The organism is Chitinophaga sp. YR627 (assembly GCF_900114995.1).
GTDB lineage: Bacteria > Bacteroidota > Bacteroidia > Chitinophagales > Chitinophagaceae > Chitinophaga.
This window is the reverse complement of the sequence record NZ_FOUX01000001.1, coordinates 1,499,457-1,557,127: the sequence shown is the minus strand read 5'-3', so window position 1 is coordinate 1,557,127 and position 57,671 is coordinate 1,499,457. Positions and strand designations below refer to the sequence as shown.

Genomic DNA, 57,671 nt, shown 5'->3' with positions numbered 1-57,671 from the left:
GCAGATCCTCTATTTCATCATCAAAAAGCGTATGTTATAGCCGCTTGTAAAATCCCGAATGCTATATGACAGGATTTCCTGCCAACGCAACTGACTTTGACATAAATCATCCCCTACGCCTTATTCTGCTTTCTATAAGACTTCAACCTCACCCCTGTATGCCGCATGAAAAACTTGTTCACATGGCTCTCATCCGCAAACCCAAATTCCTCCGCTATTTCCGTAATCCGTTTAGTACTGAACCGCAGCCTGTGTTCGATCAACCTGATACGGTACGCTGATATATATTGCTGAAGCGATTCGCCTGCCTGTCTGCGAAAATACGCTCCGATGTAGGTTTTTGATACCTGAAACTTATCAGCGATCACTTCAAGCTTTAACATATCAGGTTTATGGATATGGACCTGGATGTAATCTATTATTTCCAGGATCTTCTCATCTACGTTTTCCAGCATATGCTGTGGCCTGATGATAGACAGGTTACGCGCTGCGATTACAATGATCGCGTTGACCAGGTGCCTGATAAGGTCTTCTTTGTATAAATTATCCCGCTGAAGGATCTGCAGGAGGTATTGCATGAGCGATGCTACTGCCTGACTGTCTTCAGGGTTTTTCAGAATTGACTCAGGCAGGTGTGATGCGTGAAAAAGCATGCATTCCATTTGGTCAATACTTTTCCATTGGAATTCGGCAACATAGTGTTGTGTAAAACGGATCACTAAAAACTCGCAGAATTCATCTACGTCGAAGCTATGGCGGTCATTCGGGGTAAGCAGGAAAAGTTCTTTTTCATTAAACTGTATTTTGTTACCGTTGACTATATGCGCTCCCTTTCCTGAAAGCACATAAAACAATTCGAAAAAATTGAGTTGTTTGTCGCCCTGTGTACAACTGTCAGAAGTTTCATAATACACCTGGACCGACTGATATAGATTTTCCCGTACCATACACTGATTCTACTCGTTTATACCCCAAATGTACCTATTTCAGGGCTGATTTCCAGTCTATTTTTGCCACGTAATAGTCAAGAGATTACCCCTTTCGCCAGGAAATTCATGCCTGTAGACGGACTTCCAATGACCCGGATATGTGTCAAATCCTGGTAAAGGCAATGATCTTTTACGATTCCCTGGAATGCTAAAGCACTCCTGCTATAAATAGATCAAGAAAATGAAAAAACAAAGTCTGTATTTAAAGTCCTGTATCAGAACAACAGTCATCATTATTAATTTAATAGCCATTTATCAGACAGCTTTTGCCCAGCGAGATATACCAGTTGAAGTATTTGCAGGGCATCGTGCATTTGCACACCAGATGTATATGACCAGATATCTCGATTCTACAAGTCGGTTTGGTTATTTCGGCTATCTACGGTATGAAACACCCTATTCAGACAGGGATAAAAGCAGTTTTACCGGTCAATCGTTGTTCTTTTATGATGTTGCCAAAGGAGTTAGTGTTGGTGGAGGTGGATATGTAACAAACGACGGTTTCATGCCACAAATAGCCATTGCTTATAGTTGTAATATCGGAGACCTGTCTTTTACTGCTTTTGGGTCGTTTGAACCACTCCGCTCTCCTAACAGTGAACTTTTCGTCCTGATGTCTTACAGTCCGCGATTAACCCAAAAGGGAACCTGGCACCTGTTTGCACAATTTATCGGCTCCTATAATTTTAACTACGGAAATAAATGGGGATATAACTTCGCTAACCAATATATCAGACTAGGGGTAAGTCATAAAGGGTGGCAATTCGGACCAGGAATTGATCTTCTGCAGATAGGTGGAACTGGATCTTTACCAACAAACATCGGTATATTTCTGAGACGGTTACTATAATAGCTGGAGGTATCGTTCAATAGGTATCTGGCACCTGAATATGAGTCTCTGGATGCCAGATACCTGTATAATACAAGAGAAATATTAACCAATATTAAATGTAACGCCTGTTAATTTTTCCGTCAATGCCCATAATGATTTAGCACTCGTTTCTTCTAATGAATAAGGCTTCACGCCGTTGGGTACTGATGGATCAACAGCCAGTTCGGCTACATCCACATCTTCAAGGTACACGCCACCTGTCTCATTTAATAGCGGACTGGTAGCGGCCCATATCGTTGTCGCCGCACCCTGTGGAACGGATTTAAGTGAATCGAGCACCTCCTGTACCGGATTTCCCTTATCATCATAAAACCCAAACTGCTGTAATATCTCCAATGGCGCTTCTCTGGTTAATTCTGTGCCCCAGATATTCCCTGGGTGTAGTGAATATGCCCTTACACCGTATGCTTTGGCTCGTTCATTTAACTCAAGCGAAAACAGATTAACAGCAGTCTTTGAGTGTCCGTAAGCCTGTAGTGTCTGGTATTCGCGATTGTCAAAATTCGGGTCTTCAAAATTGAAAGGGGCGAACTGATGTCCGAGCGAAGAAACATTTAATACCCTTGCGCCATTTGCTTTTTTCAGGGATGGCCATAACCTGGCGGTAAGTCTGAAGACGGCAAGATAATTAACTGCAAGCTGTGATTCATACCCATTTGCGTCGCGGCGCAAGGGCACGAACATAATTCCTGCATTATTAATGAGCAAATGTAATGGTCTGCCGGAAGCAAGGAATTTCTCGGCAAAGCTGTCAATAGCGTCAGGAGCCATCAGGTCCAATTCTTCTATTTCCACATTGCTGATCCCCTCCAGATTCTTTTTTGCTTTCTCAACATCTCTTGCAGGTACGATAACTGTAGCCCCTGCCTCCGAAAGCGTCCTGACTGTTTCCAAACCAATCCCGGTATTACCACCAGTAACGATGGCGATCTTTCCTGTAAGATCAATTCCCTTAATGACATCACTTGTTGTTGATGTTGCGCCAAATCCTGAACCAAGCGGTTGTTGTAATGCGCCGCTATAATTATTCTGTGCCATTTTATATGCTGTTTAATGTATTATTTTGTTTAAATTCCTGATTATACTTCATAAATGCCCCATCAGTCATCTTATATGGCTTTCGCTACAGCACATACTGATCCTTTCGGGAGCGAGTCTGCACTCACCACCGAACTGATGTTGATAATATGCTCACCTTTATCGTTAAATGACCTGATGGCCCGGAGGTGGCAACAAAAGCCCTGAAAACGTTGCTATGTAAATGCTGGTGAACAGCCGCTGAGAGGAGGCACCTGTATGATTTTATTTAGATGTGATTGCAATGACAAAAGCTTTCAAATCCGCCATCTTGCCATCCTGAAAACGCCAGACATCACAGTAGGAATAATCGATCCTTTTCCCGCTTTCGTCGTTCATACTGATCTTGCCGATTGCTGTAACAAAATCAGCGTCAGCAATTAAATTCTCCACGTCGAATTCCGGAGGCGCTGTATAAGCCTTCTTCATGTAAGCACGAACGCTTTCCTTTCCCTGTAAGACTGTATCGCCGACAAATTCGTATCTTATATCTTCTGTGCAAAAAGACAGAAAACCCTCATTATCACCTTTACTAACACAAGCATTTGCTTTCAATAAAGTTTCCTTATTATCCAGACTCATATCTAAGTAAGTGTTATTTATTTAAATGGATTTATCTTATGATAATGGTTTACCAGCAAACCTACTTTGATATTATAACAACCGGCGGACCAGTAACTTCTTCAAGGCTCATATTACAATGCAAACTTAGCATACAATTATTTATTCCGGTTACTATGTAAGCAAAAGTGGCAGTAACAGCGGGGTAACCAGGTAACATGCGGGTGACAACCGATATCTCAAATGACGCAAAAACCGGGGTTATTACACAAGCAAACTGCCACCATCCACGACCAATATCTGTCCTGTCGTAAAAGTCCCACGCATTAAATACAGATAAGCTTCCGCAAGACTTTCTGCATCGCCTACCTTCCCTGTTAGTAGTTTGCTTCCAACCTGGTTAAAGAAATCTTCTCTGCCGGTTTCGGACATATGTTTTAAAAGATTCGTCCTGACCGTTCCGGCGCATACCGTATTCACCCGTATAGGCGCAAGATCAACGGCCAATGCGCGGGTAAGTCCTTCAATAGCACTCGCCATTCCTGCTATCACTGCTGTTCCTTTTCGCGGCTTTCTTCCAAGCGCGCCCGTCGTTAAGGTAATTGATCCGCCTTTTCCGATCAGGGGCGCTCCATGCTTTGCTGCCATGATCGCTCCCCAGAAACGCAGGTGAATGGATCGCTTCGCTTCGTCAATGTTTAGTGCGGATAATTCACCAAAATGTAGAGCGTCCCCTGCGGTAAAAACAAGGTGATCAAATTCACCGATCTCTGTGAAAAGCTGCGCTACTTCTTTCTCCTCTCCAAGATCAGCCACAAAACCAGCACTATTACCTGGCAGTACTGCCAGCGCTTTGTCCACTTTCTCCTGACTGCTGGAGACCACTATAACGGATGCACCTTCATTTACCGCAGCTATTGCTGTTGCTAAACCAAAACCAGAAGTACCTCCCAACAGAACAACTTTCCTGCCATACAAACTGTATTCTCTGCTATTTCCCATAGTTTTAATGTTCGTTTTAAACGGAACAAAACTATCGGACAATTACTATAATTTTACTATCCGTTACCTTAAGGAAAGTGACTATACTCATGGGAAAATTAAAATGCGAGCCAGACCCTTCCATTGATAAACGCTTAGCGCTTAGAGATGCTATTGAGTTATTGAGCGGTAAGTGGAAGGTGTGTATTCTTTCTAATTTATATCATCGCGGAACCATGCGATTTAAAGATATATTGGAAACGTCTAAGGGGATTACGCCAAAGGTACTGTCGAAGGAACTGCAGCATTTAGAGGATAATTTGATGATTACCCGAACGGTGAATAATACGAAGCCGGTTACAGTATCTTATGCACTTACTGATCATGCCGGCGAAACCCAGCCCGTTATAAGTGCGCTAATTTTATTCGGATTGAGTCATAGAAAGAAGATTAAAAACAAATGATCTGAGCGTAGTTATCCGAAATATGAAAAGCATTGACCGCTATAGCCAATGCTTTCCGCTATCCGTCCTGTCCTGATGTAATTCAGAATATCGGGAATCTTTTAAAAAGATGAACTCCGGATTATGACTTTCGTTTTGTTCCCGGATACTGCCTGTTATTTTGAATACTGGTCATTGCTGACCTGTTCCAGCCAGGTAACAACTTCTCCATTGACTGCTTCCTGGATGGCAATATGACTCATTGCTTTATCAGGAGAAGCCCCATGCCAGTGTTTTTCATCTGGCTCAAACCAGATCACATCCCCTGGCCTGATTTCTTCTATAGGCCCACCTTCACGCTGAACCCATCCAAGTCCCGTAACAACAATCAGTGTTTGTCCGGCAGGATGCGTATGCCATGCCGTCCTTGCACCAGGCTCAAAGGTAACCAGAGCACCCGCACCTCTGGTAACCTCCTTTTTTTGAAACAACGGATCTATACGTACTGCACCGGTAAACCAATCTTCAGACCCTTTTACTGATGGCTGCGCTCCATTCCTGATAATTTCCATGAGATATTGTTTTTGAATATGATCTGTTAGTACTATTGTATGGCGGTAATCATTCAGATAATTACAATTTATGCTTCCTGATCGTTTTGCGCTATCAGTGCCGCCATCGTGGAATTAAAGGTCTTCAGGCCTGTTCCCAATTTGTTAAAAAATTCGAGATCGACATTTTCTACACTCACAATAGCCTTTTGCAGGACCTTCTCTCCTTCCGCTGTCAGCCTGATCGTCTTCGCCCTTGTATCTGTCGGATGCTCGTGGCGGGTAATGAACTTCTTCTCTTCCAGTGTCCTTAATACCTTTGATACCATCATTCTGTCAGCGTTGCCCTGATTGGCGATATCAACCTGTGTAACCTGATCATTCTCCCTGGATAACCAGGCTAGTGCACAAAGCAATATGAACTGGGTATGTGTCAGGTCCAGAGGATCCAGGACGCGCTTTTGTTTCCGCTGCCATAACATGGTCAGCTGTCCCAGAAGATACCCCGGACTATCTTCCGGCTTCTTAAAATGAAATTCAATTTTTTTCGGCATATTCTTTTTGTAGCATCTGTGAAGAAATCAGTTCAAAATCATGCCGGCTGATCTCTAAAAAACCAAAACGAAATGGATAACCCCAGCTTTTCTTGTTATGGATAAATTCCAAATCAGGAATCAACGGCAAAATAGAAACATCCTTCCCTGGTAAAAACGCAATATTACGTCTTGATGGGCAAAAATCCTCAGACACTTCAAACTGATAGATCTCGTCATCCATTACTCTACCTATAGCCGTAAATTCCTGGCACAAAGCCGGTTGCCCTAATATCTGCTTGCCAGAATAGTAAATAATGAAATCATCCTTCTGCATTCTTTTCAAAGGCGATGCCTTGCCATGGCAGGTTTGGGCAATCCCATCCACTAATCCGGCTTTGACGTGGTCCTTAGAAGCCACGATGATCCAGTATTTTGTATCCCTTTTCATATTGCTATGATTAGTTTGATTTCAGAAAAGTGATGTTGTATCCGTCGGGGTCTCTGGCAATAAGGATCTTTCCGAAGGGTGTTTCTCTGACCGGTCCCAACAGTGTTACGTCTTTCGCCAATAAACGGGCTTGCAGGTCTTCTATTTCCTCCTCGATAGCGAACCAAAGGGATGCACCGATGCCCAGTTCTTTCCCATCCAGATTGCCGATAGGCGTTCTGATAGCGAAGCTTGCCTCTCCTTTGTTGTACTTAAAGACACAGGCTTCCGGATTGGGTATTCCTGCTTCCTCAAACCCAAGCCTGGTTGTGTAAAACTCTTTGGAAATGGCGAGATCTCTCACCTGAAGGGATGCAAATTCCAATTTTCTCATTGTTCATTAGTTTTGTTGTCGCAAATATAGTATTCGCAACAACAATATCCTAATATTTTATAAATCCTTTGAAATTATTAGTTTCCGGTAAACCTTGAGATGATGGGGGTAGCTATATAAATGTGCTCATAGCACCGGATGATGCATTTCCTTCACCTGTTTTATGAATTTACGGGGTACCATCATCAATATAAGCTGCTCGTGTAATCTGGATTTGCGGATCTGTTTGTAAACGGGAACCAATAAGCGGATAAATCGTGGACGGCCCAAACCTAGTAATTCATTCACATGTTTTGACGATAGCATTCTCTGTATCTCCAGCAGGAGAAAATAACGGAATGCTCCTAAATGTTTCCTGTATTGCTGGAAAAGATTGTCAGTAAATGCACTCTTTGAAAGATTGCGGATGATCTGTTGCTCATATGTTCTTTTCCATTCAGTGTAGTTGGCGGGAATACCCTTTATATGCATTTGCTCACCTATTCTGGCGAAGGTTCTTACAATTTCATTCTTTTCTTCGTCGCTTAATCTTCTTTCAAGCAATTCAAATGAGGAGATCGAGTAATAGATCAACATATACAGTACATCCTGATAGCTCTCATTCGGTATTTGAAGACCACGTGCCGATTCCACATGCTGATGTATTGATTTTATTTTCTCAATTGAAGAAATAGCTTCTTTTTCTTCTTTGAAAATAATGTGCTGCGCATATTTTACTGTTGAGAATAAACGTCCTATAGGATCCCCGGGAAGTTTACCGGTGAAATAAAGCCAATCCACCTGCTTATTTAGTGCAAACTCAGCGGAGGCACCGGCAAATATAAATAGTGTAATATCTGTCGTGCTCCATATTTTCCTGACAATTGATGTATCCTCCACAAATGTTTTCATCATAGCTTTATTTACGCGACAACTTTTTCCAACTGCCTGATCTTTCTATGGCATATCAGGAGAGGAATTATTCCAATAACGCCAAAAGAACAGTCAATCACACACCAGAAAACCGGTATTTGTCTGATATATCCGGCTATCAGCGCAAGCGGAATAACGGCTACACATGCAATACAACCAAACTCAATTACCCAGATATTTTTTACGGGGTCTTTCAGCGGACCAATAAATGCTATAGCAATGACTATATGCGCAAAAGCCAGCCAGTCATAGCCATACGCCAGATAAGGATATTTATCATTCATATCTTTTATCGCCTGGTAACAGATATATAACCACTTATAAAAGGAAGAGTCCTGTTCAGGCCACCATGAGAAAACCCAACTTAATTCCGTTTCAACGGCAAACGCTGTAATACCACTCAGACTGAGAGAGATAATAAAAAAAATGATCCAGGTTCTTATTTGTTTCTTCGTTTTGCTTACTTCTGTATCCATAAAAGCACTTTGCATTACAAAGTAAGTAAACTTATATCACATTTCCAAGATCGATTATATTATGGAGGTCTGCCCTACCCCGGTAAAAAAACGCTTGATATAGACTATCCCCGAATTTTCAGGTAATTACAAAAAAGATGATATTTTATCCTCCCAATGACTTTGCAGGAAAAACGCTTTATAGTCCTGGATATGTAGCATGTCGTAAATCGCTTTCTTTTTATTTGTCGCCTGTTCGTAGTAAGATCTGCAGATCTGATAGCCTATCCAATATCCCTGATCTGGCAAATTGTCGGGAGTAGCCCGCTGAGAATTAGCTATCCAGTTATCATACCTGTTAAAGTACATATCTTTGGTAAAATTGCTCCATATCTGTTTTTCTTTGCCTTTTGCCCAGTCATACAGTACCTGATTACCATTTCCCCCACTGATCAATTCACCGATAAAATCAGCCATTCCCTCGCGAATGACATAACTTAAGGTGGTGGTGTCATTTTTCATGCCCTCCTGCTGAAAATGGATGAGTTCATGAGCCACCAGATATGGTAGCAATAAAATGTTATTTACCCTGGTTCTTTGTTTGAAACTAAGCTCACCAAGCGGCACAGTACTGTCGTTTGCCGTCTGATTCACACCAAGCAGCAATCCGGCATCAGATACGGTTCCTCCGCTGGTAAGCGCACCCATCACAAAATATACATCCGGAAATATAGCATCCTCATATATCGACTTTAGCTTAACATAGGAAGCCAGGAACGCAGGCTTGTACGCATCTGTCTTAAATGTATTTTTACGAATAGCACCATAGAATGCGGGTGCAGAGCGGATATGTGCAACAAAAAAGTCGATACTGCTCACCTTATAACTCATGTAGTCGTTCATTCCTGTGGTGGCCTTATCAAAATAGCCTTCCTTTATAATCTGTCTGAAGTGTGCTGTATCTTGTATAGCACGGTCGTAGGCTTCCCAGAAGCGATGAATATCAGTAGTAATAAAGCTTGCTTTGGCTGGATCGGCATTCAGTATCTTTTTGCGTTCCTGAACGCTATTGATCAATATCTGCCATTTAGAGGAAGTGTGCAAAGGAGTCAGATCTTCATCACGCTGTAAATGGGTCTTATTATCATAACCTGCCTTTACTGCCTTTTCCAGGATGATTAGCGCCGAATCTGTTTTACCAGCAAGACTAAGGCAACAAGCCATATTGTAATAAGCGTCCACTTTTTTTGCCGGAAAGTCGCTTCTATCAGCAACTGCCGAGTAATAATCAGCTGCAAGGGGGAACTGCTTTGCTTTGTACAAACTATCAGCCAGACCTTGCAGTTGTGCGGGAGATTGTTTCTCCTGACAGAAACCCTGGTTGACAGCCGAACTTAGTAAAAAACAGATAACAAAGGCGAGCGTAGATTTGTACATAATATAACAATAAGATTTGTTTGCAACAAGGACGCAGATGGTCCTGAATAGTTGCAGCAGAAAGTGGATGAATATTGTTACTATCCTGCTATAAGCCTTTTCAGATGGAAGAATCAGTCAGCTTTATGATTGTGCTATTGTGCGAATTGTTTTCCAAATATCTTCTCCCTGTGCTTCAGGCCCCACTCAACCATAGCATCTATCAGTGCTTTTAAAGTTTTGCCATATTCAGAGAGCACATACGACACCGCTACAGGACTACCTGCAGTCACTTCTCTGGTAATAAGGCCATTCATTTCCAGGTCCTTCAATTCCCTGCTTAGCACTTTCCCGGCTATCCCATTAAGATCTTTCAGTAATTCTGAATAGCGCATTTGTCTGGCACAGAGATGTGAAATAATAGCTAATTTCCATTTACCACTAAAGATATGTATAGTATCATCAATGGCTCTTAATCTTTTCATACAATCGCTATCTCCGGGATATATCAGGTTCGTTTTCTGCATACGTTAGCTGGTTACTTTTTTGTCATCTGGGTGACTCAAATGTCACCACTTGTATTGACTACGAAGGTACTAAATTGCTAAAACCTTCTTTAGCTTTGTCAAAAATTAGCACAAATGAGCTTACTGGACGATTTACATTGGCGATATGCTACCAAGAAAATGAACGGTGCAACCGTAGAACAGGAAAAGCTGGACTATATTTTAGAAGCAGCCCGTATGGCGCCTTCTTCTTCCGGTTTACAGCAGTACAAGGTGATAGTAATAAGCGATAAAGCTTTATTGGAGAAAGTAAAAGCAATTGCCTATAACCAAAGCCAGATAACGGATTGCTCACATCTGCTCGTATTTGCTGCCTGGGATGGCTATAGTGAGGAACGGGTGAGCCAGGTATTCAACCATATGATGGATGAACGGGGATTGCCGCACGATACGATGAATGATTATAAGGGTGTTATCCTGGGACTTTATGGTCCATTGGGACAGGAATGGCAGGCACACCATGCGGCGAAACAAAGCTACATATCTTTTGGATTAGCCATTGCCGCAGCTGCGGAACAAAAGGTAGACGCTACACCTATAGAAGGCTTTTTGCCTGACAAACTGGATGAATTATTACAGTTAAAAGGAACTGGTTATAAGAGTACCGTACTATTGCCTTTGGGCTATCGCGAAGCTGAAAATGACTGGCTGGTGAATATGAAAAAAGTACGTACACCGAAAGCGTCTTTTGTTACAGAAATGACTATAGCAGACGCCGCCGTACTCGGCGAACTTCCGGTTATGCAATCATTGGGTAGCTTTACCAAAGAGTAAGTCTATTATATAGCAAAAGGTACCGTAAATGATGCCTTTTGCTATATCTAAACACACATGTCATGATACCTGCATGACGCCGATAAGCCACTAAGGGACTAATGCATCCTGGTTTTATCACAGCGAAGCCCCACAATATTTACAATGCACCGCGTCACTGTCATGTCCTTCTTTCCCACAACCAGGACACGTTTCGTGGCCATGTTTCCTGAGTCTCGTGGCGTTTACCATCTCGTTTGTTACAATACCCGTCGGAACCGCGATAATCCCGTAGCCGATAAACATCATGATTGAGGCAATGAATTTACCTACCGGTGTAGCCGGCGCTATATCGCCGTAGCCAACTGTGGTAATTGTTACTATCGCCCAATATATGCTATCAGGAATGCTGGCAAAACCATTTTCACCATTTTCGACCAGATACATAACCGATCCAAGAATGATGACAGTAAAAAGCACGACCAGCATAAATATGGTAATCTTTTTCAGGCTGCTGGAAAGCGCCGTTTTCAGAAAGTCTATCTCCGTTAAGAAGTGAGTTAACTTAAAAATGCGAAATATACGTAGTAACCGTAATGCACGAAGCACCAATAAAGATTGCGCTCCAATAAAAAATACACTCAGATAAGATGGAAGAATCGCCAGTAAATCAATAATACCAAAGAAAGAGGCAACATATAATAAGGGTCTGCTGATGCTTATTAAACGAAGTATATATTCCAATGTAAACAGCACCGTAAAAAACCATTCCAATACGTGAAAAAGGTGGCCATATCGCTGATGATAAATGTGAATGCTGTCAAGCATTACAACCGCGATACTTAAAATGATCAGAATCAGTAACGCAATGTCAAATACCTTTCCGGCTACTGTGTTTGATTCGTAAATAGTAGTATGAAGTTTGTTCCTCCATGTGACTTTCGTTTCCTGCTGCATGCTCATTCAATTGTAATTTTAAATCCCAATCCCCATTTTCTCAATTCATCTATCACAGGAATTATCCCCTTCCCTATTTCCGTCAGACTATACTCTACTTTCGGCGGCACTTCTCCATATACTCTCCGGAAGATCAGTCCATCTCCCTCCAGCTCCCTCAAATGCTGGATCAACATCTTCTCAGATACCTCATCAATTCCTCTTTTCAAATCTCCATATCGCATACACGCTGCCTGGGAAAGTAAATTTAATATCTGCAATTTCCATTTCCCATTGATCACATTTGTAGCCAACCCTACCGGACATTCAAATACCTTTTTCCCTATTTTATATAAAACTGGATTTTTCTCCATCTCGTAAACCATTTAAAACCAACAATTTTTACCTCAAAGTAAGTACCAAACTTTCCGGTAAGTACTTGTCTAAAGATACGTGTGAAGTTAGATTTGCTGAAAAAAACAGGGAATTATGGGAAAGGAAAAAGTTATATTACTACTACATGGATATCCACAAACCAGTTACGCATGGCGGTTTGTCACGCCGCTCCTGGCTAAACAAGGATACAAAATTATCGCTCCTGACTTACCCGGATTAGGTGATGCTCCTACTCCTGCTTCTTTTGACAAAAAGACAATAGCAGCCATTATCCATGATACAATGACAACACATGGTTACAATGATATCTATCTTGTAGGACATGACTGGGGCGCATCCGTTGCTTATAGCTATGCGGCACAATTTGGTCAGGAAATAAAAAAGCTGGTCCTTATTGATGTACCTCCCGTTGGCGAATATCTTGAAAAACTGCCATTGCTACCTCGCAATAACAAAGCACTTTGGTGGTTTTCCTTTCACCAGGTAAATGACCTGCCTGAATTACTTACCGAAGGAAAAGAAAGGGCATATTTACAGTGGTTTTATCATAACTCTTCTTTCAAAAAAGATGTATTTGACGATAACACCATCAATGAATACTACCGGAGTTATAGTCAACGCGGTAAAATGAGCAATGGCTTTAACTATTACCGCACAATACTACAGGATATCGATGACAACAAAGTATTCGGAATACATCCGCTGCAGATGCCGGTGTTAGCCATAGGTGGTGAACATGGGCTCGGTCAGCTTGCTTACACTATTACAAAACCACTTGCTATTGATCTCACTGGCGCTATCATCCCCGATTGCGGACATTATGTACAGGAAGAACAACCGGAATTACTGGCAAAGGAGCTGGTTCAATTTTTTAGCAAATAAGGTCAGCGCTGATATATTTCCTCTCTGCAGAAGCAGAGAGGAAATGATTAATTGCCTATAAAAGCATCCATATAGTTTGGCCGATTTTCCTTAAATTCATGTATTGTTTGTTCTACACTTAATTCCACTGTATATGAAAACCCAAAACCTACTTTTCGTATTGGTTCTATTTTGTTTTACAGCTCATGCACAAGTGCCCTGGCTGTATGTCGATGGCAACCGGATTAAAGATTCCAGCGGCAACAATATCACCCTGAGAGGGGTATCTATTCTGGCACCGGAGCATAATAATGAATGTACAACCTGTAGCACCAAACCCATCAGCGAAATGCTGGAATGGCAGGCTGACGCCGGCCGGGGCTGGCAGTCCCGTATTGTACGTCTACAGGTAACCTGTGCAAAGGTGAGTGATCCTGCACAGAGCTTTGCTGATATCATTGACCCCTATGTGCAACAAGCCATTGCAAAGGGGCTATATATCATTGTGGACCTGCACTTTGTATCGAATTACGGGCCTGGTGGCATTCCACAGGTATTTGTAATGAATTTCTGGAAATACGTAGCGCCCAGATATGCCAATATACCCAATGTGCTGTTTGAGGTATATAATGAGCCTATTAATCCGGATGTATGGACGACGTGGAAAAGTTATATACAGCCAGTGATTGATACGATCAGAGCAGTAGCTCCGAGGAATATCATACTGGTGGGCGGCCCACAATGGAGTACAAGAGTAAACAGTGCTGCCGCGAATCCTATGACGGGCGCTAATCTGGTATATGTCTATCATATCTATCCCAATCAGGGAGCAGCAACAGCGACTAACCTGAATGCTAAATTTGGCACCTCAGCGCAGACAATTCCGGTGATGGTCACTGAATTTGGCTGGAATGATAACAGCAATTACTCGGATGGCGTAACACATGGTACCACCACAGCCTGGGGTACACCCTTCAGGACTTATATGGATGCGCATCCTGAGATTGGCTGGACAGGCTATATTTTTGACAACTATTGGAAGCCACAGTACTTTGACTGGAGCTGGAATCTGATGAATGGAGAGAACCAGGGACAATTTATGCAGCAATGGTTTGCCGATAAAAAAAATGATGGACAGCCACGGCCGGCACAATTAAATGCTTATAGTGTTTCGCCCTCCGCCGTTAATATTTCATGGCCTGCTGACTCAACAGGAGTTTTAAAGCGTGCTTCAGTCAGTGGCGGACCGTATACAGTCATTGATTCACTTACCGCAGGCAATTATTCAGATACAGGTTTAACAGCCAATACAACTTATTATTACGCGATCAATGATGGACCGGAAGTATCAGTGACTACTGATAATACCGGATATGCGCCGGATCTGCCCATGTACCTGACAAGTGACGCGGGTGACCAGGTGATTCAGTTAAACTGGTGGAAAAGTGCTGTAGGCGCCGCGAGTTATAACATATATAGATCTACTAACGTAACTGGTCCCTATACACTGATTGCTTCAGGTATTACAGGCATTACCTACACAGATGCCAGTGTCACGAATGATGTCACTTACTATTACACGATTTCCTCAATGGGTACGGTAGAAAGTGCAAAGGGACATATTATCGCGGATATGCCTTCAGCGAATATGGCGATTGTCGATAATATTGCGGCGGTAGCAACCGGTTCATGGACAGGTAGTACCTCCGCGCCAGGGTATTACAGCACTAATTATATGACAGATGGAAATACGGGTCCCACTGGTGGCAAAAGCATCCGTTTTACCCCGGATCTTGCTGTAGCGGGAGCATATGACGTGTACGTACGCTGGACATCTGGTACAAACAGAGCATCAAATACACCCGTGGATGTTAATTACGATGGTGGAAGTAGTAATTACCGGATCAATCAGCAAATAGATCATGGTATCTGGAAATATCTGGGGACTTACAACTTTGCCGTGGGTACTACAGGAAATGTACTGATACGGAATGATTCGGCAAATGGATATGTGATCGCTGACGCGGTAAAGTTTGTATTACATCCGGATGAAATTTCGGCGCCTATGCTAAAAAAGGCGAAGGTAAATTCCTTTAGAATTTATCCCAATCCGGCTACCAATAACATTCAGTTTTCAGGCGTAGATATAAATGGCAGACTGATCACGATCTATGATTTGTCAGGTGTGCAGAAAATGAATGTTATCGGCAGGCAACAAACCCTGGATATCTCACCGCTGCAGCCAGGTATGTATTTTATAACAATTAGGGGTGCCAAAACACTGACAGGTACTTTCATTAAAAATTAATACAACACGTCGTCCTGTAAATATATTAATGCTGAAAACTCATTATCAAGATAGTGACTTTTCAGCAATAATATATTTACAATGAAACATCATTTTGGAGATTTTCCGGACAGAACTGCTGACTATTGGACGATCATTCCAAACAGAGAACGATATGCGTATATGACAGATGTTGATATTCCTGAAAAGGAGAATGTTAAAACTCTGACAATCAGTAAAACGCACGAAAATTGGGTCCAGGTATTTCTAGGGTCGCTAACTTTGATGGATTAAAAGGGCTTGATAACTTAAGATATTTATGTCTCAGCGGAACGCTTGACTGGAATCAACAAATTGAAAATTTCGATTTCTTAAAAGGATTGCCGGCGCTTGAAGTCTTTTCTCTCGGATTTATTACAAGCAAAGCAGCATTCCCCGCATTTCACCCCCTGACTGAGCTGAAACATCTGAAGAAAATCGCTATCGGCCGGGCTACCTTTAAAACAGAAGAATATGCATTTTTAAAAGTGGCTTTACCCGATATTGAAGGATGCTCATGGGAGCTATGGTGGGATTATCAGGGCAGATACGATTTCCTCGGCAAGGGAGCCGGATCTGTTAGTAAAGAAAGTGCTAAGGCGGAAATGCGCTGTGCCGAATTTACCAGTGCATTTGAAAAAATGAAAGCGGAATCAGAAGAAATCCTTCGGAAAATATAATAAATGAATATTCAGTTCACCTAAAGACCTTTTACAGTTTTATTACTGAGGTTTATTCTACGTTCCAATTCGCAGTACCTCCGTCCTTAATACCCAGCATATCATCCCGAAGCTGGGATATACAGGCAGGTCTAAACGATCCCCAAAGCACGAATTTATTAAACATGACGGGAACCACCCTCATGATTGTCCCAATTGGCCATCATCTCTTTCCAATACAGGTCGTAAGTTTGTCCATAAACAAATATAATTAACTTATAACGAGGATCGTATGCGTAAACTTGTTTCGTTTTTTCATGTCTCTCTGGATGGATATGTGGCCGGTCTTAACGGTGAAATGGATTGGATAAAAGTCGATGAAGAGATTTTTGAGCATGTCGGTGAACGTGTCAAAGAAAGTGATACCGCATTATACGGCCGTGTGACCTGGCAGATGATGGAAGGTTACTGGCCTACTGCTGGTGACGAACCTAATGCCAGTAAACATGACATCGAGCATTCCGCCTGGTATAAGAAAGCAGGGAAAATTGTGCTGTCTAAGAGCATGCAGCATGAACAGGTACCCAATACGGTTTTCATTGGCGAAGATGTGGAAGATCGTGTAAAAGCATTAAAGCAACAGGCAGGTACGGAAATTCTCATATTTGGGAGTCCTTCAGCGACGCATTCTTTATTGCAATACGATCTGATAGATGAATTCTGGCTGTTTGTAAACCCTATTTTGCTGGGAAAGGGAGTGCCGCTTTTCAAAAATGTGACTGAAAAAACACAGCTCACGCTGGCAAGTTCAAAGACCTTTAGCAACGGGGTCGTATGTATGCATTATAAGAAGGCTTAAATGATATTTTTATAAACCAGACGCCGGAGATAGTTTATCTTCGGCGTTTCTATTTATAATAATTATGGAGCGATCATTGGCTGATTAATAAAAAAGTGTTAAGTTCCTCTACTGTTTGCTCAAATGACATAGCACAATAACATTGTACTTATGAACCATTTTCTTAGAATAACCACGGCCGAAGATTATCCGTTAAAGTTTGCCGCTAATAACCCGGAGGTCGACAATGATATTGATCTGGGTAAGTTTGTGCATGCTGCCAGGTTAAATGGCCCTTTACATTACACCGATGCAGAGAATATCGATATTCCCGTGGAAGTATTTGCTGCATTTGATGCAATCGAATCTGTCTCCGGAGGCATTCTAATCAGCAGGCGTTTGAAAGAACTCATTGATCTGCATTTCCCGCAACAGGTTCAACTATTTGAAAGTGACTTTGTATATAAGGGACAATTGATCACTGGCTTCTATGCCATGAATGTATACAATAAAGTAGAATGCTACGACCTGGAAAGATCCGTCTTTGAAGTAAGCACAGTGGATGGTTCCTATGATTTTGAGAAAATTGCTTTAATAGATGGACCATTACAGGAGTTTGATGTTGAATATGATATAGTTAGATCATTACATGATAATAAGATCGTTGTATCAGCTGCATTTAAAAATCTAATGGAAACTAGTGATGTGAAAGCGTTTGGGTTTGAAGATCAATTTGTGATAGAATTCTGATCTGTGTGTAAGGCAGGAACAGGAGCCTTTAAATCAATTACAAATAATATTTATCAGACACGTTAAAATACATGAGAATAGCAATCACAGGTGCGCATAAAGTAGGTAAAACAACATTGGCAGAAGACCTTCTTGAGCACCTTCCCGGGTACACGCTTGATAAAGAGCCCTACTATGAACTGGAAGAATCAGGATATATATTTTCAGAAATACCAGATGCAGATGATTTCATAAAACAATTTGAATACTCGGTGCAGCAAATCGGTGAAAGCGGAGCTAATACCATATTTGATAGATGTCCAATTGATATTTTAGCGTACATACATGCTATTGATCCTAACAGAAATATTGAATCGCTCTTTGAAACTGCTCAGTCAATCCTCTCCACAATAGACTTGCTGGTGTTCGTACCAATTGAGAGTCCTGATTTAATCTCCGGTCAGCAATCGGATTTACCCAAACTCAGATACAAAGTCAATGATATACTTGATAACTGGATATGGGACCTTGGTATAGATGTCATTGAAGTCAGCGGAACTGTCTCAAACCGGCGAGATCAGCTATTGAAGAAAATAACCTTTTAATGCTGTAGACCAGGCTTTCCAGAAGGGTCCACCAGATCTTATAAACAAATATATCAAAATGCCTGATTCTCAGCTGGAGCAAATCAGGTTCCTGTTTTGTATTTCCTAAAGTCTTTAAGTCAATCACTTACAAAATATTATAAACATTTAAAAACCAGCCATTTAAGTAAAGGAAAGAAAGACTGCACCTGGTATTGTTTTTTTGCTATCAGATACTTAAACTATAGTCAGACTATAGTTATCGAACGTTAATGCTTCGAAGAAAAGGGAGCACTAACGTTCAGTAACTAATACCAGACTTCCATTACGAGGCTTTAGGTTGTACTCAGGCCACTATTATACAGTAAGTGAATACTTCTTTGGCTTTACCCCAATATGTGTTTCAAATAATCGCGTAAAATGGCTCAGGTTAGAGAATCCCAAACGGTAACCTGCTTCCGACACGGAAATCTTTTCTTCTTTAATTAAATATGCAGCCTCTTTCATGCGGAACGCCTGATAGTAGTTGAAAATACTGTTTCCAAATATCTGTTTAAAAAGCCGTTTTAACTTGGACTCACTCATACCAGAAAGTTTAACCAGGTCGGCTATTACCGGAGGCGTTTCAATGTTCGAAAGAATACTAGTTTTAACCTCCAGTATTTTTCTGATATCCGCTGCATTTAGTTTTTGCATCGAGGTATCCTGCCTTTTCAGCAACTCAACTAACAATAAATAGATAAGTTCTTCTGCCTTTATTTTATAATAATACTCCTGCAATTCTTTAGGAGGATCTGCCATGACTATTGCTGCGGCAATATCCTGTATGCCCGGTGATAGTATTTCTTCAAACAGAAATGGTTGAGTACCTGCAAGGATGACCTGTAAGAAAGTATTCTCTGTCTTCGGCTGTAATAACGCTCTCAGATAATCTACATGTACTGTAACAACGATCGAGTTAACTTTCCTGTTAGCAGGAAGCAGTTCATAATTAAAATCAGTAGTAGCAATCTGTACTGAAGGTAATAACATGCCACCAGATGGGGCTTGCAGTTTATGATTCCTGATTGTTTCCTTTGCGTGATAAACATTCTGAAAGCTGAATACGACAAATTCATTCCCATCTTCACTAATTCCCCTGTCCAGCATCCATTCTTCCTTCAATTCATATTGGCGCACTATTAACCTTAGCCTGGGATTGATGATAAATCCCTTTATATACCCTGTACCAATGTTTTTAGGAATACGCGTTATCCCATTTTCCAGTTTAGCGCCAAATGACCCGGCTGATATTTTCGGAATGGTCTTTTTTTCTTTTGATGTTGGTTTCATCAGATGAACGATTAGGACTATTACTTGGCCGAAAGTAGCTATTTTATCTTTCTTCGTCCATTGATATTTGCATAAACAAATAAAAATTAATGGACCATACCAATACAACACAGGTAGTAATTGTTGGCGGAGGTATTACAGGCCTGGCCGCAGCTTTATTTTTAGCACAACAGGGAGTTGACTTTATCCTGCTGGAAAAACATAAGGGAACATCAATATATCCGCGGGCCAGAACTATTGATATAAGGACGATGGAGCTATTCAGGGGATTGGGACTCAGTGAAGCGTTGCGCGAAGGAGGAAAGGCACTGGCGCCTGCCTGGGGTGTACTGCGTGGCGACAATCTGATGAATACTTTACAATCCCCCACTGTGATTACTGATAAAATGACCCCTGCACAGCTGGTGAAAGCTCAAAACGAAATGAAAGTCTTAACCAGCAAATCGCCGGAGTCACTGTGTCGTTGCACACAAGATATAAGCGAAGCAATTATGCGCGAACAACTGAGTAAGCAGGATCTTCGGTTTCATCATCAGCTGCTATCATTTGAACAGGATCATAATGGGGTAAAGATCCTGGTAGAAGACAGAACAGCGGGAAAAGCATATACTGTTCTTGCCGACTATATGATTGCCGCAGATGGGGCTAATAGTATGGTAAGAACTCAGTTGAATATACCTACGTCCGGTAATACGCCGGGAACGGATCTGCTAAATATCTATTTTGAAGCTGATCTGGCAGCTATCGTAGCTGGACGGGAATTTAGTCAGTATCTGATTGATAACGCGGATTTAACCGGTTTTTTATTAACTATCAACAATACAGACAGATGGGCATTTCACCTGCGTTATTACCCCGAAAAAGGTGAGACAGCCGAAGATTATCCGAAAGAAAAACTCATCCCCATGCTTCAACGTATACTGGGTATGCCGGATCTGAAAATATCTATTCTTGCAATTTTACCATGGCAGTTAACCGTCCGGATCGCAGATCATATGCACGTAAACAGGGTCTTTATTGCCGGCGATGCAGCGCATACAATGACGCCTTATGCGGGTAAGGGTGCAAATACCGGCATACAGGATGTACAGAATTTAGCCTGGAAACTGGCAGCGGTATTGAAACATATGGCAGGCGAAGCCTTACTGGACACTTATAATACAGAGCGACAGCCCATCGGCGCTTATTATGCCACTCTTTCCGGTGAACTGGCAGGTGAAAACGGCCTGATAAACGATGCACTGATGATTACAAAGGGAAAGGATCTTTTCGGCCTACCGAATTATGGCTATCTCTCCCCTGCGGTAATAAGAGCATCCGATATTCCCTTTACCTATTTCATTGGAGAACCGGGAACCCGTGTACCGCACTTATGGTTAAATGAGTCTCATTCCCTTTCATCCCTTGACTGGATCAAAGGTCAGTTTACACTGATAGCGAACAATACGGATAGCTGGCAGGCCGAATGTGATCATATAAAGCTAAGATTGGGTGTCCCTGTTCAGTTGATCATATTAGATAATAAGGATATCCTGGAGAAATGGAAGGATGTGACAGCCACTAGGGATAATGAAGCATTGCTGATAAGGCCGGATGACTTTGTGGGAGCAAAAGTATCTCCAGGGAGGTTATCTGACCTAATGCGGTCGATCTTATGTATGTAAGGCCCTATTCCGGACAATATAACAGTACGAATTCCGGGCAACATTTCTCCTATCGGATTGTCATCATTTTATCAAAATAACCTTAATTGTACCATTTGGTCTAATTAGAATATATCTTTGTAGACCAAATGGTACAAAACATATGAAGAGATTAGAAAACAAAGTCGCCATAGTAACCGGCGCTTCAAAAGGAATAGGAGCCGCCATTGCTCAAAAGCTGGCTGCTGAAGGAGCTGCAGTAGTGGTTAACTATGCAAATGCAAAGACAGATGCAGAAAAGGTTGTTGCTCATATAACAGATAATGGTGGTCAGGCGATCGCTATACAGGGAGATGTGTCAAAGTCTGCCGATGTTGATCAGCTTTTCGCCCAAACGATAGCACAATATGGAGCAGTTGATATATTGGTTAACAATGCTGGTGTCTATCAATGGGGAACCCTGGAAGAAGTCACCGAAGAAGGATTTCAACGCCAGTTCAATATCAACGTACTTGGCGTTTTGCTCGCCTCAAAAGCTGCTGCCAGACACTTTTCTGAAACAGGTGGCAGTATCATCAATATCGGCTCTGCCATATCCAGCAATCAGCCTCCGGGAAGTGCGATCTATACAGCCACTAAAAGCGCTGTTGACTCGATCACACGCGTACTCTCCAAAGAGCTTGGGGCAAGAAAGATACGGGTAAACTCGATCAATCCGGGAATGGTAGATACAGAGGGCGCAAGAACCGCCGGATTTATTGGCAGCGAAATGGAAACTTTTATGGTGAATAATACACCGCTCCAACGGGTAGGCGTACCCGAAGATGTTGCGTTGGTAGCAGCGTTTCTTTCTTCGGAAGAATCCAGGTGGCTGACAGGTGAAGTGATATTAGCCAGTGGCGGGATACGATAGTTCCCTATTACAAATCTATTTAAAAGTAATAGCTTTGCCCCCAAAAGGCAAAGCTATTCTGATATGAGAACAAAAGACTTTGATGAGAATGAGATACTGCGGAAAGCCATTACCATATTCTGGAGAAAGGGCTATAACGCTACGTCCCTGTATGATCTTATAGAAGGACTCGGGATAGGTCGCTCCAGTATTTATCATAGCTTTGGTGATAAACATAACCTCTATTTAAAAGCGCTTGACCTCTATCAACAGGAAGGAACAGCAAGAATAACGACTATCCTGAATAACAGTCCCTCTGTGAAAGATGCTGTAGCTAATCTGTTCCAAATGACTATATCTGAGATCGTTAATGATGAACATTCGAAAGGATGCTTCAAGATTAACAGCGAGGTGGAACTTGCCCCCCATGATGAGCCCACCAAAAAGTTGATTTGTGACGATAACACGGTTATTGAAGACGCCTTATACGAAGCTATTCTGAAAGGTCAGAAAGATAAGTCGGTCAGCGCTTCCAAAAATCCAAGGGCGCTTGCTCACTTTATCTGCACTACAGTAGCCGGCATGCGGGTGTACGCAAAGTTCAGAAACGACCGGCAGTTTTTTGAAGATATTGCAGCAACGGCACTGTCAGTATTTGACTGATCAGTTAGATGACTTCTTTGCGTGGTCCATTATAAATTTGTACGCTTCTGCATCAGCCGGAATACGCACATCTGATGCAAAGCCTATATTATCGATCGTAACCTCTGATAACCGGCATGAACGCTGTGTAGGAATTACCAGTTCAGGAAAGGAAAAAACGGGAAGATGATGAAATGCAAATAAGGGCTGACACTACTAAATTTGAAATGATGGCCGTTACCGAAATCATAGACCTGCTAAAAGAAAAAGCAGATGCCAGCTATCATGCCGGCATGCTGCGCTTCGGCATCGATAATGAAAAGGCCCTTGGGGTTAAAATACCTGAAGTCAGAAAACTGGCTAAAATAATAAAGAAAGATCATGCATTAGCCCTGCAACTATGGGAAACTCACATACACGAAGCCCGCATTCTTGCATCGTTAATTGCCGACCCCAAGCTGGTTACGCCTCAGTTAATTGACAACTGGACAAAGGATTTTACAAGCTGGGACATATGCGATCAGGCGTGTGGGAACCTCTTCGACCGTACTCCCTACGCTATCGAAAAAGCGCTCGAATTCAGTAAACGGGAAGAAGAGTTTGTTAAACGTGCAGGTTTTGTACTGATGGCTGAATTAGCCGTACATGATAAGAAAGCAAACGACAAGACCTTCACTCAATTCTTTCCTGTCATAGAACGGGAAGCCTGGGACAATCGCAATTTTGTAAAGAAAGCTGTTAACTGGGCATTACGGCAAATAGGTAAGCGCAACGACACCTTACGCCCCTTAGCCATACAATGCGCGGAACGTATCTTACTACAGGATAGTAAGGCGGCTAAATGGATCGCAGGAGACGCCTTAAGAGAGTTAACCAGCAGATCCTGACAAATGTGCTCCACAGCATCCCAATACTCCCTAAATCCATCCTTTTCAGTGTTTCCCACTTGTATTACCTTAACCGGAGCCCCTCCCTCTCCTGTAAGAAAGACTGCCATTTACAAGCTGTCTGTTTTATACGCCTCCGGACTCGTTTCAGATCGTCATATGAAAATGGCATAGGGTCCCGGATATACTTATCATGATACAATATTGATAAATTATAATTTAACAGACTTGTCAGTTTACTAAAAGTATTATCTTTGCCTCATGAAACCAGTTGTTGTTATTGACAAAATAATGGAAACTGCCGAACGCCTGTTCTATCAGCAAGGCTATAACCTTACCGGTATTAACCAGATTATTGAGGAGGCAAACATTTCCAAACCTTCACTTTATAATCATTTCAAGTCGAAAAACGATTTGCTGCTGGCTTATATAGATCAACTTTACAAGCGTTGGTTCGATGGATTGGATGCCTTTACCAAAGATATCACTGACCCATTAGATTTGCTGATTGCCTTTGTTGATTACAGGATTTCCCGCCAGATCAAATCAGCATATGGCGGTTGCCCCTGGAATAAGATCCTCTCCGAAATGCCAAAGGAAGAGATGGAAGTACTTGAGCGGGGGGCAAAATTTAAAAGTGACTTTAAAGCCAGGATAGCTAGTCTTGTCAAACAGCTTGACCGTCCCAAGGACAAACTGTTGAATGATGAAGAGTTCACCGACATTATCTTTTCTGAGATGGAATCCGGTGTACTGATGGCCTATGTCACAAAATCTTGCGAAACTTTAGAAAAAGCTAAAAACATCATACGAAAACTGGCTTAAACAAAGCCGTATTCAGTAATCACCAACCTGGGAATACTACAGTACACAGCTCCGGCTTGCCGGGGTAGGCCTTGTATTGCCACATTTTTCGAGAAACAAGCATATTAATTTTTATGAATAAAACCATTTCACCGTGGTTGGCACTGGTAATTGTGCTGACTGCCCCCCTGTTGTCAGTTATCGACGTTTTCATTATCAATGTAGCTATTCCTTCTATTAAATCGGGTGTTCATGCAACAGATGCACAGGTGCAGCTTGTCATTGCCTCCTATTTGCTTGGCTATGCGGCTTTCCTCATCACAGGCGGACGTTCGGGTGATCATTATGGACGTAAGCGAACTTTTTTCTGGGGCATGATCGGCTTCACCATTTTTTCCTGCTTATGCGGAATTTCACAAACGCCCAATCAGTTGAACATGATGCGTTTTTTCCAGGGTGTTAGTGCTGCATTTATGGTACCGCAAGCGATCGCATTTATTCAGATACTCTTTTCTGATCCTAAAGAACGTTCAAAGGCAATCGGCTGGTTTGGCATTACACTGGGACTGGCGTCTGTCATCGGACAGGTCCTGGGTGGTTATTTTGCAGGTGGGCATTTCTTTATTACAGGCTGGCGACTCATTTTCCTTGTTAACCTGCCTATAGGAATCGTTTCGCTACTTGCTGCTTACTTATACCTTCCGGAAACTGAAAAGCACAACAGTGTAAAAATGGATATGTCGGGCGTACTGATCCTGACACTTGCTCTTTTTAGCCTGATCTATCCGCTCATTCAGGGTAGAGAATCTGGCTGGCCCTGGTGGAGTTTTGCCCTACTGATCTTGTCTGGAATAATCCTTTGGTATTTCTTTTATGATCAACGGCGCAAGAAAGCAGTAGGCAGAGCGCCTCTTATTGATACTGCCTTGTTCAAATTCCGTGATCTTAATATTGGTCTTATCGCAGTATTCTTTCACTTCATCATGCATACGTCTTATCTGCTGTTGAGTGCCGTCTTCCTTCAAAATGGACTTGGTCTCAGTCCGCTTGCCGCTGGTCTGTATTTTGTGGCGCCTGGTGTGCTGTTTACCTTATCCTCCTTTGCAGCCGCACACCTGATACCTAAGTATGGCACGCCGGTACTCCAGGTAGGAGTTGTCATTATCATACTCACATTCGCTTTACAGATCGCTTATTTTAAACCAGGCGTAAATGTAATCGTGTTATTTACTTTGCAGGCTTTGTACGGTCTGGGCAACGGATTTGTGTTGCCTTCATTGTTAAATATCACACTCCGGAGTTTACCGCTTCAATTTGCAGGAGCTGCGGCTGGTATCTATTCGACCGTTCAGCAAACATCTTCAGCATTGGGGATTTGCTTAATCGGTGGTCTCTTTTATTACTTTATAGGCCTTACGAAAAATGTTCAACTCGCCTATCATTATGGTCTGATCGTCCATATAGGTTGTCTTGTTATACTGAGCATCCTGTTACTATGCTTACCCAAAACAGTGCAGGGTACTAAAACAGCACATGTCGCAGAGTGAACAGTAATATATGTAAGAGAAAAGCGGCAAAGACAACCGCTTTTCTCTTACATATATCATCGTAATAAAACCACTTTCTTCGTATGCTCTCCATCTGTCACGAGATAGACACCGTTAGGCAACGCAGCAGGCATTGGCACTTCAATTCTGTTAAAGCCGGTCACCAGGCGGTAAGTCCGGGTATATAGTATCTTTCCGTGCATATCCGTAATAGTCAGATACTGCATCTTATTCTCCTGACTTTCTAACTCCATATACACCGTCCCTGTAGCAGGCACCGGATATACCCTGAAAACCGGTGCAGGTGCATGGGGAATAGTGCGTGCCACTGCTGTAGTCTTTTTATCGTAATGGGCGTAGCGGGGGGTAACAATAATACTGTAACAGCGACCATTGATCGCCGCCCCATACATTCCTTCTACCACCAGGTGATAGGTACTCGGTGCCCAGGCCTCAATATCAAGTTCTACACTATCTTCGAATTCATGTGTATAGTCGTAAGCCATTTCGTAAAACGTATCAGTACTATCATAGAGCCTTAATTCAAATTTTTGCTCCGGACTACGCAACTTAACCCTGAAGAACGTATTAGGTGTTGTTGTTCTAAACTTAAAACAGTCCAGATCTCCACCATATGAAACTTTTGAAATTACTTCCTCATTAAGCGGAATAAGTGGCGGGTCGTACATATCATTATTAGGTTCGTAGGAATCCTCACATATACCAGGAGACAGCTGTGAGTTGACGATCAGATGATAACAGTCCGATCCAAGATTCACCGACCAGCTGGACCTGTAAATACGCACGTAATAGGTACCCGGCGCCGCGCCATAATAGTTGAGGTGTATCCTGGGTAACTCATATTCATAGGGATTTACATGCAGCAGAACGCCTGTTGATGACCATAACTCCAACATGTATTCGTCCGGATCATCTTCTATCACAGGCAGGTTTGTCACATCAATCAGGATGGAACCAGACGAAGAAAGCGTAAACTTATACCAGTCCTGGTCTTCTTCCGATTCAATCCTGCCACCAATGTAAGTCCCCATGGGAACCAGTACAGCGGAATCAAAAACATTATTGCTTTCATATACATCCGCACACTCCCGGCAGTCCGTAATTGTTTTGGGCATAGCAGTATGAATGCCGGCTCTGCCGGTTTCGGTTAATACAATAAAACACATTAATAAAAGAGGTAACATTCTTATCATTACAATGGATTTAGGTGAACAATGGGAAACCTACTTAACTAAGTATGGACGCGGGTTTTCTTCTGCTAAATTACTTAATTTGAATGCAGCCGTCTGGCAGTTATGGAAAATTGATTGCACAATGTCTGTTTATCCGGATTACCACCTTATTACACCGTCATTACGTCGATACCGCTTCGCTCCTGAGCGTACAGATACCAGTATAATAGCGGCATACATACAGTATACATCGAAGAACAAGTACCTATCAGTTTAATAGTCAGGGATTTGCATTTGTTTCAGCATTACCCGTTCTTTATTACCTATTTAATACTCCTTCTTTATTCCCAGTTTCTTCATTTTCGACTTTAACGTAGAAGGATTTATATTCAACACCTCAGCTGCTGCACCTGGTCCCCATATCCTGCCGTTACTTTTCTTTAGTACGGAAATGATATAGTCCCTTTCATTCTCTACGATTGTTTTCATTGTGGTTTCCTCCTGCCCTGGCGTCGCTTGTTTTACTTCAACCGTTGGTAACAGTATATCTTCGATAACCGCTCCTTTTGCCAGTAAAACGCTTCTTTCAATCAAATGCTCCAGTTCGCGGACATTACCTGGCCAGTTATAAACCATCATTTTCCTAAGCACCTGTTCCGATATACCACTGATTCTTTTTCCCGCTTTATGGCTATAATGATTCATAAAATGATACGCCAATAGCGGGATATCTTCTCTTCTCTCACGCAATGGTGGCAATATGATAGGAAAAACATTCAGTCTGTAGTACAGGTCGAGCCTGAAACGGCCTTCAGCCACCTCTTTCTCCAGATTCTTATTAGTCGCTGCTATGATCCTTACATCTACCTTTATTGTATCTGTTCCGCCAACTCTTTCTATTTCCTTCTCCTGTAAAACCCGGAGTAATTTCACCTGTAACTCAAGCGGCATTTCACCTACCTCGTCCAGAAAGATCGTTCCCCCATCAGACCTTTCGAATTTACCGATCTTCCTTTCAAGCGCACCAGTGAAGGCGCCTTTTTCGTGCCCGAATAAATCTGATTCTATCAAACCTGCGGGTAATGCAGCGCAATTCAGTTTAACAAATGGTTGTCCCTTGCGGGGTGACAACTCATGTATACTATTCGCAATCTTCTCCTTACCTGTGCCACTCTCGCCCAGAATAAGCACAGAAGTATCTGAAGGGGCTACCTGGGAAATATGATCAAATACTGATAATAACAGGTGACTTTTACCTACAATTCCCTCAAATCCCTCTATCATATTCACGCTTCCTGCTGCGCTGATATCCAGTTGTGATTTATCTGCCTCATTAATTTTGTCAATTGCCTGCAGCAATGAAAACTGCATTCTTTCCAGCAGTTCAATATGGGCTGTAGTGTAGACATCCGACCGTCTGCTATATAAACCGAGGCGAAAAGATTTCCGGTCGATCATTTGCATCGGCATTTCCAGATTGGTTTTTAAGCGGAATATGCCTGCGAATAATTTCTTTAAAGAGGGCTGTTTGCAAATATGCTGAAAATCAGCATCATCATAGATCACAGCTGTTTCCGTCACCGGAAGCTGTAATTGCAATGTCATCAGTTCTTCTATCTTCTTCCCGGTAATAGTCGCCAACTCGTCCATACCAATGACCTGGTATTCATTAAATCCTATTCTCAAAAAACCAAGCAGCTGAATATGGTCGAACTGCATAGTAATAAAGTCAAACGGAATATAAGATTGCAGGGCTGTCGCTATTGTCAGCATCTTTTGTGACCAGGAACCGGTATCACGGGGAATTGTCTTGAGTACACTACGTAGCTCCGTTTCCTTGTGGTAACGGGCCTCAGTACTATGTGAGTGACGATAACGGGCTATTTCAAGAGCTACAAGCAGGTCTTTCTCTCTGAAAGGCTTTACAAGAAAACCATATGGTTGCGTTTGCTTCGCGGATGTCAATATTTCTTCGTTTGAATTAGCTGACAGATATACAAATGGGATATTGTCCGCAGCCAGTTGTCTTGCCAGATCGATACCGGTTTGTTTTCCTTTCAGGAAGATATCTAAAAGAACAAAGTCAGGCCTTTGCTCCCCGATCATTTTCTGCGCCTGGGTCACTGAGCGTGCAATGCCTGTAATATTGTAGCCTGCTCCTTCGAGCAGCAGGCGTAAATAGTCGGCTTCTACAAACTGGTCCTCTACTATGAGAATATGTTCTTTCATACTATAAATTCAAGCAATATTTCTGTTCCGTTGTTATTGTTTACCTGAAAAGTTCCATCAAGATCATCACTAAGCCCCTGCATGAGCTTCATACCCATTGAGGCCTGTTTTTTTCCGTCAAACGTAGCTGGCAGTCCAATGCCATTGTCTCTGACAATAAGCAGGAAATGATCCTGATTCATTCTTTTCAAAGAAATGTCAATCCGTCCTTCTTTATCCGGAAAAGCGTGTTTAATCGCGTTAGTAACCGCTTCATTCAAAATGAGGCCAATCGGGATACAGCTGGTCACGTTCAGATTGATGGGGTCTATCTGGAGGTTGAACTGAATGGTACGTCCTGTATGAAAACTGTCTTTCAGGCAATCTATCAGTTCATGAATATAGTCTACCATATTAATGGCTGACAGATTCTCCGATTGATAAAGCCGCTGGTGGACCAGCGACATGGCCTGTATACGCTGCTGACTCTCTGTTATTGCCTGCCGGGCCTCCTCACCATGGAGATAAGCCGCCTGTGTATGCAGGAGTCCCATTACCATGTGAAAATTATTTTTCACCCGGTGATGGATCTCTTTAACTAACCATTCTTTCTCCTCTACCAGGTGCTGCAATGAATCGTTTTTCTTCTCGATCACCTTTTGCTGTACCTGTAGCGCCCTGTTTGTTCTGGTTTTTAACCGGGAGTAATTTAATAGCAATCCTATAATAACGATCAGCAGGAATGTGGCTCCCATTATCCAGCGTCTCGTATTGTGTTCTTTTACCAGTTCGTTCTGCTGTAATCGTTTCTCCTTTTCCAGTAAGCGGATATTCTGTTCTTTTTTCTCTGTTTCATATTGAATGGTCAGCTCTTCTATCTGCCTGCTTTTCCGTTCATTGTAAAGTGAGTCATTGATAGACCCATATTTCCGCAGGTCTCTGATAGCAGCCGTATAATTACCCAATGCGGAGTCGGCGACAAACAGCATCTGAAACAATTCCCGCTGATCTGCCAGGCGGATCTGCCACCGTTCAGACAGTACCTTGTCCAGATAGATATGCGCTTTCTCAAACTGCTTTCGTTGCAAATAGAATCGCCCCAGATCCCTGTTACTCAGGATAATTACTTCCCGATCGAAGGAAAAGCCTTTAAGATATCCTGCCATGTCCAGAAAGTATTGTTCTGCAAGCGTATATTGTTTCATGGCATCATAACAATAAGCATAGTTCTGTGCAACAACAGCTTTTTCATATAGTGTCTCTGGCGGTCCTCCTCTTACCAAACTATCCATTAAGGCAAGTGCATCTCTGCTCCTGTTTAGTTTAATCAGCTGAGAGATAATAAAGCCGGCCGTTTTGAATACCACTCCCCGCTCAATCTTTTCCTCCAGTCTCTTTTGCAGCGATCTCCTGTACCAATAAATACTTTCCTCCGTATTCCCTAATTCATCATGCACAAGTGCAAGCTCTCCATAAAACAAAGAAATGTCTGCGGTATCATGATTGAGTGTTGTGCTTTCAATACATTTCGTCACATATAAAAGTGATTTTTCATACGCGCCACGATACCTGTTAACAACGGAAAGAAGATAATACACATTTGAAATCCTTTCATTGCCGGTCTGCCGGAAAAGAGCCGATGCCCGCAACAATTCCTTCTCCGCTAAATTAAACTGCTTCAATAACAAATGGTAATCAGCCAGCTGTGTAAGTACGTCAGCCTCGCCGTCAAGGTCACCGCGCTGTTTATATAATGTGATCACCTTATCATACACAACGGGAATACGGCTGGTATCCTTTCCCTCCCATTTTAAATTCATAGCCATCCACTTCAAGGCATAAGCTTCTCCGGCAATATCGCCATCCTTATGATAGATAGCTGCCAGCTCAAAAAAACGTTTTTCGCCTTCAGCGATGTCTCCTTTGACAAGATAAGCTTCCGCTTTCATTAACATACCGTCAAGCCGTAAACGTTTTAAATGAAGTGTGTCACTCAACCTGATAGCTTCATCAATAAGACTGATCACTGTGTCCATCAACTTATCCTTTTTATCACTGAAGGTTTGATTGAGGTAAATCCTGCTAAGGGTATGCAATATCTCAATCCGGTTACTATCCTGTTTACTCTTCTGTAATAACTGATGTAATTCGATGGGCGATTTTCTGAATAATTGTTGTCCCTGTACGGGCAAGAAAAGAAAGATGGTAAAAAAAGTATATAGGAGAAATTTTATCATGTGCTGCACCTAAGCATAAATTTAAAGTAATAACTGCGACATTTCAAGGTATCATTTGCCAGACCGTGAAATGTCACGGTGGCACAAAGGAACCAAATCCACAAAACACTGATCAATAAATAGTTACGAAAAAGGCATTGTAATTGGCGCAAGAGAACGAATAATTCTCTCTATGGAAAAAACTAGTACTAAAACAGTCGTTTTCATTACCGGCGCTTTTGTCCACCATAGCTGCTGGGATGATTGGAAAAGCCATTTTGAAAGTAAAGGTTACCGGGCGATCGTACCTCCCTGGCCATATAAAAACACATCTGCCGAAGCATTGCGTAATAGTCATCCCAACCGGGATATTGCTGCCATGAGACTTGCCGCACTAACAGCGCATTATGATCATATCATCAGGGCATTACCAGAAAAACCCATTCTGATCGGTCATTCAATAGGCGGTCTTATTACCCAGCTGTTACTGCAAAGGGGATTGGGTGAATCAGGGGTCGCCATTCACTCAGTACCTCCACAGGGAATTATGACATTTAAATTCTCATTCCTGAAAGCAGGTTGGGGACCGCTTGGATTTTTCACCCCAGCCAGTAAGTCATTTCTGATGTCCTTCGACCAGTGGAAATACGCCTTTACCAATGGGATGGACTGTGATGCGCAAAAAGAAGCTTATTACAACTATGCTATTCCTGAGTCAAAGCTGATCGTACGGGATACCATTACCGCGGCAGCTAAAGTCAACTTTCAGCATCCGCATGCTCCATTGTTACTAACTGCCGGCAGTGAAGACCATACGATCCCTGCTTCACTGAACTATGCAAATTATAAGAAATACAGCAACAGTAACTCCGTAACAGATTATAAAGAATTTAAAGGCAGGAATCATTTCGTATTGGGCCAACCCACATGGAAAGAGGATGCAGATTATATCCTGGAGTGGCTGAACAAACACTCCTGATTCATCACAATTTTAAAACAACGCTTAATGAAAAAACTACTATCGCTTTTATTTGTCATTGCCTTCTTACTACCTGCCCGTAGTAACTCCATCCAGGATAACAAACCGGCTTCTCCACCAGCTAATTTCAAACATGCTTATGCAAAGATCAATGGTATAAACATTCATTACGTGATTGGCGGTTCCGGTGAACCACTTGTCTTACTGCATGGCTTCGGGCAGAACTGGTATATGTGGAATCGTCTACTGCCGGAATTATCCAAACATTTTACTGTAATAGCACCCGATCTCCCGGGCCTGGGTGAATCCGGCAAACCGGCCGATGGTTACGACAAAAAAACAATGGCCACCTATATACACGGCGTAGTGAAAGAGCTGGGCTATAACCACATTAAACTGGCAGGACATGATATTGGTCTGATGGTAGCCTATGCTTACGCCGCACAGTATTCAGATGAGGTCACCAGGCTGGCATTAATGGATGCATTATTGCCCGGCATTGAACCAGTCTGGAGTCAGGTAAAAGGTGCTGCCTGGTGGTTCGGGTTCTTCTCCTTCCCTGCTTCAGGTGAACTGGTGGCTGGCCGGGAACGTCTGTTCCTTACCAATTTCTGGCCGGTGGTAGGTCATGTAAAAGATCCATTTACTCCTGAAGAGGTAAATGAATTCGTAAGGGCCTATTCCTCAAAAGGCTCAACGACAGGTGCATTTCATTGGTTTGCTGCTTTTGAGCAGGACGCAAAGGACAATCTGGAATTTATGAAAACCAAACTGAAGATGCCATTGCTCGCCATGGGCGGTGAATACTTTGGTGCAGCCTTTCTGGAAGATCATTGTAAATTAGTTGCAGAAAATGTAACGGGCGTTAATATTAAGGGTTCAGGCCATTGGGTTGTGCAGGAGAATACCGCACAGGTACAAAAAGAATTACTGGATTTTTTCCTTGATAAAAAATAAAGATACAGCCGCCTCATAAATAAATGAGGCGGCTATATTAAAAGTTGCATTTTAGCGGGCAAGATTTATATTTACAGTAAATATCTATGCTATTTACATGGAAGACGTTTTTTATCTGACCCGTGGCTGGAGAAATGCCACTTACATTTTATTTGGCGCCTTAATATGTGTGTTTGTTAGCCTGCTGACCTACTCCTTCTTCAACCCCTTTCTCAGACAAGGTATCCTGTTCATTTTTCCTTTATCACTTATTGCTATTGGTCTCGCGGTGTGCGCGATCTTGCAGGTAAATGAAAAGATCTTCTGGGATAATCATAGTGTGCGTAAAGTATCGAGACTTGTCAACAGAGAGATCCTGCTGAAAGACATAAAAGGATACAAGTTTGCCTGGAACTATCTGCATATCATTCCTCACGAAGGAAAAGGAAAGAGAATCCTGGTATCTACGTATGTAAATGGCATGCGCCTTTTGCATGCGGAGCTCGTCGCCCGTTATCCTGATCTGAAACAACGGCAGGTATAGGAAACTTTGTTGCCCGCTATTTTATTTCTTACCATTTGTTAAGCGATACTTCCGGTAAGTATATTTTCCTTTGTCAAAAAAAAAGAATGACAAAAGAAGTATTACTGACCGGCGTTTCCGGATTTCTTGGATCTCATGCGACGATTCAGCTTTTAAATAAAGGCTATAAAGTTATCGGCACACTTCGCAGTGCCAGCCGTATCAGCGAATTACAACAGCTTATCGGTAAACATACCCCATACATTAACAACCTGGAATTTGTTGAAGCAGACCTGGCAGATGAGCACATCTGGGAGGATTTAACCAGGGGCAAAGATTTCATACAACACATTGCATCACCATTCCCTTTGATCTCACCAAAAAATGAGGATGATGTGATCCTACCCGCAAAACAGGGAACACTGTCCATTCTTAAAGCAGCTGCTAAAAATAATATCAAACGTGTTGTCCTGACTTCATCGTCCAGTAGCGTCCTGCATGGCAAGCCGCGTGGGATGGAAAATGGTACTTTTGACGAATCCATCTGGGCGGATGAGAATAACCGCAATGATCTGAATACCTACTACCGGAGCAAGGTTATTACAGAAAAAGCAGCCTGGGCGTATATGCAGCAGTCCGCTCCAAAAATGGAACTGGTGACGGTGCTTCCGGGCGCAATACTGGGTCCGGCATTAGAAAAGGATTACGGAAACTCAGCAGGGATCATCCTGAAGATGCTGGATGGCAGTTTGCCAGCTGTTCCAAAGATAGGGTTTGATATTGTTGATGTCAGATCTGTAGCGGATCTGTTAATACGTGCGATGGAGGACCCGGCAGCAGCCGGAGAGCGTTTCCTTGGCACTTCCGGATTTTTGACGATGACAGAGATTGCCGTTATCTTGCGAAAGAAGTATCCGGCGAGGAAGATTCCTAAAGGGCAATTACCGGTTTGGTTTACGCACCTGCTGAGTTGGTTTGACAAGTCATTACAACCTGTCATGCTGGACCTGGGTAAGGTACGCAAAGCAGATAGCTCCAAAGCGAGGAAAATACTCGGCTGGGCACCCATCAATAACGAAGAGGCAATTATCTCCTGTGCGGAAAGCCTGCTTTCATTGGATCTCATCAAATAAATATGACAGAAAGCTTATCAAAAAGTCTGGCGTTTGGCGGAGTATTAAATGCTGCGGAGATCAGTAAGGTAGCTGACGCATTTGTGCTCCGCCAGCTGAAGGCGGGTGATCATTTTATCGAACAGTATCAGCGGAGTGCTGAAATGGCCTTTATTGATGAAGGTGTGGCGCGGGTATATATAAGCGGCGATGATCTTCGTGAAGCGACCATGCATTTTCTACGGGTTAATCAATTTGCCATGGATATCCCAAGCTTCTATGAGGACCTGCCTGCTACTGTCAGTATCCAGGCGGTGACTAATATGAAAATACTGGTCATAAACCGGACGACGTGGCATGACCTCTGCGATCGTGTTCCAAAGCTGTTTATGCTGGCAAAAATGATCGGCGAAGTAACCTTCCTGAATAAGATCAAGGACGCTGATTATCTGCGTTTTGGCACTGCTAAAGAGAAATACGCGGAGTTCGTCAGAAGATACCCGGATCTTGCGCTTTCTGTCCCGTTACAGTATATCGCATCTTATCTCCAGATCACCCCACAATCTCTTAGCCGGCTGAGGAAAAGGGGCTAGTCAGGATAATGGCAGATAAATGTAAAAAGTCGCCCCTACATCAGGCACACCCTTTGCCAGAATTTTACCATGATGATTATCGACGATCCTTCTTGCGATAGAAAGTCCTATTCCCGTACCCGCATACTCTCCCTTTGCATGCAATCGCTGGAACATCAGGAAGATCTGATCGGCGTGCTTTTCCTGAAAACCGATACCGTTATCTTCAACGCTGATACAATGGTACATCGTTCCTTCTTCCAGATTGATGCTCTTTCCATTTACAAGTGTTGAATAAATCCTGATAACAGGAGCACTATCCTGTTTACTATATTTTATGGCATTGCTGACCAGGTTCTGAAAGAGTTGCTGCAATTGTCTTTTATAGCCATTAATAACAGGCAGGGTCTCTATATGGATCTGTGCCCCTTTTTGTGCGATAATTAACTCAAGATCTTCCTGTACCATTGAAATGGTCTCATTCAGGTTAACGGACTCTGTTTCCAGCGGACGTTCGCTCACCTGAGAATACACCAGTAGATCCTCGATCAAACTGGCCATACGTTTAGAAGCATTTTCAATACGCTGAAACAAGCGTAGCTGCTTATCGTTAAGCTGCTCATGCAGATCTGTTTTCAACTGGTCGGTAAAGAACTGGATCTTGCGGATAGGCTCTTTCAGATCGTGAGAGGAGGCATGTGCAAATTCTTCCAGACTGACATTGGAGCGTTCCAGTTCGATCAGTTTACGCTGTAGTTCGAGCTGTAAACTTTTCAGCTTTGTAAAATCGGTCATGTGCACCACTACATCTTCGTTCATCAGCGCGGCGCTCATCAGATTAAAGATATCCAGTCCGTCAGCTGCGTAATGATTCTCCCAGGTATTGGTAAGGCCAGTCATGGCTACCTCGCGGATATTTTTAAAGCTATCGGTCTGGAAATAGCCAGGGAATACTTCACTCACTTTTTTGCTGATCAGCTGTTCCGGTGAGAATGTCGTATAAGCGGCATAGGCGGTATTGGTAAGTTTGTATATGAAATCGACGACTTTCCCATTATCTACAATTGGCTGTAATACCTGCATTGGCGCGCTGAATATATTGATGATGCGCTGGAGGTAATCATTAGAAGCAAGCAGCAGCTCGTGGGCCTTACGCAGGTCCTCCGTGCGTTGTTTTACCTGTCTTTCCAGCTCCTCTGAAAAGATCTTCTGATCGGTAATATCCTGGATCACAGAGACTACCCGCAGCGGCTGACTGGCATCGTCAAAATAGATACGTCCCTTGGTCTTTATCCAGCGGATAGATGCATCCTTACGGATCACTCTTGCTTCGTATTCCAGATGACCGTCTGACAATGCCTTTTCATAGGCTTCTTTGCATAATAGCTGGTCGTCGGGGTGCAGACTGTCCAGGTAGGTTGTCAGCTGCGTAGCTGCATATAATTCAAGGACTTCCTTTGCCCTTGGAGAAAGCAGCACTTCTTTCGTCCGGAGGTTGACTTCCACCGTTCCTAGTCCGCCTGATTCAATTGCAAGAGAAGCTCTCTCGTTGGCTTCCTCCACATTCCGGCGGGCGATTACCTGTTCGGTAACATCCTGCGCCAATATTACCACGCCGGTAATCTGTCCATCTGCCTCTCTATATGCCTGATAGATGACATTCAGGTATCGTTGCGTCTCAACACCCTGGACAATAACGGGATAAGGCGTATCATATAAATAAACGGATTCTCCTGTCAGGCGTACTTTCTCTAAAAGCTGACGGTCCTGTATATCTGTATCCGTAATAACATCAAAAAGTGGTTTCCCAAACAGCTGTTCAACGCTGCGACCGATCACCCTTCCATATGCCTCATTGGCCACTGAAACGACCATTTCTTTGCCAGACAATACCATAATGCCCAGATTGGCCTCACGGACCAGGTTCTGAAAGCGGTGTTCACTCTCTCTGACCGCCATTTCCGCCAACTTAGAGGATGTTACGTCAGTCGCGAGTACAATAACACCCTGCACCTCTCCCTGATCGTTTTTATCCGGTGTGTAGACAATATTGAGCCATCTGTTCTCGTCTGCCCTGGTAGGCGCTTTGATTTCATATTGTTCTATTTCACCGTCATAAGCTTTCCTGAGGTGAGGCGATACTACGCTGTAGGCCGCTTCTCCTATAAATTCACGCACTGTTTTGCCGATAGCTTCCGTCTTATCGACGTGGAACCATTTACAAAAAGTATCATTGTATGTCTGATAACGTTCTTCCTGATCCAGATAAAAGATCATGGCCGGTACTGCATTCCGCAGGATCTCCAGGTGTTGTTCACTCTTCCTGAGCGCCTCTTCCGCCACTTTGTGCAGTGCTTCACTTTTTTGCAATTGCTGTCTGGAGAGCACCCGCTCTGTCACGTCAATAGAAGTAGCTATCTGCCCTATAATCTGTCCTTCCTTGTCTTTGATAGGGTCAATACTTACCTGGAAATAATGAAGACGTTTCCCATCATGATCTGTGATCTCAATAGGTACCTCATCTGCATGAAAACGCTGGCCGCTTTCCTGTACCTGCCGGTGAATGGGCTCAACATCCCGACGGAGGTCCGGTTTGGCTTCATACAGGGGTTTGCCCATCACACTTTCTCTTGTACTGCGCCAGATAGAAAGATTAAGACGGTTGATATACTCAATAATAAGGTCGGGACCTCTCAGTACCGCTACTGAGAAAGGGACGTCCTCAAATATTTCATAAATGTTTGGAAAGGCAGCTTCACTGTTACTGCCTAAATTGAAAAATACAGACATAAATGATCAATCACACAATAATATAGCAAGTTAAGCACGTTTAAGCTTAAAATCAACATGTTGCCGGGGCTTTTGCATTTTACGGCCTAACCTGTACCTTAGCTTTCATAATAATCAGTCACCGGGCATGCGCAATATCAATTCTTTACGGGAAGATTTCAGCCAGAATAGCCAGCTCCCTATTCGTATTGTTTCTCCTGGTTTTGGCCATTTGCCGCAGGCAGAAGCTGAAAAATACGGGGTTACACAACGTTTACCCTACTACTTCTTTTTATTCATATTGGATGGCCATAGCAGGCGCAGTGTTGATCTGGAAAAGTTCGATATTGGTAAACATGAACTGCTTTTTTTTCTGCCACACCAGGTTCAGCAATTTCCTGTTGCCGCACATGGTAAGGACTACTATAAACTGGGCTTTTATGAAGAATGCCTTTCCCGCTTGCCCCGTCAATACCGCTTCCTGCTCAATCCCCTTAATCAGCAAAAGATAAGTTTTGCGCCCGATGCGGCTATCCGGCTCCAGGCCATTTTTGAAATACTGCAAAACCTACTCCGTACCACTGATACCGATCCTGAACTCATTCTGGCCCATCTCAATAGTTTACTAACGGAAATCAATACTGCTTACTTCGCGAATGACAAGAAGCCTGCAGACGACCGGCTGGCGAAGTTTATCGCCTTTAAAATGTTTGTTGAGGACAACCTGATCAATCATCCAAGTATCAGAGAGATTGCAGAAGAACTCACTGTAAGTACTGATAGCCTGTACCAGATCGTTAAACATTACTCCGGCCTCTCCCCTAAAGAATTCATCACAAACCGCCTGATACTGGAAGCGAGACGTCGGCTGTATCACGGAGAACTATCATCCGTAAAAGAACTGGCCTTCGAACTGGGCTTCAATGACCCCGATTATTTTTCACGGTTGTTTAAAAAAGTAACGGGTAAAACCGTTGCCGGCTTTTTTCAGGATTTGTCCTGAAGTTGTCGGTTTTCGTCCTGCCCATCCTCCTCCTATCTTAAGAGCTTTGTTCATAGAATAAATCCATAGATATGAACAGACAAACAGGAAATGTATTAGTAACTGGTGTAACCGGTCTTGTAGGAGCCCGCCTTGTACCACGGCTTATAAAAGCAGGCTGGAATTGTCGCGCATTAGTGCGTAGCGGGAAAACTATTCAGGGGGATGCAACACCCGTAGCCGGAGACTTACTGGACGCAGCTTCACTAACAGCAGCAGTAAAGGATGTGTCAGCCATCATCCATCTGGCAGCAGTATTCCGCACGCAGGACACAGATCTGATCTGGAAAAGTAATCTGGAAGGAACACGTAACCTGATTGCTGCGGCAAAGGTCCACGCACCCAATGCCCGCTTTATTATGGCCAGTACAGCACATGTCTACAATACAGACAATCCGCATCCGGGACGTGAAGATGATGTGGTTTCTCCTCAACATGCCTATCCGGCCAGCAAAGTCGCTGCAGAACAGGAACTGCGCGAAAGTGGACTTAACTGGTCGGTCCTGCGGTTCCCGTTTGTATATGGTGATGGGGACGGCCATCTTGAAATGCTACCCAAACATGTCATTCCAGGCAAATGGCATCCTGCCCAGAGAATGAGCATCATTCATCATCGCGATATTGCGACTGCTATTGATATGGCCCTGGCAGGTACTTTTGATGAACGTATCGTCAATATTTCAGATGATGCACCCATGTCTGTCTATGAGTTACTGCAACTTGTTGGTGCAACCATGGACGCATCATCTGCGCCGCTTGAAAATCCCTGGTATCTGTATGCAGATGCTTCTCTTGCGCGTAGTCTGGGCTTCCAGCCTACTATCAGAACAGTATACCAGGCGGCACAGGAGAAGCTACTTTAATACGGTTATATCGTGTATAAAACAAAAAGGTCGGAGCTTCCGACCTTTTTGTTTTATACACGATAAGTCAACCTCATTATTCGTCTTTCATTTTCAGGGAAATAGTTCCCTGATCAGGTGTGATCCGGTACAAGCCGCCAGAAACATGTCCTTCCATTTTCCCCTGTATAAGCTCCAGATAGTAAGTATGACCGTTAAATGTGTAGGTTGCACGCTTACTATCAGCGCTTTGAAAAGCAGTGCCGGCATTGTCTGCAACGCGAAGATCAAGGAACCAGTTCCCGGTCTTATTCTTACCGCCTGTAATGATCAACCTGTCTTCCTGCAGATCAATTTCGAAACTACCATTATCACCTGGCCATGAAACGTGCGCGGTACTTTTTCCTGTATTGCTAAATACGGGATTACCGCCGCTTATTTCCTGCTCATTCCCATTCACTATCTCCATTAACCGGAAACCTGCCGGATGATCTTTTTTACCCCATTGAAATCCATCTACAACCGGCAGTGTATAAAAGAAGCTCTTATTCTCTGTCGTTACATCCTTTAGGTATTTATCCGGTACAGACTCATTGAAAAGATGAATATCATCAATAAGCAAATGTCCGCCGGTCCAGAGAAGATTGACACGATAGAAGCGGCTGTTATACCAGAGTGTTTTCTTATCGCTGTCTCCCAGGTCTTTTGTTACAGTAAAAGTCGTTGCCGGGGTAACCTTATACGTTTCCCTGAACCAACGGCCTGACTGCTGCATGGTTTGTACCTGTACCTTTCCCTCCTGCTTTAAACGTGCAATGATGGGCATCTGCATTTCCAGGCCTTTCTGCATGCCTGCCCAGGTGAAGGAGTTTTCCTGCCCTGCCTGTGTATAGTTGAAGCCTAACGCCGGATCATTGGAGAAGATATCGAAGAACCAGTTCACCCATTGTTCATTGCCGCCTGCATAAGGGTATACCGGCTCCAGTGTAGTTACTGTACTGCCATCTGCATATTGCCGGATAGGATCACTGCCTAACATCCTGAATACAGGTACCGGAAGCTGCTTCTCTGTATGCTGGGCAGGCATATAGGCATTAATACGGCTAGGGTAATAAGCCTGATTCCAGTATCCTCCCCAGAGTGTAAATCCGTCAGTTCCTACCTGATCTTTACAATTGGCAGAAGCTACTATCTTGTATTTGTCTGACATATATGCCAGCGAATGCGCATCAATCACCCAGGAAGCGACTGATTTGGGATAGTATCCAAATATTTTTTTAAAGTCATTGAAATAAACGTCGATAATCTGCTCACGTTCCGCTGGTGTGTAACCAACGGAAAAGCCTACATCTGAATGCCAGTCCCAGGCATATTTGCCCCTCCATTTGATACCTGCCTTTTCAATAAGTGGTTTGGGTAGTTCCCACCAGGCGCCAATTTCAAACTGGTCTTTCGGCAGACTTTTCAGCAGCTGCTGATAACGGGGGTCTATCAAGGCATCGTATTGCAGTAAGAAGGTACCTCCAAGACGATACTTTTTCATTAATGCGACCTGATTTTCAACTGTTTTGAAGAGTACATCTTCAGTGATAGCTGCATCACGTGGCTCCAGTAAACGGATAAAGTTTACAATATTGACGATCCTCGGAGAACGGTTTTCATTAGTGGCATTTGATTGAGCATCGGAAACCTTTACCTGAAAAAATGTAAGAAGGACTAAAACCAACGTAGAACAACGACGTATTATCATAATTTGTTTTTGAGTACACACGATCAACAAGGATATTATTGCAGGTCATTTCGCTATAACCGCTATATCGCATTACATTCCTTTTAATTGAAATGCTCCCGGAACTCCAGCGGAGACATGTTTGTCTTGGACTTAAAAAATTTACTGAATGACTGAGGATGTTCAAAACCCAGCTGATAGGCGATCTCGCTTACTGTAAGATCGCTTATCATCAATATCTCTTTGGCTTTCTCAATCAGTTTCAGGTGTATATGCTGCTGCGTATTATGTCCGGTCAGTGACCTTAACAGGTCTCCCAGGTATCTGGGCGATACTTCCAGCTGGTCCGCCAGCGACTGTACTGACGGTAAACCTTTCATCAGTGCAGTTTGATTACTAAAATAGTTATCTAATATCGCCTCCAGTTTTTCCAATACCTGGTTATTGATGGACTTGCGGGTGGTGAACTGCCGTTTATAGAAACGCTGGCTATAATTCAGCATTAACTCAATCTGTGAGATCAATACGTCCTGACTGAGGTCATCTATGGCTGTTTCCAGCTCATCCTCCAGATTCTTGGCGATAGCACTGATAATCAGGCGCTCCTTGTCTGATAAATGCAGTGCCTCATTCACCGAATAAGAGAAAAACGCATAGTTTTTAATCTTCGCATCCAATGGATAGTTCCGCAGGAAATCCGGATGGATCAGCAAGGTGAAACCTGCATCTGAAAAGGGTGTATGCATAATGTTGAGCGGCTGCCCGGGAGAGGTGAAGATCATGCCTCCTTCGTCAAAATCGTAAGTGGTCTGACCGTACTTCGCTTTGCAACCGACAGACTCATTATAGGTAATATTGTAAAAATTCATCACAAAAGATGGCCTCAGCATCTCATCAGTGATCTGCACCTTACTGTAATTCAGTATGCTGATCAATGGGTTTAGGGGTTTCGGTAATCCGAATGCCCTTTGGATCTCCGTAATGGAGTTGAATACACGCGGCTTGTTCTTCTGTTCTCCTCTCATTTTCTCAAAAGTTATTGCCAGTAAATATGGGAATATTTACTGGCAATTTAATGTTAAAAATGGTTTATCCCTGTACCATTAACTGGCGCACGTAATCCCTGAAACCTTCGTCCCCTACAGCCAGCCTGTGTGCATACAGATTTTTTGCGTCGTCACCGCATACATAGCGAAGATTATTCTTACCGTCCGTAGCAGCCTCATACACAACTGCGGCGATATCCTCCGCTGTTGAGACGCCTTCTCCTGAACTAATAGCTGCCAGGAACTTATTTAACAGGCTTTCATAAGCCGGATGAGCAGCGATCACAGCACTTTTACCATTTTCTGTAGCCACAAGGCCTGGTTCTATATTTTTAATACCTATTCCGAATTCATTTAACTCATACGAGAGACTCTCACTCCAGCCCTCTAAAGCCCATTTACTGGCATCGTACATAGAACTCACCGGGAAACCTGCAAGTCCGGCACTGGAGGTTGTAGTGATAAAAAGACCTGCTTTCCGCTCTCTGAAATATGGAATAAAAGCCTGGGTAACCCGTACTACACCAAAGAAGTTGGTCTCCATCTGCTGTACCAGCTGCTCGTCAGTGATCGCTTCCAATGCACCTAACAGCGTATAACCTGCATTATTAAACACCACGTCTACCGGTCCGAGTGCGAGTGTTTTTTCCACAGTCTCCTTTATCTGGTGGATGTCAGTAACATCTAATGGTAGAACAGTTACGTTCTCCAGTAAATGTAGTGCTGTGTCATTTTCCGGTTTACGCATGGTCGCTATTACACGCCAGCCCTTTTCTGCGAAGTATTTAACAGTGGCATTGCCTATTCCTGTCGAAGCGCCGGTAACAAAAATCGTCTTTTGCATTCGTTATTATTTTATGGCAAAATTCCATTACGCCGAAGGAAGCCACGTAGTGAAAATGGTAAATCTTGTAGTCGAACCGGTAAACATAGTCCTTTCCACTACAACTCCGTGACTTTTGGCTACATCCTCCTGCCTGTTACGGCAGACCTTTGCAATAACAAAATATCAACTCATGGATTTAAAAAACAGCACTGTTCTTATTACAGGTGGGACGAGCGGGATCGGACTGGAACTGGTAAAACAGCTGAGCGCAATAGGAACAACGATCATTGTCACGGGACGGAATCCGGATACCCTGCATGAAACAAAAAAGCGCTTTCCTGCCATTCACACCTTTCAAAGCGATGTAAGTAAGGTAAAAGACATTGAGCAGCTATATAAGGACGTTACCCGCGAGTTTCCGGCACTGAACATGATCATCAATAACGCCGGGGAAATGCGGTTGATCGATCTGCAGGATACCAGTAAAGACCTGGCAGACATTACCCGTGAAATTGATATCAATCTTTCAGGAACGATCCACATGGTACACCAGTTCCTTCCACATCTGATCAGAAAGCAGTCCGCAGCGATCGTCAATGTGTCTTCTGCCATCGCTTTTATGCCATATTCCGTAGCCCCTGTTTATAGCGCTTCTAAAGCAGCGGTCCATGCTTATACCATGGCTTTACGGCTTCAGCTTGGTAAAACAAACGTACAGGTCATCGAACTGATACCTCCTGGTGTAACGACCAATCTGCAAAACGACTGGGTACTACAGCCCAATCCCCGGCAGATGATGGCAGTAGACAAAATGGTAAATGTCGCCATTCAGGGGTTGCAGAAAGACACACTGGAAATCAAGCCATTCCTGGTAAAAGTGATAAAAACACTGACAAAGGTGATCCCCGGTCAGCTCATGAAATTCGGACACAGGGAATTTGAAAAATTCAGACAGCTTAATCAGCAACAATAAATCATCAGATATGAAAAGAACATACTTTGCAGTTGTCATGCTCCTCTTATCAGTGGCCTCTTTTGCCCAGAAACTATCACCTGACCAGATCATTGGTGTGTGGCAATGTGAGGATTATAAAATAGAGATCTTCAAATCGGGGAACAGCTATTCCGGCAAATTGTTATGGGCGAAGGACCTGTTTGAAGTGGATGGGAAAACACCTAAAAAGGACAACAAAAACCCCAATGAACAACTAAGAAACAGGTCCAGACAGGGCCTCACTCATATCACGGAGTTGGTTTATAAAGACGGCGCGTATGCAGACGGTAAGCTATACAGTGTGCAGGATGGAAATACATATAGTCTGAAAGGCGAACTTAAAGGTATCAACGACCTCGAAACACGCGGATATAAAGGCATTCCGATGATGGGTAAGACCTTCAGATGGAAACGTATGCAATAACGCTATAATTAGTGCATCTGTAGTTACATCATATATAACGTTCTCTTCAACTAACAACAGCTATGACAAGAAGTATCATTTCTCTATTACTAATGATTATCTCCGCATCACTCAGTTTCAAACATGCCTGGGATTCATTCAACTACAGCAATAATCCTGAAACACTTAAAATGATGACCAGTCTGGGTATCAGTGAACCAGCCGTCCCCTATCTCAGCTTATTGAGTATAGCGATTGGCATACTGGTGCTCATTCCCAAAACATTCTTCCTGGGCAATCTGCTGAACGCCATCAGCATCGTTCTCATTATGGCAATGGCTTCACGGGCAGGGAACTTCAAAATGGTATTGATAGAGATCCCGTTTTTAGCCATGCCGCTAATTATGATTGCTCTGAAATATCCGTTTAAAAATTAAACTAACTTGCAGTATGGCACATGCAAAACCATACAGGATCCAATCTGTAACGGAAATACACCGTTTGATGCAGCTTCCGAAGCCACATCATCCGTTGATAACCATTGTTGATCTCAAAGGGCTGAAAAACGACCCGGATATTGACGCAGTTATTTTCGACCTGTATGTGATATCCATGAAAAGAGGTTGTGATAACCTCTTTTACGGTCAGCAGAAATATGATTTTGACGAAGGCCTGATGGCGTTTATGTCACCGGGACAGATCTTACGTGGTGAAGAAAACGGAGTCCCCGTCAATCTTGAAGGCTGGATGCTGTTTATACATCCGGATTTCCTCTGGAATACATCGTTGGCGAAGAAAATAAAGCAATACGAATATTTTGGGTATTCGACAAACGAGGCGCTGTTTCTTTCTGACAAAGAAGAAACCGTCATCAATGATATCGTAAGAAATATCAGGAACGAGTATCACTCCAATATCGATAAGTTCAGCCAGGATATCATTATCTCTAATCTGGAAACACTGCTGAACTATGCCGAGCGCTTTTATCAGCGACAGTTCATCACCCGGAAAATCACCAATCATAAAGTCTTAGCACAACTGGAAGACGTACTGACGGACTATTTCAACGACGAAGAACTTCTATCCAAAGGGCTGCCCAGTGTGCAATACATGGCCAGCAAGTTGAACATCTCGTCTAAATATCTGAGCAGTTTACTCAAACAGCTCACCGGACAAACGACGCAGCAGTTAATTCATGAAAAACTGATCGAGAAGGCAAAGGAAAAGCTCTCTACCACGGAGCTTTCTGTTAGCGAAATCGCTTATCAGTTAGGCTTTGAACATCCACAATCATTTAACAAACTATTTAAAAGCAAAACCAGTCAAAGTCCGCTGGATTTCAGACAGTCTTTTAACTAGCCTATCCCATGAGTCATCTGGTATATGGCCGTTCAGCTGTTAGAAGTCTTTATAAAACTTTTAACAGCTGATCCGTTGACAGTTTAATGCAATCATTCTATCTTGGGCTAATATATAAATACCATGAAGCCTATCGTTTGTTTTCTCATGATCCTTATTTGTCCTGGATTGTTATTTGCCCAGAAAAATTTCAAGGTATCTTTCGTCGTCCCGGACAGCACTATACTGAAAAATCTATCTTTCTCTTACTATGACCATAAAACAAGAGAAAACGTAAGCCTCACTCCTGTTTACGAGAAGAACAAAGCCACTATTACCCATAGTTACAACACCGTATATGCCCATATCCGGGTAGAACTGGTTTCTGGAGACTCCTGGCCCGCTACGACAATATTCGCCACAGAAAAGCCGGCAACCGTGACATTCCCGGAACATATCGATAAAGCAGATCCTTTTGGTACTTATACGTTAACGAACGCAGAAAACCCCAGACAGGAATTTCAGGCAGCAGACGAATATGTAAAAGAAGTCAAAGATCTTTATCTGCAACTCTATGACTCATTGGCACCCAATTGGAAGCCGGCAGATAGCCTTGATTACAAAAGACTTACAACAGCAAAATTAGCTGTTGACTATAAGCGGCTGGAATACATTTCCAGCCACGCCAATGCCTATAGTTCATTTGTACTGTTTGAAAAGTATAACAGCACCCTGTTGCCTCCTGAGCTGCTTTCAGAGCGGTTTAACGCTATATTCCCGGCAAGCTTCAGAAACAGTGATGAAGGTGCCAGTGTTAAAAAATACCTGCAGGACAGGGTTGCTTTAGAAGAGAAGAAAAAGGCAATATCTTTCATCACAAAAGATATCGACAACAACCAGCTCGCACTGAAAGAGGTTTACAATAAGAAGAATGTATTGCTTGTCTTCTGGGGTACCTGGTGCGGAGGATGTATAGAAGAGATCCCCACATTGAGAGAAATAAGACAACAATGCCCCCGGGAGCAACTGGAGATGATATCAATTGCCTCCCGGTCACCGGTGGAGAAAGTGAGGGAATTTATCAAAGACAAGCAGATGGACTGGAAACATGTTGTTAATGATGAAAAAATACCCCTGCTTTATCAGATACATGGCTATCCGGAGGTTTTTCTTATTGATACAAAAGGAAACATTATCTACAAATATTCTGATTATCCGGACCTTCATCTGGCAGGTTTAAGGAAAATGTTAGCAGGTATGGCGGGCAAACAATAAAGAAAGCCTTTGCATGTACAAAGGCCTTCTTTCAACAAGCAAACATAACTATTATAAAGAGACGCCGCCAGTCACTTCAATACGCTGACCATTCACCCATTTAGCATCATCGCTGCACAGGAAAGCGACTACACCGCCAACATCATCCGGTAATCCTACGCGGCCCAATGCTGTTATGCCCTCTACAAAGCTGCGCATACCAGGGTTATCTTCCATGGCACCACCGCCAAAGATGGCGCCCGGTGCTACCACATTAGCGGAGATACCTCTTGCACCCAGTTCAGCCGCCAGATAACGGGTATAGACGTCCATTCCCCCCTTCATGATACCATAAACGGAAACACCTGGATATGAGATCCTGGATACGGCAGAAGAGATATTAACGATCCTTCCGCCATCCTGTAATAAGGGTAACATCTTTTGTGTCAGGAAATACACGCCTTTCAGATGAATATTCATCATCTCGTCAAACTGGCTTTCTGTCGTAGCAGTAACTGATGACTGCAGACTCGTACCTGCGTTATTGATCAGAAAGTCGAACCGGGTCTTTCCAAATGCGGTTTTCAGTACCTTACTTAACTGATCTGCAAAAGCATCAAAACCCTTTATGTCTGAAGTGTTAAGCGGCAGGGCAACCGCTTTACGGCCAAGTGCCTGGATAGCGGCTACAGTTTCATCCGCACTCGCCTTGTTACTGAGGTATGTAATGATAATATCGTTGCCTTTTTGCGCCAGACTCAATGCAATATTCTGACCAATGCCACGGCTACCGCCTGTTATCAATGCAATTTTTGAATCGCTCATTGTTGTACTATTTTGATTTAAAAACAGTACAAAATTCCAGGAAATGCTAATTCTACACAATGGCAGGCGCAATCCATTTTATGTATAATTCAAACTTTTGGCTTGTGAGCGATATGCCCCGGGTGGTATAGAGGTCTCATTCTTAAAGAACTTCGCAAAATGCGCAAAGTCGGAAAAGCCCAGACTATCCGCGATTTCGGCGATCGTCCAGTTCGTTTGCCGCAACAGGATCTGTGCTTCTTTCAGGATTCTTCCCGCTATCAGCGCAGATGTTGTCAGGCCTGTCGTTTCCTTCAGGATCTTGTTTAAATGATTGACATGTATGGATAGTATGTCTGCATAGTCCTTGGCCGTTCGTAGTTTGATCTGCTGATGGGGATTTTCCAGCGGAAACTGCCGCTCCAGCAATTCTACAAACAGGGAGGTGGTACGTGCAAACTGGCTGTGATTCGGATGGAGCATTACGGCTGACTGCAGCTGTTGCCCCAGATGGATGAGCTCCAGGGCGTACACGCGCAGCAGATCATATTTATATGCATAGGTAGACGCGATCATGCCCTGCATCTTCTCAAAAATGGCCTTTACATCTTTTATATCCTTCTTTTGCAACTGAAATACAGGGTGTTCCGGTGACTTATAAATAGGCAGTTCGTCTACGACCACCCCACTCCTCGCAGGATGCAGGAATTGTGGTGTAAATACGCAAAACATACCTGACTGACGTTCCTCCGGAAACCAGGTAACAGGCATTTTGGGTGTGGTAAAAACCAATGTAGGCTGTGAAAGCTGTATGATACCATCCGGGTATCCGATCTGAGAATAACCCTGTAAAAGACTGATTTTATAGAAAGTACGGCATTGGTAAGGTTCACTGGGTCTGTCCTGCGCGGTCTGCCTGATCTGCTGCATATCAAAGACGTTGAAATGACCGATCTCATCCTGAATCCCTTCAGGCAGCAGGGCATTTAACGCCAGAGAAGAGCCACTGGCAAAACGACTATCCAATTCATTGAGTGAAACTTTATTCATAACCTTCATTTGTAAAAATCAAAGTTACGTCATCTCTGCCAATGTAGCGTTTTGCCTATCGGATATCCGTTCCCGGCTTATTGTCTCCCTTAAATGTTTTACGGAAAGTTAGTGCGGTCATACCGGTTTCCTTGTAAAAAAGGCGGGAAAAGTAAGAATGGTTTTCAAAGCCAAGATCGGCGGCGATCTGTTTTACACTCAGACTGGTAAAATATAATTGTCGTTTAGCTTCTGTGACGATAGCAAATCTGATCCAAAAGGAAACGGTGGCACCCGTTATTTTCTTCACGGCTTCATTCAGATAGGGCTCCGAGATATGCAGCATCTCTGCATAGTCTGCCGGGCTTTTATATGCTTTTATGTTTTCCTTCAGCAATTGCCTGAACTCCATCGACAGTATGGCAGGCCTTGAGTTGGCTATTTCCGTCTTCACAGACATACGAATCGTACAGGCTACCATCTCAAAGAAAGCACTCAATATGGCGTGCAACAGGGATATCCGCTCAGAAGACTGGTCGCCTGACGTCTGACGATACAGCACGTGCAGCAGCTGGTCATAGTCTGTTATTTCATCAGCCCTTAGTGTAACCGGCTCCTGGAAACCGAGCCAGCCTTCAATAATATTTCTGCATGCCGGAGGGACTAAGGCAGGATCTGCCGCGATAAACCATCCTTTTGCCTGATGTGATATAATGCGGTAGTGTATCTGTTCGGGTAGGATATAATACAGCTGACCGGGACCAACTGTCTTTTCGGTAAAATCTACGATAGTGGTCCCGGACCCTTCCGTCACGATAAAGAATATATAATGATCGTCGCGATGTGCGCCTGTATCTACAGGTTGTCTGTGATCAGCCTTTTCCGGGGAGAATGGCTTCAGCTGAAATCCAAGGCTGCTCCTGTCCTGTAGTTTGTGTACTGGCACCTGCTTCATAGATCAAAAGTAGCCTTTTCCGCCTCTACACATTAAAATTTCAGTATGCGATCCGCGTTTCCATGGGCAATTTTAGCTATCTGATCCGCAGGAAGCTGGATACTATGTAAAAAGTCAATTCCCATCTGATGCGTGCTGAACGGATAATCTATAGAAAATAAGATATTGCTGATGCCTATCGTATCTATAGCAATTTGCAGTGGTGGCTGGGTAAATATGCCACTCGTCGTGATATACAGCTGCTCCCGGAATGTATCGATCAATGTCCTTTTATTCTTCCCCCCATTACCTGGCTGAAATACCCTGTTTGACCTTTCCCACATCATAGGCAGCATTTCACCCATATGGCCGATGAGTATGTTCAGCCGGGGATATTGGTCAAAAATGCCGGCAGCTAATAGCCGCAGGATGTGTATCGCTGTTTCCGAATGCCATCCCCATCCATAACAGGCAATGGCCTCATTAGGTCCTTTTGTATCTCCCACATTACTGTAATAAGCATCAATTACCTCTTTCGGCGGTATGCCCGGATGGAGATACAATGGAACACCCAGTTTTTCTGCACGTTCGAAGACAGGTGCAAATTTAGGGGCATCCAGGAATTCCCCGTTTATCGTTCCCTTTATCATAGCTCCCCGAAAGCCATATGTTTTGACGGTACGTTCCAGTTCATCGGCGGCTGCTTCCGGCATTGTCATCGGCAGCATGGCGAATGCCGTAAATGCATCGGAATGACCTTTCATCTTGTCAGCCAGCAAATCATTATACTTTGCTGCAAAAGCCGGCGCAAGGCTGTCGGGCAAAAGATAGACGTCTGTATTCTCTACCGAAAGCACCTGCATGGATATACCGGTGGCCTTCATTGAATTTAAACGTTCACCAGATACGTCCGCGAGCTTTTCCTGCATATGTGATGCGGCAGCTGACTGCTTTCTGTTTTTCAATATTTCTTCCGGCAGCAGCGACGTCATTTCCGGGAATGATACATGTTCCTCTAATGTTACTATTCTCATGTCAGTATAATTTAACCGATGCAAAGAGATGAAAGTCAGGCCGGATCATCAATAAATAAAATCAGGTGATCATAGCACAATTTGGGGTATTTTCCATTACATTTGATGTACACGTACCAATACCAGGCCCATTATAAGAAAACCTGTGTTACCCACCCGCTCCATACATCGCTTTAGCTATCAAATTCAATCCTGTTAGCTGATCAATCAATTTTAAACCCTTACAGAACCACGAATGTTATGAAAATTAACTTTAAACCACTATGTGCACTTTTGCTGCTGATTATTTTATCAGTCAGCGACCACGTCTTCGCCCAGTCGGGTATTTATGTCGGCGGGCATTTCCGCAGAGAAAGAACCCATACAATTACTGACCTGAAGGCTTCCGGATTTACGTATGTCATCCTGTTCGATGTTACTGTGCAGCCGAATGGTGACCTGACGACTGACGGACAAACCATCTGCTCAAACGGGACTTATGTATTCGGTTCCACTAATCCAAACTATATCGCTGATGTAAATGCGCTGAAAACAGGCGTTACCTCTATTACCAGAGTAGAAACCTGCGTAGGTGGCTGGGGCAGCCATTCTTACACGAATATTAAGAACCTGGTCGCCAGCCAGGGCATCGGAACTGCCAGTATCCTCTACCGTAATTTTAAAGCATTAAAAACGGCAATCCCCTCTATAGATGCCATCAACAATGACGATGAAGAAGCCTATGATGTTAATTCGGCTACCGCTTTTCATGTAATGCTGGCAGACATCGGGTATAAAACCACTCTCGCGCCTTACCGTAACAAGCCTTACTGGCAGAGTGTAGCTACGAATGTTAACAATCAGCGTAGTGGCGCTGTTGACAGAATTTACCTGCAGTGGTATGAAGGTGGCGCCGGTAATAATCCATGTGACTGGAATATCAATAATATCCAGTTGCATACGGGAGACCTGAACTACGAGAATAGTGCTACGGTCATTGACAAGATGACCCGGGCCAAAAACAATTGTAATTCCAAAGGAGGATTTTACTGGGTATACAATGATAATAATATCAACCTGAAGGAACTTGCCGGCAGGGTAAATACCATCTTCGGTATACGCACCAAAAGTCAGCAGGAAGTAGCCAATTTCTACAACGACTGTGACTATAAGGGCTTTGCCAATGGACTGGAAGCGGGTGATTATGATCTGGCCAGACTACAGTCCTTCGGCATAGACAACGACATGCTGTCGAGCCTCACTGTGGCCGAAGGGTTTGAAGTGACGGTCTATGATGACTACAACTTTACTGGTACGTCCAGAACATACAGAGGAAACGTGGCTTGTTTAGTAGCCGATGGTTTGAATGATAAGGTTTCGTCACTGCGCATCCGCACTACCGGGGCGACTACCTTAGCCGGTACCTGGTTTATTCAGAACCGTAACAGTGGTAAATATATGGACCTGGCAGGCGAACAGGTACAGCAAAATGGCGGTAACATTCAGCAATGGGAATATGCAGGTGGCACCAATCAGCAATTTCAGCTGATACACCTGGGAGATGGAACATACAATATCAAGGTAGTCGCTAGTGGCAAGTCTTTGGATGTAGACGCCGTCAGTAAGAATGAAGGGGCTAATATACATCAATGGGATTATGTGGGTGGTTTTAACCAGCAATTCGTACTGGTTCCCACTACCGATGGATACTATAAATTTATCGCCAAACATAGTGGCAGGATTACGGAAGTGGCCGATGCCAGTACCGCAAATGGGGCGAATGTCCGTCAGTGGGGTAATAATAACCAGACCTGTGGTCAATGGCGGCTGGTACAATCCGGAGGCGCCAGAACCGCTGCACCAAAGTTGGTAGTAAATGCTGACAAGGACTTTACGCTTTACCCGAATCCTGTTGCCCAGACGCTCTATTTCTCTTCCAATGAACTAACAGGCGCTAAAGTAGCGGTTTCGGATATATCGGGTCGTATCGTCATCAATACTTTGCTTTCCGGTAAAGGCATTGATGTGTCCAGGCTTAAACCAGGCTTATATACCATACAGATTTTCAGTAATGGTAAAACGAGCGTAAAGAAATTTATCAAAAATTAAACGATATAATAGCAGGAAGCCGGCTCAAATTGATTGGCCGGCTTCCTCATTTAATGCATTACTATATATCGGTAAACCTCAGACCAATTTATCCGGCGTCAAAGGCAGGTCCCGTAATCTTTTTCCGGTAGCATTGAACACGGCATTAGCAATAGCTGCAGAAACGCCGGTGATACCAATCTCTCCAATCCCTCTTGCCCCTATAGGTGAGATATGCGGATCGGGCTTCCCAATAAAATGCACATCTATCGGAGGCACATCCAGGTTAACAGGTACATGGTAATCTGCCAGCGTACGCGTTACTGGATTCCCCCAGCGTTTATCGTATTCCGTAGCTTCCATCAGGGCTGCACCAATGCCAAAGATCACGCCTCCGATAATCTGTGAACGCGCTGTTTTCTCATTCATGATACGCCCCACATCCTGTACGCTGGTAAAACGTTTTACACGGATAGTACCAAAATCCTGATCTACCCATACTTCGGCAAACTGAGCGCCGAATGAATGAAAAGCATATTGTTTGATATCGCTGTTCTGTTCAGGAGGAGTTTCCCTTGGTGTACACAATGCGCTGGGTACAGTCATACCCGGACCTGACACTGGCTGCGTAGTAGCGCAGGCTTCCATCTCAGTGCGCTTAGCCCGTTTCATAATATCGGCATAGGCATCACTCTTCTTTTCCTCACCAGTGATAACAAGTTTACCATCGGCATAACTGATCTCATCCAGTCGGCGACCGTTCAGTTTTGAGGAAGGGTCGGCAATAGCTAAGGCTGCCAGCTCTTTCCTTAATAATACACAGGCTTCCATTGCAGCAGGATGAATGCTGGCTGTCGTTTGGGAACCGCCCGCCAACGGCGCTGCCGGAAGACTGGAATCACCAATTTTCACGTCTATCCGGTCTACCGGAACACCTAAAGCGTCAGCCACCGTTTGTGCCAGAACGGTATATGTACCTGTACCGATATCGATGGATGCTGTCCTGACTGTCACCTCCCCGTTTGCTGTCATTGTCACCTTTACCGATGCAGCACTCCGGCCACCAGGATATGTAGCGGTAGCCATGCCGTAACCTATAAGATATTTTCCTTTTCTTTGTTGCCCTGGTTCCATGCTTCGCGCTGACCAGCCGAATCTTTCTGCGCCGATGCGGTAACAGTCCACCAGTGAATCACTGGAGAAATCATGTCCTTTCATAGGGTCTTTAGCCGTATGATTGGCGATCCTGAATTCCACGGGATCCATTTTTAGTTCGTACGCCATCTCATCCATAGCCGATTCGAGTGCAAATGTTCCTGGTGTTTCTCCGGGTGCGCGCATGAACGTCGGCGTACCCCGGTTCAATGTAGTTACGTTATAGGTAACTTCACGTACTGGCGCCTGATATAGAACGAGTGACTGCTTTCCACTTGGTTCAAAAAAGGTTGTAAGGTTATTATAGGTATCCGTATGATGTCGGACAGCGCCCAGCTTTCCGGCCGTATCGGCTCCAAGTGCCACGTGCTGGATAGTGGCGGCGCGATGCCCTACATTGGTCTGCATCATCTGTCTGGTGAGCGCCAGTTTCACCGGACGGCCAACTGCCTTTGCCGCGATAGCCACGAGCAATGTATGCAGCCACAGTCCTTTGCTGCCAAAACCGCCACCTACATATGGGGCGACCACACGCACATTTTCCGACTGCAATCCCAGAAAATAGGCGGCAATAGCACTGGTCATACCGACCCCCTGTGTGGCATCATATAAGGTAAGTTTATCGGTACTGTCCCATACCGCCACAGTCGCATGTGGTTCCATTGGATGATGGTGTTCGACGGGTGTTGAATAGCTGTGATTTACCTGGTGCGCCGAAGCGGCAAGTGGAGCAGCTGTTTTACCCTCATTCACCTGTGCTTCTTCCCCCATAAACATTTTAGGCTTTTTAGCTTTGGGGAGTTCAGACTTCAGGTCGGTAGCTGCTTTTTCTTCCGTATAGCGTATTTTCAATTTATAAGCAGCAGTACGTGCCTGTTCGTAAGTCTCCGCTACCACAACTGCAATAAATTGTCCCAGGTAATGCACTTTATTTTCCTGTAACGGCAACAGGTTTTCTCCCAGGAACGCGGCACCGGCTTTCATCTGTGCCTGCATATCCATGGGTTTTAACCTGAAGGCGTTTTTATAGCTGATCACACTGAGCACGCCGGGCTCTTTCTTTGCAGCAGCATCATCAATGGATACAATGAGTCCCTTCGCAATCGTTGCGCGTACAGGAAACGCATACGCCATGTTGGGCTGATTAAACTCAGCTGCATATGTTGCCTTACCAGTGACCTTTAAGCGGCCATCTATACGGCTGATTGGTTTTCCGGTTTCGCTCATGAGTTAAAAAAGTTAGTCGTGTTGAAAATTCTATTTTCTGATATCCTTCCAGACTTCATCAAACACCTGCCTCCAGGCCTGCGTTCATGCCATAACCTACGCCATTCATAGCGTTTGAAAGCGCACGCACGATCGCATCCCCGGCCATTTTCACTTTATATTTGTTATGTTCCAATGGTCTGGCATTTTTTAATTCCGCTGCGGCGGCTACTTTAAAATTTGCCATTGTGGCTTCCTTACCCACTAATAATTTTTCTGCTGCAGTTGCCCGCCATGGCTTATGTGCAACACCTCCCAGCGCAATACGGATATCTCTGATCCTGCTCCCATCAAGCGACATTGCTGCAGCAACTGATACAAGTGCAAAAGCATAAGATGATCTTTCACGGACCTTCAGATAATAGGAATGTGCCGCAAAATCATTTTCCGGCAGTTCAATAGACGTGATCAGTTCTCCATGCTTCAGGTTATTATCTATCTGGGGAGTACTACCTGGTAAACGATGAAAATCAGCAAATGCGATCGTTCGTTTTTCCTGATTCCCTGCTTCCACATGTACGACCGCATCAAGGGCCGCCAATGCAACTGCCATGTCAGACGGATACACTGCGACACATTTTTCAGACCACCCGAAAATCGCATGGTTGCGATTGAGTCCTTTAAGGGCGCCACAACCGGATCCTGGTGTACGTTTGTTACAGGGCATATTTACATCATAGAAATAGCTACAGCGTGTACGTTGGTTAAGGTTGCCTGCGTTAGTTGCCATATTTCTGATCTGTGCGCTTGCGCCCGCCAGAATCGCCATAGTTAGTAATGGATATTGCTTACGGACCCTTTCGTGGTTGGCAGTAAATGCATTCGTCGCTGTACCTCCGATTAAAATACCATTTGAAGTCTTTTCAATATCAGCGTATTTCAACCGGGTAATATTCACCAATTCAGAAGGATGCATCACATCTTCCTTCATCAGGTCTAACAGATTAGTTCCTCCACCTAAGAACTTAGCATCTGCATTCACGGATATAGCCGTAATGGCAGCAGCCGGATCAGCGGCATTAGAATATTTAAATGGTCTCATGATTAACAATTGCTTGATATGATCAAATAGTGCCATCAGCAAATTGCCAAACCTGGGCAACAGCTTTGTCTCCGTGCACCTCCCGAATGGCATCCACTATATTCGGATAGGCTCCGCAACGGCAGATGTTTCCTGACATTCGCTCACGTATTTCCTCTTCAGACAGTTCCATTGGCCTGCCAGCTTCCCGGACATTACTGGTCACATAACTGGCCTCTCCGTTCTTTGCTTCGCTCATCAGTGCGACTGCTGAACAAATCTGGCCTGGTGTGCAATAACCACATTGAAATCCATCATGTTTGATAAATGCAGCCTGCATAGGATGAAGT

General features: G+C 43.6%; 58 protein-coding genes (1 of these 58 only partly in view). 28 read left to right on the top strand and 30 right to left on the bottom strand.

The features are described 5' to 3' along the window. Positions 1–113: 113 nt before the first annotated feature. The gene (locus tag BMZ72_RS05745; protein WP_089806124.1) at positions 114–947 is read right to left on the bottom strand and encodes an AraC family transcriptional regulator; all 834 of its coding nucleotides are present in this window, start codon (positions 945–947) and stop codon (positions 114–116) included. A gap of 223 nt (positions 948–1,170) precedes the next feature. On the opposite strand from BMZ72_RS05745, the gene BMZ72_RS05740 reads away from it, so the two are divergent. Next, positions 1,171–1,839 carry a hypothetical protein gene (locus BMZ72_RS05740; protein ID WP_089806123.1) on the top strand — a complete coding sequence of 223 codons (669 nt, stop codon included), beginning with the start codon at positions 1,171–1,173 and terminating at the stop codon, positions 1,837–1,839. A gap of 84 nt (positions 1,840–1,923) precedes the next feature. Here BMZ72_RS05740 and BMZ72_RS05735 read toward each other — a convergent pair whose 3' ends face one another. The 3 genes from BMZ72_RS05735 to BMZ72_RS05725 all read right to left on the bottom strand — a co-directional run bounded on the left by BMZ72_RS05735 (position 1,924) and on the right by BMZ72_RS05725 (position 4,521). Then, the gene (locus BMZ72_RS05735) at positions 1,924–2,919 is read right to left on the bottom strand and encodes an SDR family NAD(P)-dependent oxidoreductase (RefSeq protein WP_089806121.1); all 996 of its coding nucleotides are present in this window, start codon (positions 2,917–2,919) and stop codon (positions 1,924–1,926) included. A 264-nt stretch (positions 2,920–3,183) separates the two neighbouring features. Continuing rightward, positions 3,184–3,540: a nuclear transport factor 2 family protein gene (locus tag BMZ72_RS05730; protein ID WP_089806119.1), complete on the bottom strand. Its 357-nt coding sequence runs from the start codon at positions 3,538–3,540 to the stop codon at positions 3,184–3,186. Positions 3,541–3,783: 243 nt separating this feature from the next. Then, positions 3,784–4,521 carry an SDR family oxidoreductase gene (locus BMZ72_RS05725; RefSeq protein WP_255373121.1) on the bottom strand — a complete coding sequence of 246 codons (738 nt, stop codon included), beginning with the start codon at positions 4,519–4,521 and terminating at the stop codon, positions 3,784–3,786. Between the two features lie 89 nt (positions 4,522–4,610). On the opposite strand from BMZ72_RS05725, the gene BMZ72_RS05720 reads away from it, so the two are divergent. Continuing rightward, positions 4,611–4,964, top strand: a complete 354-nt coding sequence (locus BMZ72_RS05720; RefSeq protein WP_089806117.1) for a winged helix-turn-helix transcriptional regulator — start codon at positions 4,611–4,613, stop codon at positions 4,962–4,964. Positions 4,965–5,119: 155 nt separating this feature from the next. Here BMZ72_RS05720 and BMZ72_RS05715 read toward each other — a convergent pair whose 3' ends face one another. The 8 genes from BMZ72_RS05715 to BMZ72_RS05680 all read right to left on the bottom strand — a co-directional run bounded on the left by BMZ72_RS05715 (position 5,120) and on the right by BMZ72_RS05680 (position 10,161). Further along, entirely contained in the window at positions 5,120–5,515 is a 396-nt protein-coding gene (locus BMZ72_RS05715; protein ID WP_089806115.1) for a (R)-mandelonitrile lyase, read from the bottom strand. A 68-nt stretch (positions 5,516–5,583) separates the two neighbouring features. Then, positions 5,584–6,048 (bottom strand): MarR family winged helix-turn-helix transcriptional regulator, encoded by a 465-nt coding sequence (locus BMZ72_RS05710; RefSeq protein WP_089806113.1) that lies wholly within the window; start codon positions 6,046–6,048, stop codon positions 5,584–5,586. Further along, on the bottom strand, positions 6,032–6,478 hold the full coding sequence (locus BMZ72_RS05705) for an EVE domain-containing protein (RefSeq protein WP_089806111.1): 447 nt from the start codon (positions 6,476–6,478) through the stop codon (positions 6,032–6,034). Before BMZ72_RS05705 ends, BMZ72_RS05710 begins: the two co-directional genes overlap by 17 nt. A gap of 10 nt (positions 6,479–6,488) precedes the next feature. Then, entirely contained in the window at positions 6,489–6,851 is a 363-nt protein-coding gene (locus tag BMZ72_RS05700) for a VOC family protein (RefSeq protein WP_089806109.1), read from the bottom strand. A 126-nt stretch (positions 6,852–6,977) separates the two neighbouring features. Then, on the bottom strand, positions 6,978–7,745 hold the full coding sequence (locus tag BMZ72_RS05695; RefSeq protein ID WP_218155206.1) for an oxygenase MpaB family protein: 768 nt from the start codon (positions 7,743–7,745) through the stop codon (positions 6,978–6,980). An 8-nt stretch (positions 7,746–7,753) separates the two neighbouring features. After that, positions 7,754–8,239: a hypothetical protein gene (locus tag BMZ72_RS05690; protein WP_089806107.1), complete on the bottom strand. Its 486-nt coding sequence runs from the start codon at positions 8,237–8,239 to the stop codon at positions 7,754–7,756. 126 nt (positions 8,240–8,365) lie between these two features. Further along, the gene (locus tag BMZ72_RS05685; protein ID WP_089806105.1) at positions 8,366–9,655 is read right to left on the bottom strand and encodes a TPR end-of-group domain-containing protein; all 1,290 of its coding nucleotides are present in this window, start codon (positions 9,653–9,655) and stop codon (positions 8,366–8,368) included. 134 nt (positions 9,656–9,789) lie between these two features. Then, positions 9,790–10,161, bottom strand: a complete 372-nt coding sequence (locus BMZ72_RS05680; RefSeq protein ID WP_089806103.1) for a winged helix-turn-helix transcriptional regulator — start codon at positions 10,159–10,161, stop codon at positions 9,790–9,792. Positions 10,162–10,275: 114 nt separating this feature from the next. Here BMZ72_RS05680 and BMZ72_RS05675 point away from each other — a divergent pair, with 114 nt between their 5' ends. Then, positions 10,276–10,974: a nitroreductase family protein gene (locus BMZ72_RS05675; protein WP_089806101.1), complete on the top strand. Its 699-nt coding sequence runs from the start codon at positions 10,276–10,278 to the stop codon at positions 10,972–10,974. Positions 10,975–11,091: 117 nt separating this feature from the next. Here the strand turns inward: BMZ72_RS05675 and BMZ72_RS05670 are convergent, their stop codons facing one another. Together BMZ72_RS05670 and BMZ72_RS05665 are read right to left on the bottom strand one after the other, a co-directional pair. Next, a complete protein-coding gene (locus BMZ72_RS05670; protein ID WP_089807248.1) occupies positions 11,092–11,910 on the bottom strand; it encodes an ion transporter in 819 nt (272 codons plus the stop codon). A gap of 2 nt (positions 11,911–11,912) precedes the next feature. Beyond that, positions 11,913–12,263: a winged helix-turn-helix transcriptional regulator gene (locus BMZ72_RS05665; RefSeq protein ID WP_089807246.1), complete on the bottom strand. Its 351-nt coding sequence runs from the start codon at positions 12,261–12,263 to the stop codon at positions 11,913–11,915. Positions 12,264–12,378: 115 nt separating this feature from the next. Between BMZ72_RS05665 and BMZ72_RS05660 the strand changes: the two genes are divergently transcribed. The 6 genes from BMZ72_RS05660 to BMZ72_RS05635 all read left to right on the top strand — a co-directional run bounded on the left by BMZ72_RS05660 (position 12,379) and on the right by BMZ72_RS05635 (position 18,303). After that, on the top strand, positions 12,379–13,167 hold the full coding sequence (locus tag BMZ72_RS05660; protein ID WP_089806098.1) for an alpha/beta fold hydrolase: 789 nt from the start codon (positions 12,379–12,381) through the stop codon (positions 13,165–13,167). Between the two features lie 133 nt (positions 13,168–13,300). Then, positions 13,301–15,454, top strand: a complete 2,154-nt coding sequence (locus BMZ72_RS05655) for a cellulase family glycosylhydrolase (RefSeq protein WP_089806096.1) — start codon at positions 13,301–13,303, stop codon at positions 15,452–15,454. A 230-nt stretch (positions 15,455–15,684) separates the two neighbouring features. Beyond that, positions 15,685–16,152 (top strand): leucine-rich repeat domain-containing protein, encoded by a 468-nt coding sequence (locus BMZ72_RS05650; RefSeq protein WP_089806094.1) that lies wholly within the window; start codon positions 15,685–15,687, stop codon positions 16,150–16,152. Positions 16,153–16,423: 271 nt separating this feature from the next. Then, positions 16,424–16,990, top strand: a complete 567-nt coding sequence (locus BMZ72_RS05645; RefSeq protein ID WP_089806092.1) for a dihydrofolate reductase family protein — start codon at positions 16,424–16,426, stop codon at positions 16,988–16,990. A 150-nt stretch (positions 16,991–17,140) separates the two neighbouring features. Beyond that, entirely contained in the window at positions 17,141–17,719 is a 579-nt protein-coding gene (locus BMZ72_RS05640) for an imm11 family protein (protein ID WP_089806090.1), read from the top strand. Positions 17,720–17,790: 71 nt separating this feature from the next. Further along, a complete protein-coding gene (locus BMZ72_RS05635; protein WP_089806088.1) occupies positions 17,791–18,303 on the top strand; it encodes an ATP/GTP-binding protein in 513 nt (170 codons plus the stop codon). Between the two features lie 336 nt (positions 18,304–18,639). Here BMZ72_RS05635 and BMZ72_RS05630 read toward each other — a convergent pair whose 3' ends face one another. Continuing rightward, positions 18,640–19,725 carry a helix-turn-helix domain-containing protein gene (locus tag BMZ72_RS05630; protein WP_143087610.1) on the bottom strand — a complete coding sequence of 362 codons (1,086 nt, stop codon included), beginning with the start codon at positions 19,723–19,725 and terminating at the stop codon, positions 18,640–18,642. Here BMZ72_RS05630 and BMZ72_RS05625 point away from each other — a divergent pair. The 6 genes from BMZ72_RS05625 (at position 19,704) to BMZ72_RS05600 (ending at position 26,029) form a co-directional block, all read left to right on the top strand. Beyond that, a complete protein-coding gene (locus BMZ72_RS05625) occupies positions 19,704–21,278 on the top strand; it encodes an FAD-dependent oxidoreductase (RefSeq protein ID WP_089806084.1) in 1,575 nt (524 codons plus the stop codon). The two genes, BMZ72_RS05630 and BMZ72_RS05625, sit on opposite strands and share 22 nt — an antisense overlap. A gap of 142 nt (positions 21,279–21,420) precedes the next feature. Next, on the top strand, positions 21,421–22,170 hold the full coding sequence (locus tag BMZ72_RS05620; RefSeq protein WP_089806082.1) for an SDR family NAD(P)-dependent oxidoreductase: 750 nt from the start codon (positions 21,421–21,423) through the stop codon (positions 22,168–22,170). Positions 22,171–22,233: 63 nt separating this feature from the next. After that, positions 22,234–22,812 (top strand): TetR/AcrR family transcriptional regulator, encoded by a 579-nt coding sequence (locus tag BMZ72_RS05615; RefSeq protein ID WP_089806080.1) that lies wholly within the window; start codon positions 22,234–22,236, stop codon positions 22,810–22,812. A 173-nt stretch (positions 22,813–22,985) separates the two neighbouring features. Continuing rightward, positions 22,986–23,678, top strand: coding sequence for a DNA alkylation repair protein (locus tag BMZ72_RS05610; RefSeq protein WP_255373120.1), 693 nt, complete (start codon positions 22,986–22,988; stop codon positions 23,676–23,678). Positions 23,679–23,939: 261 nt separating this feature from the next. Beyond that, positions 23,940–24,503, top strand: a complete 564-nt coding sequence (locus BMZ72_RS05605) for a TetR/AcrR family transcriptional regulator (RefSeq protein ID WP_089806077.1) — start codon at positions 23,940–23,942, stop codon at positions 24,501–24,503. A gap of 113 nt (positions 24,504–24,616) precedes the next feature. Continuing rightward, a complete protein-coding gene (locus BMZ72_RS05600; protein ID WP_089806075.1) occupies positions 24,617–26,029 on the top strand; it encodes an MFS transporter in 1,413 nt (470 codons plus the stop codon). A 56-nt stretch (positions 26,030–26,085) separates the two neighbouring features. On the opposite strand, the gene BMZ72_RS05595 is transcribed toward BMZ72_RS05600, so the two are convergent. The 4 genes from BMZ72_RS05595 to BMZ72_RS37130 all read right to left on the bottom strand — a co-directional run bounded on the left by BMZ72_RS05595 (position 26,086) and on the right by BMZ72_RS37130 (position 30,502). Next, positions 26,086–27,165 carry a T9SS type A sorting domain-containing protein gene (locus BMZ72_RS05595; protein ID WP_177222686.1) on the bottom strand — a complete coding sequence of 360 codons (1,080 nt, stop codon included), beginning with the start codon at positions 27,163–27,165 and terminating at the stop codon, positions 26,086–26,088. Between the two features lie 384 nt (positions 27,166–27,549). Beyond that, a complete protein-coding gene (locus BMZ72_RS05590) occupies positions 27,550–29,451 on the bottom strand; it encodes a sigma 54-interacting transcriptional regulator (protein ID WP_089806071.1) in 1,902 nt (633 codons plus the stop codon). Continuing rightward, positions 29,448–30,185: a sensor histidine kinase gene (locus BMZ72_RS37135; protein ID WP_410492753.1), complete on the bottom strand. Its 738-nt coding sequence runs from the start codon at positions 30,183–30,185 to the stop codon at positions 29,448–29,450. Before BMZ72_RS37135 ends, BMZ72_RS05590 begins: the two co-directional genes overlap by 4 nt. Positions 30,186–30,304: 119 nt before the next feature. Next, positions 30,305–30,502, bottom strand: a complete 198-nt coding sequence (locus tag BMZ72_RS37130) for a hypothetical protein (protein ID WP_410492748.1) — start codon at positions 30,500–30,502, stop codon at positions 30,305–30,307. 1,337 nt (positions 30,503–31,839) lie between these two features. On the opposite strand from BMZ72_RS37130, the gene BMZ72_RS05580 reads away from it, so the two are divergent. The 5 genes from BMZ72_RS05580 (at position 31,840) to BMZ72_RS05560 (ending at position 35,789) form a co-directional block, all read left to right on the top strand. Then, complete coding sequence (locus BMZ72_RS05580; protein WP_089806067.1) at positions 31,840–32,625, top strand: alpha/beta hydrolase; 786 nt, start codon at positions 31,840–31,842, stop codon at positions 32,623–32,625. Between the two features lie 27 nt (positions 32,626–32,652). Further along, positions 32,653–33,582: an alpha/beta fold hydrolase gene (locus tag BMZ72_RS05575; RefSeq protein WP_089806065.1), complete on the top strand. Its 930-nt coding sequence runs from the start codon at positions 32,653–32,655 to the stop codon at positions 33,580–33,582. A gap of 97 nt (positions 33,583–33,679) precedes the next feature. Further along, on the top strand, positions 33,680–34,105 hold the full coding sequence (locus BMZ72_RS05570) for a hypothetical protein (RefSeq protein ID WP_089806063.1): 426 nt from the start codon (positions 33,680–33,682) through the stop codon (positions 34,103–34,105). An 86-nt stretch (positions 34,106–34,191) separates the two neighbouring features. Then, the gene (locus BMZ72_RS05565) at positions 34,192–35,217 is read left to right on the top strand and encodes an SDR family oxidoreductase (RefSeq protein ID WP_089806061.1); all 1,026 of its coding nucleotides are present in this window, start codon (positions 34,192–34,194) and stop codon (positions 35,215–35,217) included. Between the two features lie 2 nt (positions 35,218–35,219). Beyond that, the gene (locus tag BMZ72_RS05560; protein WP_089806059.1) at positions 35,220–35,789 is read left to right on the top strand and encodes a Crp/Fnr family transcriptional regulator; all 570 of its coding nucleotides are present in this window, start codon (positions 35,220–35,222) and stop codon (positions 35,787–35,789) included. Here the strand turns inward: BMZ72_RS05560 and BMZ72_RS05555 are convergent, their stop codons facing one another. Then, entirely contained in the window at positions 35,790–38,558 is a 2,769-nt protein-coding gene (locus tag BMZ72_RS05555; RefSeq protein ID WP_089806057.1) for a PAS domain-containing sensor histidine kinase, read from the bottom strand. It abuts the gene before it with no gap. A 127-nt stretch (positions 38,559–38,685) separates the two neighbouring features. On the opposite strand from BMZ72_RS05555, the gene BMZ72_RS05550 reads away from it, so the two are divergent. Next, positions 38,686–39,540, top strand: coding sequence for an AraC family transcriptional regulator (locus BMZ72_RS05550; RefSeq protein ID WP_089806055.1), 855 nt, complete (start codon positions 38,686–38,688; stop codon positions 39,538–39,540). 71 nt (positions 39,541–39,611) lie between these two features. Then, on the top strand, positions 39,612–40,442 hold the full coding sequence (locus BMZ72_RS05545; protein ID WP_089806054.1) for an NAD-dependent epimerase/dehydratase family protein: 831 nt from the start codon (positions 39,612–39,614) through the stop codon (positions 40,440–40,442). Positions 40,443–40,518: 76 nt separating this feature from the next. On the opposite strand, the gene BMZ72_RS05540 is transcribed toward BMZ72_RS05545, so the two are convergent. The 3 genes from BMZ72_RS05540 to BMZ72_RS05530 all read right to left on the bottom strand — a co-directional run bounded on the left by BMZ72_RS05540 (position 40,519) and on the right by BMZ72_RS05530 (position 44,040). Next, positions 40,519–42,147, bottom strand: coding sequence for a hypothetical protein (locus BMZ72_RS05540; RefSeq protein ID WP_089806051.1), 1,629 nt, complete (start codon positions 42,145–42,147; stop codon positions 40,519–40,521). Between the two features lie 107 nt (positions 42,148–42,254). Then, complete coding sequence (locus tag BMZ72_RS05535) at positions 42,255–43,175, bottom strand: helix-turn-helix domain-containing protein (protein WP_089806050.1); 921 nt, start codon at positions 43,173–43,175, stop codon at positions 42,255–42,257. Between the two features lie 64 nt (positions 43,176–43,239). Continuing rightward, positions 43,240–44,040 (bottom strand): SDR family oxidoreductase, encoded by an 801-nt coding sequence (locus BMZ72_RS05530; RefSeq protein WP_089806048.1) that lies wholly within the window; start codon positions 44,038–44,040, stop codon positions 43,240–43,242. Positions 44,041–44,212: 172 nt separating this feature from the next. Between BMZ72_RS05530 and BMZ72_RS05525 the strand changes: the two genes are divergently transcribed. From BMZ72_RS05525 to BMZ72_RS05505, 5 genes are all read left to right on the top strand, one after another. Continuing rightward, positions 44,213–44,995 (top strand): SDR family oxidoreductase, encoded by a 783-nt coding sequence (locus BMZ72_RS05525; protein ID WP_089806046.1) that lies wholly within the window; start codon positions 44,213–44,215, stop codon positions 44,993–44,995. A gap of 10 nt (positions 44,996–45,005) precedes the next feature. Beyond that, entirely contained in the window at positions 45,006–45,440 is a 435-nt protein-coding gene (locus BMZ72_RS05520; protein WP_089806044.1) for a DUF2147 domain-containing protein, read from the top strand. A gap of 62 nt (positions 45,441–45,502) precedes the next feature. Beyond that, positions 45,503–45,856, top strand: coding sequence for a hypothetical protein (locus tag BMZ72_RS05515; protein WP_089806042.1), 354 nt, complete (start codon positions 45,503–45,505; stop codon positions 45,854–45,856). Between the two features lie 13 nt (positions 45,857–45,869). Continuing rightward, on the top strand, positions 45,870–46,778 hold the full coding sequence (locus BMZ72_RS05510) for a helix-turn-helix domain-containing protein (RefSeq protein ID WP_089806040.1): 909 nt from the start codon (positions 45,870–45,872) through the stop codon (positions 46,776–46,778). A gap of 123 nt (positions 46,779–46,901) precedes the next feature. Next, positions 46,902–48,032 carry a TlpA family protein disulfide reductase gene (locus BMZ72_RS05505; RefSeq protein ID WP_089806038.1) on the top strand — a complete coding sequence of 377 codons (1,131 nt, stop codon included), beginning with the start codon at positions 46,902–46,904 and terminating at the stop codon, positions 48,030–48,032. A gap of 51 nt (positions 48,033–48,083) precedes the next feature. On the opposite strand, the gene BMZ72_RS05500 is transcribed toward BMZ72_RS05505, so the two are convergent. The 4 genes from BMZ72_RS05500 to BMZ72_RS05485 form a co-directional block, all read right to left on the bottom strand. After that, positions 48,084–48,836 (bottom strand): SDR family NAD(P)-dependent oxidoreductase, encoded by a 753-nt coding sequence (locus BMZ72_RS05500; RefSeq protein WP_089806037.1) that lies wholly within the window; start codon positions 48,834–48,836, stop codon positions 48,084–48,086. A 78-nt stretch (positions 48,837–48,914) separates the two neighbouring features. Continuing rightward, entirely contained in the window at positions 48,915–49,865 is a 951-nt protein-coding gene (locus tag BMZ72_RS05495) for a helix-turn-helix domain-containing protein (RefSeq protein ID WP_255373119.1), read from the bottom strand. Positions 49,866–49,920: 55 nt separating this feature from the next. Further along, a complete protein-coding gene (locus tag BMZ72_RS05490) occupies positions 49,921–50,799 on the bottom strand; it encodes a helix-turn-helix domain-containing protein (protein WP_089806033.1) in 879 nt (292 codons plus the stop codon). A 32-nt stretch (positions 50,800–50,831) separates the two neighbouring features. Next, entirely contained in the window at positions 50,832–51,812 is a 981-nt protein-coding gene (locus BMZ72_RS05485) for an amidohydrolase family protein (protein ID WP_089806031.1), read from the bottom strand. A 240-nt stretch (positions 51,813–52,052) separates the two neighbouring features. On the opposite strand from BMZ72_RS05485, the gene BMZ72_RS05480 reads away from it, so the two are divergent. After that, positions 52,053–53,900 (top strand): RICIN domain-containing protein, encoded by a 1,848-nt coding sequence (locus BMZ72_RS05480; RefSeq protein ID WP_089806030.1) that lies wholly within the window; start codon positions 52,053–52,055, stop codon positions 53,898–53,900. Between the two features lie 78 nt (positions 53,901–53,978). Here the strand turns inward: BMZ72_RS05480 and BMZ72_RS05475 are convergent, their stop codons facing one another. The 3 genes in view from BMZ72_RS05475 to BMZ72_RS05465 are tightly spaced (at most 58 nt apart) and all read right to left on the bottom strand, a layout consistent with a single transcriptional unit that may run on beyond the window. Next, on the bottom strand, positions 53,979–56,261 hold the full coding sequence (locus tag BMZ72_RS05475) for a xanthine dehydrogenase family protein molybdopterin-binding subunit (protein ID WP_089806028.1): 2,283 nt from the start codon (positions 56,259–56,261) through the stop codon (positions 53,979–53,981). Between the two features lie 58 nt (positions 56,262–56,319). Then, entirely contained in the window at positions 56,320–57,342 is a 1,023-nt protein-coding gene (locus BMZ72_RS05470) for an FAD binding domain-containing protein (RefSeq protein WP_089807242.1), read from the bottom strand. A 22-nt stretch (positions 57,343–57,364) separates the two neighbouring features. Further along, positions 57,365–57,671: the final stretch of a 2Fe-2S iron-sulfur cluster-binding protein gene (locus BMZ72_RS05465; protein WP_089806026.1), read on the bottom strand. The gene runs 482 nt beyond the window's last position; only the last 307 of its 789 coding nucleotides appear in the window; its start codon lies beyond the right edge, outside the window — the gene reads right to left on this strand; the stop codon is at positions 57,365–57,367.

Coding starts and splice junctions, on each gene's coding strand:
- BMZ72_RS05745 (WP_089806124.1), bottom strand. CDS start 947: ATGGTACGGGAAAATCTATATCAGTCGGTCCAGGTGTATTATGAAACT.
- BMZ72_RS05740 (WP_089806123.1), top strand. CDS start 1,171: ATGAAAAAACAAAGTCTGTATTTAAAGTCCTGTATCAGAACAACAGTC.
- BMZ72_RS05735 (WP_089806121.1), bottom strand. CDS start 2,919: ATGGCACAGAATAATTATAGCGGCGCATTACAACAACCGCTTGGTTCA.
- BMZ72_RS05730 (WP_089806119.1), bottom strand. CDS start 3,540: ATGAGTCTGGATAATAAGGAAACTTTATTGAAAGCAAATGCTTGTGTT.
- BMZ72_RS05725 (WP_255373121.1), bottom strand. CDS start 4,521: ATGGGAAATAGCAGAGAATACAGTTTGTATGGCAGGAAAGTTGTTCTG.
- BMZ72_RS05720 (WP_089806117.1), top strand. CDS start 4,611: ATGGGAAAATTAAAATGCGAGCCAGACCCTTCCATTGATAAACGCTTA.
- BMZ72_RS05715 (WP_089806115.1), bottom strand. CDS start 5,515: ATGGAAATTATCAGGAATGGAGCGCAGCCATCAGTAAAAGGGTCTGAA.
- BMZ72_RS05710 (WP_089806113.1), bottom strand. CDS start 6,048: ATGCCGAAAAAAATTGAATTTCATTTTAAGAAGCCGGAAGATAGTCCG.
- BMZ72_RS05705 (WP_089806111.1), bottom strand. CDS start 6,478: ATGAAAAGGGATACAAAATACTGGATCATCGTGGCTTCTAAGGACCAC.
- BMZ72_RS05700 (WP_089806109.1), bottom strand. CDS start 6,851: ATGAGAAAATTGGAATTTGCATCCCTTCAGGTGAGAGATCTCGCCATT.
- BMZ72_RS05695 (WP_218155206.1), bottom strand. CDS start 7,745: ATGATGAAAACATTTGTGGAGGATACATCAATTGTCAGGAAAATATGG.
- BMZ72_RS05690 (WP_089806107.1), bottom strand. CDS start 8,239: ATGGATACAGAAGTAAGCAAAACGAAGAAACAAATAAGAACCTGGATC.
- BMZ72_RS05685 (WP_089806105.1), bottom strand. CDS start 9,655: ATGTACAAATCTACGCTCGCCTTTGTTATCTGTTTTTTACTAAGTTCG.
- BMZ72_RS05680 (WP_089806103.1), bottom strand. CDS start 10,161: ATGCAGAAAACGAACCTGATATATCCCGGAGATAGCGATTGTATGAAA.
- BMZ72_RS05675 (WP_089806101.1), top strand. CDS start 10,276: ATGAGCTTACTGGACGATTTACATTGGCGATATGCTACCAAGAAAATG.
- BMZ72_RS05670 (WP_089807248.1), bottom strand. CDS start 11,910: ATGCAGCAGGAAACGAAAGTCACATGGAGGAACAAACTTCATACTACT.
- BMZ72_RS05665 (WP_089807246.1), bottom strand. CDS start 12,263: ATGGAGAAAAATCCAGTTTTATATAAAATAGGGAAAAAGGTATTTGAA.
- BMZ72_RS05660 (WP_089806098.1), top strand. CDS start 12,379: ATGGGAAAGGAAAAAGTTATATTACTACTACATGGATATCCACAAACC.
- BMZ72_RS05655 (WP_089806096.1), top strand. CDS start 13,301: ATGAAAACCCAAAACCTACTTTTCGTATTGGTTCTATTTTGTTTTACA.
- BMZ72_RS05645 (WP_089806092.1), top strand. CDS start 16,424: ATGCGTAAACTTGTTTCGTTTTTTCATGTCTCTCTGGATGGATATGTG.
- BMZ72_RS05640 (WP_089806090.1), top strand. CDS start 17,141: ATGAACCATTTTCTTAGAATAACCACGGCCGAAGATTATCCGTTAAAG.
- BMZ72_RS05635 (WP_089806088.1), top strand. CDS start 17,791: ATGAGAATAGCAATCACAGGTGCGCATAAAGTAGGTAAAACAACATTG.
- BMZ72_RS05625 (WP_089806084.1), top strand. CDS start 19,704: ATGGACCATACCAATACAACACAGGTAGTAATTGTTGGCGGAGGTATT.
- BMZ72_RS05620 (WP_089806082.1), top strand. CDS start 21,421: ATGAAGAGATTAGAAAACAAAGTCGCCATAGTAACCGGCGCTTCAAAA.
- BMZ72_RS05615 (WP_089806080.1), top strand. CDS start 22,234: ATGAGAACAAAAGACTTTGATGAGAATGAGATACTGCGGAAAGCCATT.
- BMZ72_RS05610 (WP_255373120.1), top strand. CDS start 22,986: ATGCAAATAAGGGCTGACACTACTAAATTTGAAATGATGGCCGTTACC.
- BMZ72_RS05605 (WP_089806077.1), top strand. CDS start 23,940: ATGAAACCAGTTGTTGTTATTGACAAAATAATGGAAACTGCCGAACGC.
- BMZ72_RS05600 (WP_089806075.1), top strand. CDS start 24,617: ATGAATAAAACCATTTCACCGTGGTTGGCACTGGTAATTGTGCTGACT.
- BMZ72_RS05595 (WP_177222686.1), bottom strand. CDS start 27,165: ATGCCCAAAACAATTACGGACTGCCGGGAGTGTGCGGATGTATATGAA.
- BMZ72_RS05590 (WP_089806071.1), bottom strand. CDS start 29,451: ATGAAAGAACATATTCTCATAGTAGAGGACCAGTTTGTAGAAGCCGAC.
- BMZ72_RS37135 (WP_410492753.1), bottom strand. CDS start 30,185: ATGGGAGCCACATTCCTGCTGATCGTTATTATAGGATTGCTATTAAAT.
- BMZ72_RS05580 (WP_089806067.1), top strand. CDS start 31,840: ATGGAAAAAACTAGTACTAAAACAGTCGTTTTCATTACCGGCGCTTTT.
- BMZ72_RS05575 (WP_089806065.1), top strand. CDS start 32,653: ATGAAAAAACTACTATCGCTTTTATTTGTCATTGCCTTCTTACTACCT.
- BMZ72_RS05570 (WP_089806063.1), top strand. CDS start 33,680: ATGGAAGACGTTTTTTATCTGACCCGTGGCTGGAGAAATGCCACTTAC.
- BMZ72_RS05565 (WP_089806061.1), top strand. CDS start 34,192: ATGACAAAAGAAGTATTACTGACCGGCGTTTCCGGATTTCTTGGATCT.
- BMZ72_RS05560 (WP_089806059.1), top strand. CDS start 35,220: ATGACAGAAAGCTTATCAAAAAGTCTGGCGTTTGGCGGAGTATTAAAT.
- BMZ72_RS05555 (WP_089806057.1), bottom strand. CDS start 38,558: ATGTCTGTATTTTTCAATTTAGGCAGTAACAGTGAAGCTGCCTTTCCA.
- BMZ72_RS05550 (WP_089806055.1), top strand. CDS start 38,686: ATGCGCAATATCAATTCTTTACGGGAAGATTTCAGCCAGAATAGCCAG.
- BMZ72_RS05545 (WP_089806054.1), top strand. CDS start 39,612: ATGAACAGACAAACAGGAAATGTATTAGTAACTGGTGTAACCGGTCTT.
- BMZ72_RS05535 (WP_089806050.1), bottom strand. CDS start 43,175: ATGAGAGGAGAACAGAAGAACAAGCCGCGTGTATTCAACTCCATTACG.
- BMZ72_RS05530 (WP_089806048.1), bottom strand. CDS start 44,040: ATGCAAAAGACGATTTTTGTTACCGGCGCTTCGACAGGAATAGGCAAT.
- BMZ72_RS05525 (WP_089806046.1), top strand. CDS start 44,213: ATGGATTTAAAAAACAGCACTGTTCTTATTACAGGTGGGACGAGCGGG.
- BMZ72_RS05520 (WP_089806044.1), top strand. CDS start 45,006: ATGAAAAGAACATACTTTGCAGTTGTCATGCTCCTCTTATCAGTGGCC.
- BMZ72_RS05515 (WP_089806042.1), top strand. CDS start 45,503: ATGACAAGAAGTATCATTTCTCTATTACTAATGATTATCTCCGCATCA.
- BMZ72_RS05510 (WP_089806040.1), top strand. CDS start 45,870: ATGGCACATGCAAAACCATACAGGATCCAATCTGTAACGGAAATACAC.
- BMZ72_RS05505 (WP_089806038.1), top strand. CDS start 46,902: ATGAAGCCTATCGTTTGTTTTCTCATGATCCTTATTTGTCCTGGATTG.
- BMZ72_RS05500 (WP_089806037.1), bottom strand. CDS start 48,836: ATGAGCGATTCAAAAATTGCATTGATAACAGGCGGTAGCCGTGGCATT.
- BMZ72_RS05495 (WP_255373119.1), bottom strand. CDS start 49,865: ATGAATAAAGTTTCACTCAATGAATTGGATAGTCGTTTTGCCAGTGGC.
- BMZ72_RS05490 (WP_089806033.1), bottom strand. CDS start 50,799: ATGAAGCAGGTGCCAGTACACAAACTACAGGACAGGAGCAGCCTTGGA.
- BMZ72_RS05485 (WP_089806031.1), bottom strand. CDS start 51,812: ATGAGAATAGTAACATTAGAGGAACATGTATCATTCCCGGAAATGACG.
- BMZ72_RS05480 (WP_089806030.1), top strand. CDS start 52,053: ATGAAAATTAACTTTAAACCACTATGTGCACTTTTGCTGCTGATTATT.
- BMZ72_RS05475 (WP_089806028.1), bottom strand. CDS start 56,261: ATGAGCGAAACCGGAAAACCAATCAGCCGTATAGATGGCCGCTTAAAG.
- BMZ72_RS05470 (WP_089807242.1), bottom strand. CDS start 57,342: ATGAGACCATTTAAATATTCTAATGCCGCTGATCCGGCTGCTGCCATT.